This window comes from Celerinatantimonas marina (assembly GCF_046054165.1).
In the GTDB taxonomy this organism is placed as follows: Bacteria; Pseudomonadota; Gammaproteobacteria; order Enterobacterales; family Celerinatantimonadaceae; genus Celerinatantimonas.
Genome location: NZ_JBFNXK010000024.1, coordinates 1 through 49,358 on the forward strand (window position 1 = coordinate 1; position 49,358 = coordinate 49,358).

The 49,358-nt window shown below is 43.7% G+C and carries 45 protein-coding genes and 1 tRNA gene; 28 read left to right on the forward strand and 18 right to left on the reverse strand.

Features of this window, described 5'->3' with window-relative positions:
- Positions 1–347: 347 nt before the first annotated feature.
- From ABUE20_RS18440 to ABUE20_RS18450, 3 genes are read right to left on the reverse strand one after another with little or no spacing between them, the layout of a single operon-like run.
- On the reverse strand, positions 348–638 hold the full coding sequence (locus ABUE20_RS18440; RefSeq protein WP_408621432.1) for a DUF1330 domain-containing protein: 291 nt from the start codon (positions 636–638) through the stop codon (positions 348–350).
- A 55-nt stretch (positions 639–693) separates the two neighbouring features.
- Positions 694–1,755 (reverse strand): aldo/keto reductase, encoded by a 1,062-nt coding sequence (locus tag ABUE20_RS18445; RefSeq protein WP_408621433.1) that lies wholly within the window; start codon positions 1,753–1,755, stop codon positions 694–696.
- 46 nt (positions 1,756–1,801) lie between these two features.
- Complete coding sequence (locus tag ABUE20_RS18450) at positions 1,802–2,386, reverse strand: flavodoxin family protein (protein ID WP_408621435.1); 585 nt, start codon at positions 2,384–2,386, stop codon at positions 1,802–1,804.
- Positions 2,387–2,501: 115 nt separating this feature from the next.
- On the opposite strand from ABUE20_RS18450, the gene ABUE20_RS18455 reads away from it, so the two are divergent.
- Positions 2,502–3,407, forward strand: coding sequence for a LysR family transcriptional regulator (locus ABUE20_RS18455; protein ID WP_408621436.1), 906 nt, complete (start codon positions 2,502–2,504; stop codon positions 3,405–3,407).
- Positions 3,408–3,511: 104 nt separating this feature from the next.
- Here ABUE20_RS18455 and ABUE20_RS18460 read toward each other — a convergent pair whose 3' ends face one another.
- Both ABUE20_RS18460 and ABUE20_RS18465 read right to left on the reverse strand, forming a co-directional pair.
- Positions 3,512–5,776 carry an ATP-binding cassette domain-containing protein gene (locus ABUE20_RS18460; RefSeq protein ID WP_408621437.1) on the reverse strand — a complete coding sequence of 755 codons (2,265 nt, stop codon included), beginning with the start codon at positions 5,774–5,776 and terminating at the stop codon, positions 3,512–3,514.
- Positions 5,769–6,212, reverse strand: a complete 444-nt coding sequence (locus tag ABUE20_RS18465; protein ID WP_408621438.1) for a MarR family winged helix-turn-helix transcriptional regulator — start codon at positions 6,210–6,212, stop codon at positions 5,769–5,771. Before ABUE20_RS18465 ends, ABUE20_RS18460 begins: the two co-directional genes overlap by 8 nt.
- Before the next feature lie 381 nt (positions 6,213–6,593).
- On the opposite strand from ABUE20_RS18465, the gene ABUE20_RS18470 reads away from it, so the two are divergent.
- The 5 genes from ABUE20_RS18470 (at position 6,594) to ABUE20_RS18490 (ending at position 11,063) form a co-directional block, all read left to right on the forward strand.
- Entirely contained in the window at positions 6,594–7,571 is a 978-nt protein-coding gene (locus ABUE20_RS18470; RefSeq protein WP_408621439.1) for an MBL fold metallo-hydrolase, read from the forward strand.
- Positions 7,572–7,743: 172 nt separating this feature from the next.
- A complete protein-coding gene (locus tag ABUE20_RS18475; RefSeq protein WP_408621440.1) occupies positions 7,744–7,980 on the forward strand; it encodes a hypothetical protein in 237 nt (78 codons plus the stop codon).
- 483 nt (positions 7,981–8,463) lie between these two features.
- A complete protein-coding gene (locus ABUE20_RS18480; protein WP_408621441.1) occupies positions 8,464–9,231 on the forward strand; it encodes an SDR family NAD(P)-dependent oxidoreductase in 768 nt (255 codons plus the stop codon).
- A 267-nt stretch (positions 9,232–9,498) separates the two neighbouring features.
- Positions 9,499–9,765, forward strand: a complete 267-nt coding sequence (locus ABUE20_RS18485) for a DksA/TraR family C4-type zinc finger protein (RefSeq protein ID WP_408621442.1) — start codon at positions 9,499–9,501, stop codon at positions 9,763–9,765.
- A 461-nt stretch (positions 9,766–10,226) separates the two neighbouring features.
- Positions 10,227–11,063 carry an AraC family transcriptional regulator gene (locus ABUE20_RS18490; RefSeq protein ID WP_408621443.1) on the forward strand — a complete coding sequence of 279 codons (837 nt, stop codon included), beginning with the start codon at positions 10,227–10,229 and terminating at the stop codon, positions 11,061–11,063.
- Positions 11,064–11,107: 44 nt separating this feature from the next.
- Here the strand turns inward: ABUE20_RS18490 and ABUE20_RS18495 are convergent, their stop codons facing one another.
- Entirely contained in the window at positions 11,108–12,328 is a 1,221-nt protein-coding gene (locus ABUE20_RS18495; RefSeq protein WP_408621444.1) for an MFS transporter, read from the reverse strand.
- 515 nt (positions 12,329–12,843) lie between these two features.
- Between ABUE20_RS18495 and ABUE20_RS18500 the strand changes: the two genes are divergently transcribed.
- The 3 genes from ABUE20_RS18500 to ABUE20_RS18510 all read left to right on the forward strand — a co-directional run bounded on the left by ABUE20_RS18500 (position 12,844) and on the right by ABUE20_RS18510 (position 15,645).
- Positions 12,844–13,191, forward strand: coding sequence for a hypothetical protein (locus ABUE20_RS18500; RefSeq protein ID WP_408621445.1), 348 nt, complete (start codon positions 12,844–12,846; stop codon positions 13,189–13,191).
- Positions 13,192–13,228: 37 nt separating this feature from the next.
- A complete protein-coding gene (locus tag ABUE20_RS18505) occupies positions 13,229–14,815 on the forward strand; it encodes a peptidoglycan-binding domain-containing protein (protein WP_408621446.1) in 1,587 nt (528 codons plus the stop codon).
- A gap of 488 nt (positions 14,816–15,303) precedes the next feature.
- The gene (locus ABUE20_RS18510) at positions 15,304–15,645 is read left to right on the forward strand and encodes a hypothetical protein (protein WP_408621447.1); all 342 of its coding nucleotides are present in this window, start codon (positions 15,304–15,306) and stop codon (positions 15,643–15,645) included.
- Positions 15,646–16,005: 360 nt separating this feature from the next.
- Here ABUE20_RS18510 and ABUE20_RS18515 read toward each other — a convergent pair whose 3' ends face one another.
- Complete coding sequence (locus ABUE20_RS18515; RefSeq protein ID WP_408621448.1) at positions 16,006–16,584, reverse strand: sigma-70 family RNA polymerase sigma factor; 579 nt, start codon at positions 16,582–16,584, stop codon at positions 16,006–16,008.
- 207 nt (positions 16,585–16,791) lie between these two features.
- On the opposite strand from ABUE20_RS18515, the gene ABUE20_RS18520 reads away from it, so the two are divergent.
- The gene (locus ABUE20_RS18520; protein ID WP_408621449.1) at positions 16,792–17,703 is read left to right on the forward strand and encodes a LysR family transcriptional regulator; all 912 of its coding nucleotides are present in this window, start codon (positions 16,792–16,794) and stop codon (positions 17,701–17,703) included.
- 67 nt (positions 17,704–17,770) lie between these two features.
- Here the strand turns inward: ABUE20_RS18520 and ABUE20_RS18525 are convergent, their stop codons facing one another.
- A complete protein-coding gene (locus ABUE20_RS18525) occupies positions 17,771–18,877 on the reverse strand; it encodes an alkene reductase (RefSeq protein ID WP_408621450.1) in 1,107 nt (368 codons plus the stop codon).
- A gap of 977 nt (positions 18,878–19,854) precedes the next feature.
- Between ABUE20_RS18525 and ABUE20_RS18530 the strand changes: the two genes are divergently transcribed.
- Positions 19,855–20,208, forward strand: a complete 354-nt coding sequence (locus ABUE20_RS18530) for a hypothetical protein (protein ID WP_408621451.1) — start codon at positions 19,855–19,857, stop codon at positions 20,206–20,208.
- A gap of 1,016 nt (positions 20,209–21,224) precedes the next feature.
- Complete coding sequence (locus ABUE20_RS18535; protein ID WP_408621476.1) at positions 21,225–22,568, forward strand: ammonium transporter; 1,344 nt, start codon at positions 21,225–21,227, stop codon at positions 22,566–22,568.
- A gap of 420 nt (positions 22,569–22,988) precedes the next feature.
- Here the strand turns inward: ABUE20_RS18535 and ABUE20_RS18540 are convergent.
- Positions 22,989–23,064: transfer RNA gene (locus ABUE20_RS18540), tRNA-Arg, on the reverse strand.
- A 146-nt stretch (positions 23,065–23,210) separates the two neighbouring features.
- Here ABUE20_RS18540 and ABUE20_RS18545 point away from each other — a divergent pair.
- Positions 23,211–24,182 (forward strand): ribonuclease Z, encoded by a 972-nt coding sequence (locus ABUE20_RS18545; protein ID WP_408621452.1) that lies wholly within the window; start codon positions 23,211–23,213, stop codon positions 24,180–24,182.
- On the opposite strand, the gene ABUE20_RS18550 is transcribed toward ABUE20_RS18545, so the two are convergent.
- Positions 24,176–24,787, reverse strand: a complete 612-nt coding sequence (locus tag ABUE20_RS18550; protein ID WP_408621453.1) for a hypothetical protein — start codon at positions 24,785–24,787, stop codon at positions 24,176–24,178. The genes ABUE20_RS18545 and ABUE20_RS18550 overlap by 7 nt on opposite strands.
- A gap of 572 nt (positions 24,788–25,359) precedes the next feature.
- On the opposite strand from ABUE20_RS18550, the gene ABUE20_RS18555 reads away from it, so the two are divergent.
- The 3 genes from ABUE20_RS18555 to ABUE20_RS18565 all read left to right on the forward strand — a co-directional run bounded on the left by ABUE20_RS18555 (position 25,360) and on the right by ABUE20_RS18565 (position 30,674).
- The gene (locus tag ABUE20_RS18555) at positions 25,360–27,729 is read left to right on the forward strand and encodes a glycyl radical protein (protein WP_408621454.1); all 2,370 of its coding nucleotides are present in this window, start codon (positions 25,360–25,362) and stop codon (positions 27,727–27,729) included.
- 38 nt (positions 27,730–27,767) lie between these two features.
- A complete protein-coding gene (locus ABUE20_RS18560; protein ID WP_408621455.1) occupies positions 27,768–28,634 on the forward strand; it encodes a glycyl-radical enzyme activating protein in 867 nt (288 codons plus the stop codon).
- Between the two features lie 681 nt (positions 28,635–29,315).
- Complete coding sequence (locus ABUE20_RS18565) at positions 29,316–30,674, forward strand: hypothetical protein (protein WP_408621456.1); 1,359 nt, start codon at positions 29,316–29,318, stop codon at positions 30,672–30,674.
- Between the two features lie 70 nt (positions 30,675–30,744).
- Here ABUE20_RS18565 and ABUE20_RS18570 read toward each other — a convergent pair whose 3' ends face one another.
- Both ABUE20_RS18570 and ABUE20_RS18575 read right to left on the reverse strand, forming a co-directional pair.
- Entirely contained in the window at positions 30,745–31,290 is a 546-nt protein-coding gene (locus ABUE20_RS18570) for a helix-turn-helix domain-containing protein (protein ID WP_408621457.1), read from the reverse strand.
- 137 nt (positions 31,291–31,427) lie between these two features.
- Entirely contained in the window at positions 31,428–32,249 is an 822-nt protein-coding gene (locus ABUE20_RS18575) for an AraC family transcriptional regulator (RefSeq protein ID WP_408621459.1), read from the reverse strand.
- 195 nt (positions 32,250–32,444) lie between these two features.
- On the opposite strand from ABUE20_RS18575, the gene ABUE20_RS18580 reads away from it, so the two are divergent.
- The 5 genes from ABUE20_RS18580 (at position 32,445) to ABUE20_RS18600 (ending at position 37,551) form a co-directional block, all read left to right on the forward strand.
- Positions 32,445–33,836, forward strand: coding sequence for an MFS transporter (locus ABUE20_RS18580; protein WP_408621460.1), 1,392 nt, complete (start codon positions 32,445–32,447; stop codon positions 33,834–33,836).
- A gap of 16 nt (positions 33,837–33,852) precedes the next feature.
- Positions 33,853–35,835 (forward strand): glycoside hydrolase family 127 protein, encoded by a 1,983-nt coding sequence (locus tag ABUE20_RS18585; RefSeq protein WP_408621461.1) that lies wholly within the window; start codon positions 33,853–33,855, stop codon positions 35,833–35,835.
- A 129-nt stretch (positions 35,836–35,964) separates the two neighbouring features.
- A complete protein-coding gene (locus ABUE20_RS18590) occupies positions 35,965–36,660 on the forward strand; it encodes an aspartate/glutamate racemase family protein (RefSeq protein WP_408621462.1) in 696 nt (231 codons plus the stop codon).
- A gap of 186 nt (positions 36,661–36,846) precedes the next feature.
- Positions 36,847–37,401 carry an NUDIX domain-containing protein gene (locus tag ABUE20_RS18595; RefSeq protein WP_408621477.1) on the forward strand — a complete coding sequence of 185 codons (555 nt, stop codon included), beginning with the start codon at positions 36,847–36,849 and terminating at the stop codon, positions 37,399–37,401.
- A gap of 39 nt (positions 37,402–37,440) precedes the next feature.
- Positions 37,441–37,551, forward strand: coding sequence for a GNAT family N-acetyltransferase (locus ABUE20_RS18600; RefSeq protein ID WP_408621478.1), 111 nt, complete (start codon positions 37,441–37,443; stop codon positions 37,549–37,551).
- Between the two features lie 165 nt (positions 37,552–37,716).
- Here ABUE20_RS18600 and ychF read toward each other — a convergent pair whose 3' ends face one another.
- The 6 genes from ychF to lolB form a co-directional block, all read right to left on the reverse strand.
- On the reverse strand, positions 37,717–38,808 hold the full coding sequence (gene ychF, locus ABUE20_RS18605; protein WP_408621463.1) for a redox-regulated ATPase YchF: 1,092 nt from the start codon (positions 38,806–38,808) through the stop codon (positions 37,717–37,719).
- Positions 38,809–38,822: 14 nt separating this feature from the next.
- Positions 38,823–39,413 (reverse strand): aminoacyl-tRNA hydrolase, encoded by a 591-nt coding sequence (gene pth / locus ABUE20_RS18610; protein ID WP_408621464.1) that lies wholly within the window; start codon positions 39,411–39,413, stop codon positions 38,823–38,825.
- A gap of 2 nt (positions 39,414–39,415) precedes the next feature.
- Complete coding sequence (locus ABUE20_RS18615) at positions 39,416–40,063, reverse strand: 50S ribosomal protein L25/general stress protein Ctc (protein WP_408621465.1); 648 nt, start codon at positions 40,061–40,063, stop codon at positions 39,416–39,418.
- 205 nt (positions 40,064–40,268) lie between these two features.
- The gene (locus ABUE20_RS18620) at positions 40,269–41,210 is read right to left on the reverse strand and encodes a ribose-phosphate pyrophosphokinase (protein ID WP_408621479.1); all 942 of its coding nucleotides are present in this window, start codon (positions 41,208–41,210) and stop codon (positions 40,269–40,271) included.
- A gap of 62 nt (positions 41,211–41,272) precedes the next feature.
- Positions 41,273–42,130 carry a 4-(cytidine 5'-diphospho)-2-C-methyl-D-erythritol kinase gene (ispE, locus tag ABUE20_RS18625; RefSeq protein WP_408621466.1) on the reverse strand — a complete coding sequence of 286 codons (858 nt, stop codon included), beginning with the start codon at positions 42,128–42,130 and terminating at the stop codon, positions 41,273–41,275.
- Positions 42,130–42,711, reverse strand: a complete 582-nt coding sequence (gene lolB, locus ABUE20_RS18630; protein ID WP_408621467.1) for a lipoprotein insertase outer membrane protein LolB — start codon at positions 42,709–42,711, stop codon at positions 42,130–42,132. Before lolB ends, ispE begins: the two co-directional genes overlap by 1 nt.
- Positions 42,712–42,924: 213 nt before the next feature.
- Between lolB and hemA the strand changes: the two genes are divergently transcribed.
- The 7 genes from hemA (at position 42,925) to nlpI (ending at position 49,102) form a co-directional block, all read left to right on the forward strand.
- Positions 42,925–44,175 carry a glutamyl-tRNA reductase gene (gene hemA / locus ABUE20_RS18635; RefSeq protein WP_408621468.1) on the forward strand — a complete coding sequence of 417 codons (1,251 nt, stop codon included), beginning with the start codon at positions 42,925–42,927 and terminating at the stop codon, positions 44,173–44,175.
- A 45-nt stretch (positions 44,176–44,220) separates the two neighbouring features.
- On the forward strand, positions 44,221–45,312 hold the full coding sequence (gene prfA / locus ABUE20_RS18640) for a peptide chain release factor 1 (protein ID WP_408621469.1): 1,092 nt from the start codon (positions 44,221–44,223) through the stop codon (positions 45,310–45,312).
- Positions 45,302–46,144: a peptide chain release factor N(5)-glutamine methyltransferase gene (gene prmC, locus ABUE20_RS18645; RefSeq protein WP_408621471.1), complete on the forward strand. Its 843-nt coding sequence runs from the start codon at positions 45,302–45,304 to the stop codon at positions 46,142–46,144. Before prfA ends, prmC begins: the two co-directional genes overlap by 11 nt.
- Entirely contained in the window at positions 46,144–46,518 is a 375-nt protein-coding gene (locus tag ABUE20_RS18650) for a hypothetical protein (protein WP_408621472.1), read from the forward strand. The genes prmC and ABUE20_RS18650 overlap by 1 nt, the downstream gene beginning before the upstream one ends.
- 11 nt (positions 46,519–46,529) lie before the next feature.
- Positions 46,530–47,291, forward strand: a complete 762-nt coding sequence (locus ABUE20_RS18655; RefSeq protein WP_408621473.1) for a SirB1 family protein — start codon at positions 46,530–46,532, stop codon at positions 47,289–47,291.
- A gap of 10 nt (positions 47,292–47,301) precedes the next feature.
- Positions 47,302–48,156 (forward strand): 3-deoxy-8-phosphooctulonate synthase, encoded by an 855-nt coding sequence (gene kdsA, locus ABUE20_RS18660; RefSeq protein WP_408621474.1) that lies wholly within the window; start codon positions 47,302–47,304, stop codon positions 48,154–48,156.
- Between the two features lie 67 nt (positions 48,157–48,223).
- Positions 48,224–49,102 carry a lipoprotein NlpI gene (gene nlpI / locus ABUE20_RS18665; protein ID WP_408621475.1) on the forward strand — a complete coding sequence of 293 codons (879 nt, stop codon included), beginning with the start codon at positions 48,224–48,226 and terminating at the stop codon, positions 49,100–49,102.
- Positions 49,103–49,358: the final 256 nt, after the last annotated feature.

The window sequence follows — 49,358 nt, forward strand, 5'->3', positions numbered from 1 at the left end:
CTCTGATCGTGAAGCAAGAATTTAGTTCAAAAAAAGTCCCTCACATCATGTGAGGGACTTCTGTATAAAAGACAGCCAAAGGCGGTGGTTTAGAGATAACAATGAAATGCCAGTCAGCCATACGGACTGGCATTTTGTTTATACAATCAATCTTTTTTTGTTGGTAAGCTATTAGCTTGTATAGTTGGCATCGCTAGTATGCAGCGGCTTTAGTAACGTAATGAATTTCTATCTTGATCTCCTAAGCTAATCATTTGGGGATCATAAAGAATGTTTCGATGATTACGATGAGCGCTTACTTCTAATTTAATGGATTACAACGTTTTGTTTGGAATACTTTGATGCCCTTATTTGCTTCCTTCAATAAGCACAAAGGTGCCAGTGGCCGCTTTGACGCGTAATTTTTTGGCCGCTTGATATAGGTCGCTGTGATAAAAGCGCTTAGCCTCAGAAAAAGAGGTAAATTCAAAAATCATATGCTCCTGATGAGCCTCTCCTTCGAGGTTTTCATACTGCCCAGCCCAAGCTACAATTTTGGGGTTGAATGGTTTTACTGCTTCTTCAGCTGCTTTGCCGTACTCTGCATATATATCGTCATCAGTGATTGTAAGATGTGCGATAAGGTATCCTTTAGGCATTCTATTTCTCCCAACTGTTTTCGGTGTTTATAACGACAAAAAGAGACACGTGTTACTATACTTTTGATTCAATTTGGATCTCGGAGGATGGAGGTTGACGGTATTCATTTTGCTGGGTAATCATCCAACCAGGGTAGTAAGGCGGTAGTGCACTGACGTTATCAAGACGCTCTAACTCGTCGGCACTTAACATAACTTCACAAGCCCCCAGATTGTCTTTGAGTTGCTCCATACGTTTCACACCGATAATGACACTAGTTACTGCTGCACGGCTCAATAACCAAGCCAAGGCAATACGGCTAACAGAAACCCCTTTAGCCTGTGCAATGGCCCGCATTTCTCTAACACACTGCCAGGCTCGATCTAATTCCACGGGTGGAAAGTTGAAGTTATTGCGCCTCGCGCCTTTTTCCGTTGGTGCGCCGGGGCCAAATTTTCCGGATAATAAACCGCCAGCTAGTGGCGACCAAACCAGCAAGCCTAATTTCTCTTCTTTAACCAGAGGCAATAGTTCTCGTTCAAGATCGCGTCCGGCAATAGAGTAATAAGCCTGAAGAGTCTGAATTCGGCTGGTATGAAGCGCTTGGCTTAGGCCCAGTGCTTTACCGATACGTCCTGCGTTCCAGTTTGAAACCCCTATATAGCGCACCAAGCCTTGCCGGGTTAGATCATCTAATGCCCGCAGAGTTTCCTCAATAGGCGTGATGGGGTCACTGGCGTGAATTTGGTATAAGTCAATATGATCCAGTTGTAACCGCTCCAAGCTTTGTTGAACGGAGTCCATAATATGGTTCCGTGAAGCGCCTTTTTGATTGGGTTTCGGTCCCATTAGTCCCCCGGTTTTTGTCGCAAGAATCACTTCATCGCGAGGTATGGCGATTTCTTTGAGTGCTTGCCCAACAACACACTCTGACTGACCGTGAGAATATATGTCAGCAGTATCAATAAAATTAACACCTGCTTCTAAAGCGCATGCTATCAACTGATTCGCTTCAGTTTGTTTCACTGCACCTATACATGACCACTTTCCGGCATCACTATTGCCACCTAAGGTCATGGTGCCGAGACAAAGCTCAGAAACATAAAGGCCGGTTTGACCTAATCGGTTGTACTTCATGTTCTTCTCCTGACTCTAAAATTTACAGAATTCGGTATCATGCAATTTATAAGGAATCTGACAGTCGCAACGATCTAGCGACAGAGGCCACACGAGCACCATAGCGGCAGGCTGTTTCCAGATCCCCAGCGGACATTTCTTCAGCTGGCGCATCAGCAGGCGTTTGCCCCATAGGGGCAATGTAAGATCCCAGCCAATTGAGATCGTTTCGATCAGATGTTTTCAGGTTAGCCGGTTTGATATCCATACTGACCCAGATACCACCGTGCTGTGCAGCAAGAAGTACGAAATAATTGAGAGTATTGAGCTTATCCCCATTGATACTTGCACTGGTGGTAAAGCCGCCGAAGATTTTGTTCTGCCAACAGCCTTCAAACCAAGCTTTGGAGGAGGCATCGGCAAACTTCTTGAACTGCCAACTGGGACCTCCCATGTAGGTGGGAGAGCCAAAGATAATGGCATCAGCATTAATGAGCGTTTTCCAGTCTTGCTCAGTGAGTTCTCCTTCTTGGTCAATGCTAATTAGTTTAGCTCGTGCACCTTCGGCCACGGCCTCGGCCATTCGTTTGGTGTGAGCATAGCCAGAGTGATAAACCACGACGTTATAAACAGGAGGATTGTGTTCTTTCATTATTATGTGCCTCAGTGGGAATTACTTATAGATGACAGATGAGGCTAGATTATTGGTTTGATTAAAATAGATAAAGTAGTATAAAAATAACTAACTGTTATAATTTTTAGTAACAATGAAGAATCTCAATATCTTAACTATTTTTTGTCGAGTGGCCGAAATGGCTAGTTTTACCCGCGCTGCTGAGGTGTTGGGGATCCCAAAAGGGCGGGTCTCCGTAGTGGTTCGCGATTTAGAAAAAGAATTGGGGGTGGCATTATTTCACCGTACCACTCGTAGCGTTAAATTGACTGAAGATGGCCAAGCATTCTATGCTCGCGCGGCAGATCTTTTGGTCGAAGCGCAAGAATTAGAGATGATGTTTGTTACCAAAGAAGCTGCTTTGGTGGGCAAGCTAAGAGTCGATATGTCAACCGAACTGGCTCGAAGTGTCGTCATCCCAGCTCTCCCTCAACTGCTTTCTATTCATCCCGAACTGGAACTGGAGCTTTCCAGTACTGACCGCCGGGTCGATCTGGCACGTGAAGGTTTCGACTGTGCCATTCGTTTTGGGCCTGTCGTCGATGAGACCCTAGTGGCAATACCATTAGGTCGATTGCGCATGATTAATGCTGCCAGTCCCGACTATCTGCGTAGCCATGGCACACCACACACACTAAGTGACCTCATCACCCAGAGACATGAAATGGTGCATTACAGCCAAATCCTTGGTGGTGAACAAGTGGGTTGGGAATACCCTGATAAAGATGGTTATAAGTTGCTTGCTTTGCCGGGTGCGGTACAAGTAAACAATGTTCAAGCTTACCATGAGTGCGGATTGGCAGGGATTGGGCTTATTCAGGCCGGGCAACCGACTCTTAATGTTCATATAGAAAATGGGAGACTAGTGGAGGTTTTACCAAACTTGCGTCCTGAACCACTTACAGCTTCCTTAGTCGTTGCCCATCGGCGTAATCTTTCAAAACGAGTTCGGTGTTTTAAACTGTGGTTGGAGGAGATCCTAGAGCCTTATTTCGTATAGAAAGTATCGTTTTTCTTTATGGCTTCGAAAGCCAGTTACTCTTTCCCTAATTCGCTCGTGAGTAAAAAAGTGCCGAATACACGAATAAAAAAGGAGTATGAAGGTTAATTTTTTAAATATTCGACAAGAAATGGGCCTGTCACAGATTTTGGTTCCTCCAGTATGCCAGCAGGTTTCCCTTGATAGATGATCTTACCCCCGTATTTCCCAGCTCCCGGACCCATTTCAATGACATAATCAGCCGCTGCGATCATATCGAGATTATGTTCAACGACGATGAGTGTGAGCCCTTGGTCGGTGAGAGTGCCGAATAATTGTATAAGATGCTCTATATCTTGCATATGAAGACCCGATGTGGGTTCATCAAACACGTATACTCGGCTGCTGAATCCAAGTTCTTTTGCCAGCTTTAGTCGTTGTCTCTCGCCTCCCGACAAGGTTGATAGTCTTTGTCCTATCTGCATATATCCGAGTCCCACTTGTTCCATTCGTAGCATCTTATCTCTAATCTCTGGTTTGCTATCAAATAGATGACGGACATCGGGTACACACATGCGCATCACTTGATCGATGGCATATCCTTTGACTCGGATGGCGCGGGCTTCTTCGTTATAACCCGAACCGTTACAAATCTCGCATATAGATTCAACGGTATCAAGAAAGGCCAGATCGGTGCGGACTACACCACGGCCTTTGCAAATAGGGCATGATCCGGTGGCATTGTTACTAAATAAGCCAACGGGTTTACCACTTTGGCGAGAAAATAACCGACGAATATCGTCCAGTATGCCTAAGTAGCTGGCGGGGGTTGAGCGGGATGAGCCACGAAGCTCAGTCTGGTCGATGACAATAACGTCAGAATGAAGTCCCGGTAATATTCGGTTCGTGAGTGTTGATTTGCCCGATCCAGCAACACCGGCGACAACTGTCATCACCCCAAGTGGAATATCGATCGACAAATCATGTATGTTGAACATGGATTGGTGTTTGATGCTGAGCCAGTCAGAGGGGATTCGGGGCGCTGCATTAATCACGTGTGGCTTGCGAAAACTCCGTCCAGTTGCTGTTTCTGTTGCTTGTAGTTCGGTTACTGAGCCCTGATAGACGACTTCTCCACCTGATTGGCCGGACTGTGGACCCATGTCGATAACTTGTTCTGCGATGCTGATTAGGTCGGGATCATGCTCGACCATAAGGACGCTGTTGCCTTTGTCTCGCAAGCGTATAAGTAACTCGCCTAGATGGCTAACGTCACGAGCATGTAGGCCGATGCTGGGTTCATCAAAAATATAAGCGATATCGGTAAGACTGCTACCCAGGTGGCGGATCATTTTTATTCGCTGTGATTCACCGCCTGATAAACCAGATGTACCGCGATCCAGGCTGAGATAATCGAGGCCAATATCGATCATGCTTTCTAGTTTTTCTATCATCGGTGATAGGAGCTGTCGCATCCCAGGTTCTTTTATTTCACGCAAAAAATCTAGCAGGTCGCTTGTTTCCATGGATGCACATTCGGCAATGTTGTGTTTTGCGATCCGGCAAGTCAGCACCGTAGGATTAAGGCGAGCACCATCGCATGCGGGGCAGGGACCACTTGTTGTGACGTGTGACAGAGCCTCACGTTCGATATTAGAAAGTTCACTTTCTTCTCGTTCCAGAAATGAACGGCGCAAACGAGGTAATACACCTTCATAGGTCGTTGTTTTTGGCCATCCAGGTTTAGGTGCTGTGACAGGGGTACCTTCTTCTACGGTGAGTCGTTTCCATTCCTCGTTGGTATAACACTTTAGTGGTTTGTCTGTATCAAAGAAGCCGGATAAAGCATAGCGTTTCCAACGCCAAGAAGAAGGCTCGAATCCGGGAAAATGGATGGCACCTTCATTTAGCGAGCATTCGCGATCAAATAGTGCATTTTCATCTATTGTCCGTACCGTGCCTAACCCTTGACATTGTGGGCACATACCCTGTGGATTATTGAATGAAAACAAACTGGATTCACCGATATGTGGTTTCCCTATGCGCGAGAAAAGTAGACGCAGTAGTGCGTAGATCTCAGTCACGGTTCCGACAGTGGAACGAGCATTGCCAGCCAGCCGTCGTTGATCAATGACGATTGATGCAGGTAAATTTTCGAGATGATCCGCATCGGGTTGGCCCAAATTAGGGAGTCGATTGCGAACGAAGGTTGAATAGGTTTCTGCGAGTTGGCGCTGAGATTCGGCCGCAATAGTATCGAACAAAAGTGATGACTTACCTGATCCTGACACTCCAGTAAATGCAACAATTTGGTATTTAGGAATATTGAGGGTTACATTTTTAAGATTATGGGTTCTGGCTCGAATAATCCGCATGCTCCGATTAGTCATGCTTAGTTCCTTCCTGCTGTAATCCCCTGACGGCTTTATGGCAGAGTTCTGCAAATATTGCTTGTTCTCCTGAAGTCATGACCGATGCGACCCACTGCGCAGCATCATGCCGTTGTCTGGCTGCACGTTTCAGGAACGCATATCCCTGTTCACTTAATTGTGTTGCCTGAGCACGACGATCAGTATCATCTGACATTTGTTCTACCAGTTCTAAATCTTTGAGCACGCGCAGAGACTTTGACAGTTGAGTTCGAGAAATCCCGAGTCGTTGGCTAATGACTGACGGGCGCAAAGCTCCGTTAACCCGCAGTACTTCCAGAACGTCATACTGTGACCACGTGATGGCTTCTGGTGTAAAGCGATTGCGGCGAGCGACTAATTCACATTGCAGAAGCGAGAGAGCTACCTCTAGTTCTGAGATTTTTCCAATAGTCATTTTGAATTTAATATGATTTCTTTTTGGCAATTATATTAAAATATAATTGCTATTTAAAGTCTATATATTGAAAATATAGTTTCTTTTTGGAAAATTGTGGGTTGTCGTTTACTTCGTCAGTATTTCCGCATCCATTATGAGATGAGAATATATACTGTGAACCTGTTGACGAAATGTTTCTGGTACGGGGGACCTGACGCAAAATATTTTCTGAAAAATACACATAGGCAAGATCTATCGGTTGTAGCCCTTGAGTTCAAGGGCAAAAAGGGGACTATTTTAGGGAGAGCATTTGTTTTTTGTTTGTTTATCTAATTGATTTTGCAAAAAAGATAACAAGGTGCAGAATAGCTATTATTTATATCTACAAGGAGTTTTGTCATGAAGATGATGGCTCATCGTCTCATCGCTGTATTGTTTGCATGGGTAGGGCTGCAAGTGCCTTTGAGTTATGCTCAAAATGCTCCCCATTTGCTCATGCAACAATCGGGTGGCTATGCGTTGCAAGTCGGCGCAGTCCGAGTGACTGCCCTGAACGATGGTACTGTACCGCAAGATGCTAAAAAATTGCTGCGCCATATCAGTTCTGCACAGATTGATAAATTGTTAGCGCACAATTTTCAAAGTAATCCTGTTGAAGGTTCTATCAATGCTTATTTGATCCAGTTGCCGCAGCATACTGTATTGGTTGATACCGGAGCCGGACAGATGTTTGGTCCGGGCAAGGGCGGCCATGTGTTAGCGGATCTGGCTGCGTTGGGCATTAAACCGGATGATGTGACCGATATTTTGCTCACACACGCGCATGTGGATCATACGGGAGGTTTGATTAAAGATGGCAAACCAGTGTTTACGAAAGCGACCGTTTATATCGGTAAACCTGATATTGATTTCTTTTTTGATAATGCACAGATGAAAAACTCACCTTATGGTCAAGGTTACTTTACGGGCGCTCGGACGACCTTAAAACCGTATTTGGATGCCAATAAAGTTAAAACTTTTACTGGGAGTGAGCTCATACTCCCGGGGATTACGGCTACGGTGCATCCTGGGCATACCCCTGGGGCAGCGTTTTATCGCTTAGATAGTGAAGGTGACAGTATCACTTTCGTTGGTGATATTATTCATATTGCGGCCGTTCAATTGGCTCATCCTAAAGTAACGATCATCTACGACCAAGATCAAGCCAAAGCGCGAGCTGTACGAATTTCGGCTTTTGCACAGTTTGCCAAACAAGGTGAATTGATCGCTGCGCCGCACCTATCTTTTCCGGGCATAGGGCACTTGCGTCACGATGGTAGTGGCTATGACTGGATCCCTGTGGACTATGTAAACCGTGCCGCCGAGTCCGTTAATTAAGCGAACGGTTTATGAGACGTTATCTTATCTATATGAATGGCTGGGATCATACCCAGCCTTTTTGTGGATTGGATGTCAAATTCGTATGGCACGTTCTGCATCCTCTTGAATCCTTACTGATTAATCACTATATAAAGTATGGATATCAGACAAATTGATTCAAAGGTGAAATATGACATGCCATCATGATGATTTAAAAGCAATTATGGATAAAATAGGCCCCTATCAAGGGAGTGGTCAACGCCATATCTGTGCGGGTTGTGCTTTTCTTTTAGGGGCTCAGCATCGTAAACACGGTATGCCATTTAATCCGGGGGCCATTGAATCTTTACCTGAGAGTCAGGCTAAACCGCAACGGCATAAAAATGCTTATGAGGCCTATAAGCTGGGATTCGAAAGTTGTGATTAACAACGAGTAGAACAAAAGAGTGGGGCGCAATTTACCGTGTAAGTGATGCGGTTCAAATGGAATATGGTTTATTCGATTCAAAAGTAGTGTTAGCCCCCACCACGATCTATTTCTGTTCGACTGAGTTTAATGCTCCTCCCTTTGCAATGCTGCTGTACTCTTTTTTATGATGAGCATCATTAAGTTATGCTATCTGACTGGATTAAAAAGCAGCGCACAGGTCATAATGGTTGTGCCTTCTGATGGGCTGATTGAGTGAATGATAATAGAGAATGAAGGGTCGGTTGCTGATTCATCTATGGTCTGCATGATGAATAAACGAGCAAAAATTAGCATTCGGTGAGAGCCTATTGTAAGGTGAAACTGTAGATTCGGTTCGGTGATTGCATTGACATGTATTAGAACAAATTTTAGGCATGAAAGAGTAATCGGTCCTATTGAAAGTTAATGGTTTACAACCAAACTAAATTGAGAGGAAAAACGATGTCGGAATTTAAAGATAAAGTTGTTCTTATTACGGGGGGAGCGGCTGGGCTTGGTAAATGTTTAGCTGAAAACTTCGCGAAGGAAGATGCCAAAATAGTCCTCGTAGATATTAATCATGATAAGTTAGAAGAAACAAAGGCAGCACTTAATTTAGGTGATCGGTGTATTACCGTTTCTGCTGATGTATCCAAAGAATCTGAAATCATTAAATATGTAGAAAAAGCGAAGCAACATTTCGGGAAAATTGATATTTTCTGTAACAATGCGGGTATTGTCATTAATCAGCAGATCAAAGAAACTGATGAAGCTAGCCTAGATAAAATCTGGGGAATTAATATGAAAGGTTTCTATCTGGGCATGAAACATGTCATTTTGGCAATGGAAGAAAATGGTGGAGGCGCAATTGTGAACACAGGCTCCGTTGATTCATATTCTGCCGCTATCGGAAACGCGTTATATACATCTTCAAAATATGCCGTGTTAGCGATGACTCGTTGTGCTGCATTAGAGGAAGCTGATAAAGGTATCCGAGTTAATTTAGTCTGCCCGGGACCGATTAATACTGATTTAATGAGAGATTTTGAAAAAAGGAAAAATCCGGATAATCCTCAGGCTATTATTGATAGCTTTAGCTCTCAGATCCCATTGGGAAGATATGCCGAACCTCAAGATGTCGTGAATGCGATTCTATTTTTAGCATCTGAAAAAGCATCTTATATTACTGGAACCAAAATAGTGGTTGATGGCGGCTGGACACACGAATAGTTGAATGTTTTTTGTAAAGAGAGCTGAACAGAGAGCTCTCTTTTTATCAGATTGAAACGATCTGCAACGTAATGACCCGTCCGAGTCATTCATGCTTAATCCACCTAAAAACCAGACAGCGTCAATAGTGCAGTTGATGTCGCAATTATGGATGCTTTGTTTGAAGTAATGCCTATAATCGATCAGTGTTGTTTGGGACTGATCTCATCAGTGACTGTTTCTAAAACTCCTCTATATTAGAGGTAAATCAGGTAGGGAGGGTAACCGATGGCTGTGGGATGGAGTCGTGATGGAAGTGTGCAGGAGCAGATCGATGCGAGTGTTGATGATGCGATCAGTCGAGCTCGGCAGGATCTTCCCAGTGGGGATAGCGCCAAGTATTGTGATGAATGTGGTGAGCTTATTCCTGAAGCCCGGCGTCAGGCTGTGCCTGGGGTGCGTATTTGTCTGAAATGTCAGGCAGAACGTGAAAAAAACCAGCAAGTTGAGGCCGGTTATAATCGTCGGGGCAGCAAGGATAGCCAGTTACGTTAAATTACATAGATCGTTTATCCGAACAATTGGGTTATTGATATTGAGGGATCGTGCTACTTTAGTTTTTATTCATATCAGTTATCCATGAACCTGCAATATTTTTGATATTTTCCCCGCTGTTGATGCCCCCATCATTTGAAAATATTTTTCGGCTGACCTGCTTCCCTTAATTTAGTCCACTCCAAATCTAACTAAAAGGCGTCTAGGAAATCAGCGGTGATTCTATGAGTGGTCTATTATTTGCGGCTATGTTAGTTTAAGAAGGCTTTTTGAGCGTTTGGTAATTTTTATCTTGAGTTTGAAATGCATATCAATTTCTAGGCAATATTATCAACAAGACGCAATGCCAAAGAGAGTTTGACTATTTAAATACCGGCCTATTATTTATGGATAATCAAAGTCAAGAAGTCCTTCATCATCTTGTTACCCTCATAGAAAACATGATTCAAAATGATGCTGATGTGAAAACTAACCTCCCGGATGTTCATGTTTTTCGACGAAACACCCCAACATCACCTCAACATTGTGTTATTCCACCCAGTATCGTAGTTGTAGTACAGGGTGAAAAACAGATGTACGCTAATGATAAAATATTTACTTATAATGCTTCCCATTTTTTATTATCGTCAATCGAACTTCCCGCTAGTTCGGAAGTCGTTGAAGCCAGTCCAGATAAGCCTTGTTTAGGTATTGTTGTTCCTTTGGATATGAAGCTCATATCCGATATCCTTCTGGAAAGTGACATTCAATTTGCGATTGAAGAGCATGTTGAGGGCTGTATTACTATTGGTCAGCAAAGCATTGGTATTCTTAAATCGTTATTGCATTTATTGGAATTAGCCGATGAACCGGAAACTATTACCCAACTTGCCCCTCTTTTTATGCGCGAGTTGCATTATCGGCTTTTATTGAGTGATCAAGCTGTTAAGTTAAAGCAAATGGTGTTGCAACGAACTCAGGCTGATAAAATAGCCAAGACGATTGAGTTTATTAAGTTCAATTATATGCGACCGATTCGGGTTTCGGATTTGGCGTCATCGGTGCAGATGAGTCCCCAAACATTTCATCATCATTTTAGAGGGATTACGGATATGAGTCCCTTGCAATACCAAAAGTGGTTAAGATTAACTGAAGCCAAGCGATTAATGCTTAACCAACATCTTGGGGTGGCTAAAGCTGCGTATCAGGTAGGGTATGAGAGTGTTTCGCAATTTAGTCGGGAATACAGCCGTATGTTTGGGGCCTCTCCGAAAAAGGATCTCTCGAATTCTCAAACGAGAGTGAAGTCTGCGGGTTAGGCCCCTATTGTCGTTTACGTATCCGTTGGTAGATTGTGATGAATTTAAACGATATCGTTGGTGTGTGAATAGGGGATTGTTCCCCGAGGGCGATACTTTTCAACGATCGCCAGAATGAATACCGGACACACTGTCATCATGGAGAATAGAACACCGATATAAACAGGTGCCATGATGCCCAGAGTGGTATTCATCATTAGAGTTGACAGCCAAGTTCCCAATGCAGTACCAACGTTTAACAGTGAAATAACCATAGATGAGGATAATGTTGGAGATTGTCCTGCATATTTTACGGCTTGGCTAGTCAGCAACGGATTGGCAGTAAGTCCTACCGCGCCCAGTACGGTAAATAATATCAGTGTTGGGATGGGGAGCGTCGAAAATAACAGTAGTCCGAAACAAGCCAACATCGAAAGAGCGGCCGTAACAATAGGTAAAGAATAGGGATGTTTATCCCCTAAACGACCGCCGTATATTGTTCCTATCAATGACGCCATGCCAAACAAACCTAAAGCCAATGGAATATACTGATTTGATAAGTGTGTATGCTCAATGAGCAGGGGCGAAATAAAACTGTATACAGATAATACACCGGCATTAATTGTTACACATGCCGCAAGTACTAACCAAAGTCGAGCGGACAGTAATCCTTTAAATTCTTGAGCTAAATTAGACTCTTTTTGGACCTCCTTCGGTTTAGGAATCGCCTTGAAGATTACAAAAGCTAAAAATATTGGAATAATGGCTAAGGCCCAAAATGAGAGCCGCCATCCTGAAAGTTGTCCGATAAAAGAACCTAAAGGAACGCCTAATACATTGGCTAACATTCCACCGCCAATGACAAGCCCCATCGCGCGGGCACTAGAGGATGCCCCAGCGGCTTGGGTGGCGACTACCGCCGCAGCTCCCCAAAATCCCCCCGTTGCAATGGCACTAATCACACGGCTGATCAGCATAATATCAAAATGGGTGGTTAGGGCTGCGAGCATATGTCCTATTGCAAAAATACATAGTGAAAGAATGAGAGTCGTTCGCTTGGAAATATGAAGGCTTAATAGAGCTACAAGAGGGGCCCCTATTATCATGCCAATAGCAAATAAGGTGACGGCTAATCCTGCCTGTGAGGTTGAAATATGATAGTCCATTGAGATTTCAGGTAACAGACCCGCAACGATAAACTCGGATGTCCCCATTAAAAATGTGCCTATCGTGAGCCAATAAATTAAAACTGGTAAGCGACTATTTTTAGATTTGTTCTTTTGCATGGAATTTCATATTCATCGTGAAAGTGTTGTCGAACTTTAGCAAGGTTTTGAGAGGCTATAGAGAAACAATGCACTGTTTTTTTTGCCTATTTATCTGAGGCAATGGTGGTTTATTAAATAGATGCAATGGACATGGATAGTCTAAATATTATGGGACACTGTTTTCTGAATTATTCAAATCATCATAAATAGAGAGCCCCCTTGGGGCTGTATGTCTGGTTATCCTCGCATTTTTAATAAAAGTATCAGCACCTATCATGTGAATTACCTAAACTTAAATGAATATTCAATGGCAGTGCTGTGAAAACATTGGCTGAGAGAGCTTTCGTTGTTCTGCCCATATGCGGGTCTTTAAAGTGGCCGGATAAGTATCGCTTAATTTTATCTATTGGTATGAATGCTGTTATGAGGGCCTCCGGGTCGTTGATGACAGTATTTTATCAAGTTAAACGCAGTCGCTTGAGTGAGATTTACGCTGTGGTGCCAAGCGGCTACCTATATGATTGGAGAACAACATGGCAGATCAATCAGGTTTATCGGCAATGGCTGAGACATTGAAAACTGCAGTAGGCGATTTAGCGTCGTTAGAGGTCATGACTTATACCGGTAGTATTTCTGCGGTAGTTAAGGATGGAAAGTTTCAGTGGGATAAATTGCTCCCTGACGGGGATACCACAGCGGATATTCATTTGCTCTTAGCCACTAAAATAGATATCGATGGTGATGCGACCCATTTTGTTGCTTCGGGGGAAATTCCACAATTTATGTTGGATACCCATGCTGAAGCGGTGCGTAATGGTTCTGAGTATCGCACGCAGATTATCAATTTTTTAGTCGGAAAAGTGTCTGGAATTATCGGTTAGTCCAACATTTGTTTTTGAAAAAATCGAGTCTAGGGCCATGGATGAATCAGCAATCAAGCCTCAAGAGACCTATCTTGACGTTTTGGTCTCAATTGAAAAACAGCTGGAAGTTAATCAAAAGGCCAATGTGATATTTGCGCTTCCTGAGACGGAAGCGCAATTTAAAACATTGCAACAAGATAAAGATTTTAAAAAAGTGGTTTGGCGGCGTTTATATGCTCTTGGTTATGCGGATCGAGCGAAGTTAAAAAGCCGATGGCAAAATGTTCCTGAGAGACGATTTATCTCAGCTAAGAGCCTGTATAAAAAGGCTGTTGAGCGATTTCAAAAAGATGCTGGGACGCAGCCGGATGGTTGGGTTGGACTTGAAACGTGGGAAAGTTTGCAGGAGTTGTTTACATTTGAGCATGATACACATCTGAACAAATGGCTTAAGCCTCAGTATCAGCATGTTTTGCATCGCGCGATTCATCTTAGGCTGATCATCTTGGGGTTCGCTGAAAAACCGGGCGGAAAGATCCAAGCTACTGGTACATCCCGAGCGCTGACGGCTGGGTTGGCTCGGTGTGCGGCGTTGCTTGGGCATTTAAATGTGGATCAGGCCGAAGCGTTTGCAACTTGTCTCGATTATATTTTTGACATTGATAAGTTAACCAAACGAGTTGCTAAAAATTTCAGTCATCTTCAGAGCTGGTCAGCTCTTTCTGATGGTGGGGGTGCTGTCGATGTGGCTGGATTCCTTAAAAGTTTACTTAAAATTGAACTCTGGCTTTATGGATTTGAGGGCATCATGCCTGGTCATCAAGGGCCTGAATATCAAGTGCGATATCTGCCCCCGGTGCAGCGGCATGTGAAAAAAGCACCTTTGGCAACGGCGTTAAGTGATTTTTTGGATGAGTTTAAGGTTGACGTTCCGAAGGAGACTCAACATCATTCATTTCGATTAATGGAACTGGCTTTAGTCCAGCTAGCTCAATTGGATGATGACACTATACGTCAGGTTCATGCCGCTGAGCGTAGCGCATTACTTTCAAAAAGCATCGAGCCATTAACGAACAAGCAACACCAAGATCTTCGAAAATACATGTGTAAAACTGGCTTTGGAAATTGGCTTTTTGACGGTCTAAAGCGGTTCTATCGATGGCTAAAAAGTGTGGCTAGTCATGTGATGCAAAGCATTTATGAATTCCGTCGTAAGTTAAAAATGCTAGCAGTTGCAGCTAAACGGATCGCATCGGATACCTTTAGTTTTGTTCGGCGAGGGATGAAAGTTCTGGTGGATGGCTTTAAATATCTGGTGCAGCCTGAATGGAAAATGTTTGATAAACCAGAAGAGAATGCGGTTTTACTTTGGCGCTCTGCGGATATGGATTCATTGGTCTTTGTGAATACTCAGGCTAGCGCTGAGCAAGTGCACGCGTTTAATGAACAGTTTCGTAAGATTATGATCCGGGTGAGAGCTGCGATAACGATTGCTAATTGGCTGGTTAATGAGGCGATAAATTTATTTAAAGATATGGCTATATCAGGCCCCTTGGCGATGGTTACATTGCTTATTAGAATTTATAAAATGCGTGGCAGTCAAGAGTTTGAATTAATGAAACAGGCATACATCACTTATTAAAGTTCAATATGGGATTGACAGGGATATCGTTTAATGAACTATCTATATTTAAATATTAATAACAACGATATAGATATTAAAAAGGTTTAAATGAAGCCATGTATTAATGAATGTGATAATAGAAAATAAAAATCATTCCTATCTTCAAGTTAAAAATATGCTATATGACTATGGCTGTAAACCACCTAAATTATAATCACGTTATTCGTAATTATCGTCAGTTATTGAAGTAATGCTTAATAGATCTATGTTTACTATTATTTTTTCTGCTGGATTGATCGCTGTTTACTCGATATATCTGATATATAATAAACGTGCTTTAGATTAAAATAATGACCATTAAAACCGGTTAAATTAACACATTAATTGGCTGTTAGCCCTATAGTTATTGTGTATGTACAATATATTTAATGGTGCTTCTATTTTATGATAATAGCGATTCATCTATGGATTAGACGTTTATTGAATAGTCTAAAAAAGGATTTTGTATGAAAAAGAAGATATTATTTATTCTGTTATCGATCTTGACTCTAAATTTTGCCATGATCGGAACATCGTATGCGCTCCAGTACCATAAAAACAGCCCTTTGATGTTCACTTTTAAAAGTTCTCATGGGTATTGGTTTGGATGTGGTCCGGTTCAGTGTACTAGCTCCGGAAATAAAACAGAATCTAAAGCGATGGAATATATTTATCTCCCTCGTAAACATGGTTCACCACGGCAAATTGGTCATTATGGAAGATGTACAGTTTATCAAAGTAACGGTGAACTCAGCGGGGGGGATTATAAAACCGATTGGGTGATCAAACGAATGAAACAGAAATGTTGATGGTCTTCACATGCGTTATTTTGGAAATGAATCATTCGAGCCGGGTTCTATAAAACCCGGCTTTATGGTTTGATTGAGTCAGCGTGAGGCATCATGTTTGGCCAAAATGACTTGACCATTACAGACTCATGTCTGACTTGCCTAAAGCAAGCTCAAATAGCGGTAAAACTCATCACGAAAGTTCAACAGACCTTAGAATGTTTGGGTTTACAGCTATCACGGAGTCACCGCAAAAGTTTTAAAAATATCGTTATGTCACATTGAGCTTATGAACTTGCGGGTTATTTATGCTCAACAATCCAATGTACCATCCTGCTCAGGTTAGTTGTAAGCATGAATTCTAAGCACGTCGAAATGCCATTATTTATTAGAAGGGGATGGTGAAGAGGCAAAGAAGCAGCAGACCTGGTGATTTTCATCAAACCGAATATGACATTGTCTTTTTAGGATCCTTTTGAGTGCTTGGCGAGCGCGTTGGATCCGGGATTTGGTCGCTGAAAGGCTCAGACCGTGTAATTGTGCAAATTGGGGTTGAGACATACCTTGGAGATCGCATTGTTCGATAATTTCTCGCTCCGATGGGGTCAGTCGTTTTAGGGCTTTTGGCAAGCACTGCGTCAGGCCATCGACGGCTGGAGGCTCATCGGTTGTATCAGCTAGAGGAAATTCCAACGAGCTATCAATGATCTGGCGGCCTGTTTTTCGTTGTTCATCTCGTAACAAATTATGCGCCACCCGAAATAACCAAGCCTGCTGATTGTGAATATCACAAAATTGTTTTTGCTGCTGCATTGCCCGTAAAAAGGTATCCTGCAAGACATCAAAACTAAGATCGGGATTTCCGCTTTTTTGGCATAGCCAGTGATATAGCTTCGCTTCGTTCTGGCTCCAACTCTGCATGAGGCAGGGGACTGCGGCGTGTTCAACTTGATTGATCATGGCATTGTTTTTACTTGGGGTGTGAGCGAATAACGGTTGATTAGAATGCTATCAACATTACACCTATAACAAGAAACTGCCAAGGTGAGGACGGGCGGATGTGATGTCCGCTTGAGTATTGTCACGAGGTGAGCTGCGTGACGCCACTGTTTTTAGATAAGAGTAGATTGGAGTACAAGTGATAATTGATCATAGAGTTGTAGATAAATGAAAGGAAAGGATCACTTAGGCAGTATTCATGCGTTTATAGTTACCGCGCAATTGGGGAGTTTTACGGCTGCGGCAGAAAGGCTGCGTTTGACGCGGTCGGCTGTGGCTAAAAGTGTGAGTCGCTTAGAAGAAGGATTGGGGCTAAAACTGTTTCATCGTTCTACCCGTCGTTTGAGTTTAACCGTGGATGGTGAATTCTATTTATGCCGCTGTAAAGAAGCTTTTGGAATTTTAGAAAATGCGGAAGCGGTTTTAACGGAACATCTTGAAAAACTTTCAGGACGACTTCGGGTTGATCTTCCGGCTGCGTTTGGTCGACAGCGTGTTTTGCCATTATTACTTGAGATTTCGCAGCAACATCCATCACTTTCGTTGGCGGTGACATTTAGTGAACGTTTTATCGATTTGATCGAAGAAGGCGTTGATTTTGTGGTACGGATCGGAGAGCTAAAAGATAGTAGCGAACTGATCGTTCGGCCACTAACGACCCAAAAGCTTGTGATATGTGCAGCTCCGGATTATCTGGCTCGTTGTGGTGAACCACAATCGATTGAAGAAATCCAACTGCATCAATGTCTTTTAGGGTTTCGTAAAGATCAGGCTGTGATTTGGTATTTGAAACAGCCTAATGGCCAAGCCTATTACTATACGCCGCCAGTGGGGCATGAATATGGGGATGGGGATGCATTGCTCGCAGCTGCTCTGGCCGGACAGGGGCTTTGCCAATTGCCGCAATGGCTGGTGGGTGATGATTTGGCTCAAGGGAAACTGGTGGAAGTCTTAAGCCAGTATTCGGGATATGAAATACCGATTTATATCCTTTGGCCCAAAAGCAGTCATATGTTGCCAAAAATTCGTTACACCATTGATTATTTACTGCAAAAGGCCCAAAACGGTGTATTTGATTGAGTGCTGCCAGACTCAATGATAAGAGATCTGGCAGCTGTATTATAAATTAATGCCGGTAGGCGCTCTTTTAGCGCGCTTCATAAGCCGGAAAGTCAGTGTAGCCTTTTTCGTCACCGCCGTAATATGCTTCTCGATCTGCATTCGCCAGTGGCCAGTCATTTTGCATGCGTTCCACCAAATCTGGATTTGGAATATAAGGCTGACCGAATGCCACTAAATCCAGTTTATCTGATTGTAGATATTCTTCAGCTTTTGCCTTATCGAAACCACCTGCAATGATCAGTGCGCCTTGATAGCTGGCCCGGAATTTTTCAATGAAACCATCTGGAATCGCCTGAGCTCCCAGTGTTTTTTGATCACTAAGATGAACGTAAGCCAGATGACGTTTCGATAATTGATTAGCCAAGTAAAGCCAGGTTTCTTCTTCCTGAGCGAATGGGTGCATGTCACCAAAGCGTCCGAAAGGTGCGAGCCGGATTGCCGTATGTTCAGAACCAATGGCGTCGCAGATGTCATCCACAATTTCTAGAGCAAATCGGGCTCGGTTTTCAATGTTTTGGCCGCCATAGTTATCTTGACGCGTATTCAGTGCCGCATTGATAAATTGTTCCAGTAGATATCCATTGGCCCCGTGTATTTCAACCCCATCAAATCCGGCTTGCATTGCGTTTTTAGCGGCCTGAACAAAATCGTGTTTGATCTGTTCGATGCCGGCAATCGATAATGCTTCGGGTTCGGATACGTCGACCCGTCCCGGCTGGCCCTGTTCATCAATAGCAAAGCAATGACCGTTCACGGCTTTTTGAGCGACCGAGCTGACCGGAGCCTTTCCGTTGGGTTGTAAACTGGTATGGGACATGCGTCCGACATGCCAGAGTTGGATAAATATTTTCCCGTTTTTGCGATGGACCGCTTCAGTCGTTTTCTTCCATCCATCTACTTGGGCTTCGGTATAAATCCCGGGAGTGTATAAAAATCCCTGTCCCTGACGAGAAATTTGAGATCCTTCCGTGATGAGCAGTCCGGCGGATGCGCGCTGCGCATAATATAATGCGGTATTGTCATCGGCTGCATCCTGAGCATTACTGATACGGGCCCGGGTCATTGGTGCCATCACGACTCGGTTGGTTAGTTCGATGTTTCCAAGTTTAAAAGGAGTAAATAGTTTGCTCATAGTTATACCTCATATTTATATCTGAGCTTGACCGATAAAATTAAATTTCGCTAATGAACCCATTGAATGCAAGACACTGGATAATTTTTCGTCAGCATTACGAGTTAAACGCATTCAAATGGTTGTCAAAATAATCCACTCAAGGTGAAGTGCATCGTATTGTGAGCTGAGCTGGCGTTGTTTAATGAGGAGGGGTGAGCAATCACATAATGCCTAGGGAAAAGGGATGGCCTGTTGAACGATGACATATGGGCTTGAATAGATACCTGTGAGTTGATAGCAAAATAAAGTGCTGTTTAGGCACTTTGATAGACATAACTATGCTGGAATTTATTTGAGAAATAAATAGCTATAAATTCACAATATTGGCGAAAAAAAATCAACAATAAAGTGATGTATCAGTCTATCGGGTCTCAATGTAGTCGAGTGGGGAACATCACAGATCCAATGTCAGTGAGACGATTCTTTCGCCAATATAGCGAGAAGATGAATAGGATTTTAATCTAATCTGTAGAATGTATTTCAAGTTAATAGAATTGTATATATATTAACCTATTCTATGTGTTCTATATTTATAGATTGATTTTATAACCATTCGTGATTCATTTCTTAATGAAAAAATTTTTAATTGCTGAATACATGGAAAATAATTAACTATATAAATAAAGTATAATACAAATTTAATATTTTTATGGTTAATGCAAATAATAGACATGGTTTTTTAAATCTATGTATCTAATTATTTTAGATAACTAATTGAATTTAAAGTAATTAGTTTAATTTAAATAGCTGTGTGAAACTAATAATTATGGGATAAATTAAATAGAGTTATTCATTTACTTATTTATTAATAGTTGGTTGGACTTAATTTCTTATTTGAATCACTAAATTCAGGTGGTATAACTTGGCAAGTTAAAGTATGAAATAGCAATAAATTCAATTGTATTTAATATTAAAATATGAAGTAGATGGAACTCATGAAAAAATTATTAATTGCTGGATTATGGATGAGTACAATGACTTTGTCGGGTTGTGCTACATTAGATAAAATAACTGCACCATTGGCTTATACTTCAGGAAAAGAAGTTAAAGCTGAGCAATTGAATAAATTTAAACCCGGTGTGACTAAAAAATCAGAAGTTGTCGCGGTGATTGGTGAACCTAGCAAAAAAGAGATGCTTGGGAATACCGAAATTTGGCGTTATCACTATGTATTTGTGCCACCTCTGCCAGGTCAGAAAAATATTAATGAAGACACGGTCTTTGAATGGAGTGCCTCTTCAAAATTACTCAAAGCGTATAAAACTGAAAGTGCTGATTCAATCCTTTAATTCCTTCTGAATTTTAAGAGGGTCAGAGTTGGCCCTCTATCATTCGTTCCATTCGGAAATGAATAGAATGCTACCTATTGTAACACGGTTATAGCCAAAGAGACATGATTCTTAATGAATTCATTGGCGTAGTGTTTGATCCTCTGCTGCATACATCATGTTGCTCGATATAAGCGGTATAGCTGTATATGTTGTTACCTAAATCATGGGTTATATTCAACGGCTTGATACATATGGTGTATTCATGAGGTTTTCGCTTTTGCAGGCGGGGAAACGACCGTTCGAAATAGAGCCTTTATCCCGATTCATGACAAAAGAGGAATTTTTATCTCTCGAGATCACATACATTATTTTTAGGTCACTTCTTCGGGCTGCATTTGGCACTCATGGAGCCGGTGTTCGCTATAACTTATGTCGTTTGTGACACATCACTGGTCTGCCCTCGGTAAATGCACGACACGTGTTGCAAAAGCTATCATAAAAGCGCAATACGCCCTAATAAGCATCAATCGTTTACAAAAGCGATCCTTTATGGTGCGTTTGCTCAATTATTGGTGATCACATTTAATGCTTTTTTCTAATCCACGTTCGCTAACAGCGCATAATGCGTTCTTTGCGACAAAAAATTTGTTTACTCACGTCATTACATTCATGTCAATGGAATATCAAAAATAAAATTTTTCATATTTTTCATTATATTACGTGTTTTTAAGCGTCTTTATCCATGATAAGACTTTTGTATGGTTATATTGGAATAATCTATGCAATAGCAGAACCGATAACAGGAAAGCCTTATCGCTATATTCTTATTATTTTTCAAATGTTCAGAGAATATAGCGTTGGTTAGATTCGCATTATTTAAGGGATTCCTTTGCGTTTAGTCGGTTATTAAGAGCAATGTACATTTGATCTTGAGTAAGCAAGGGCAGGCCCCTTTTGATCAGTTGTTGCAAGGTGCGATTAATGAGAGTTCATCACGTCAGGGAATAGAAGAGTTAACAAAGGAGATCGATATCATGAGGAAATTGTCTTCGGTACTACTAGTAAGCTTGATTGCTGGAGTACCTGTTGTGGCAATGGCTGATACGCCGGTGACTGCCGATACAGTACAAACTAACTTGAACTTTGTATGGACATGTGTCGCTGCGTTTTTAGTCTTTTTAATGCAGGCAGGTTTTGCTCTGGTTGAAATTGGGATGACTCGAGCCAAAAACGCGGCCAACATCTTAATGAAAAATATGATGGACTTTTGTATCGGTTCATTAGCCTTCTGGGCAGTTGGTTTCGGTTTAATGTTTGGGGTCACCAATGGTTTATTTGGTACCACTGATTTCTTCTTTAGTGGGGCAACCGGTGATAACGAAGCATGGAATTATGCGTTCTGGATGTTCCAGGTCGTATTCTGTGCAACTGCTGCAACGATTATTTCCGGTTCGGTTGCTGAACGAACTAAGTTTAGTGCGTATTGTGTGTATTCGTTTTTTGTTTCAGCCCTTATCTATCCGATTTTCGGAAGTTGGGCGTGGGGCAGCTTGTATCATGGCGGCGGTTGGTTGGAAGGCTTAGGCTTTATCGACTTTGCTGGTTCAACAGTGGTGCACTCAATGGGCGGTTGGTTAGCTCTGGCTGGTGCTGTTGTTGTGGGTCCTCGCTTAGGTAAATTTGATAAAAACGGAAAACCTCGTGCGATCCCTGGCCATAATATCCCGTTGGCTGGTTTAGGCGTATTCCTGTTGTGGTTCGGTTGGTATGGATTCAACCCTGGTTCAACAACAACAGGTGACTCTTCAATTGCTTCAATTGCGGTGACTACCACTTTGGCTGCTGCTGCATCGGCTGTTTCATCAATGCTTTATACTTGGATGAAACATGGTAAGAGCGATGTGGGCATGACCATGAATGGTGCTTTAGCCGGTCTGGTAGGTATTACAGCGGGTTGTGCTAACGTTACTCCATTATCATCTGTGATCATTGGCTTAGTTGCCGGTATTCTGGTTGTGATTGCGGTTGCATTCTTTGATCGGATTAAAGTTGACGATCCAGTCGGTGCCGTTTCGGTTCACGGTGTCTGTGGGGCTTGGGGGACATTAGCTGCAGGTCTGTTTGATAAAGCGGGTTTCTCATGGCATACCGTAGGAATTCAGGTCGTTGGTATTGTCGCTTGTTTCTTGTGGGCCTTTATCGCTGGTTTGATTTTGTTCAAAATCATCGATGTGGTTATTGGAATGCGTGTTTCCAAAGAAGAAGAAATGGCTGGTTTGGACTATGCCGAACATGGTGCAAACTCATATCCTGATTTCCATACAATGAATGTCTCTGCTGGTGTTCACATTGGCTCAGGTAGTACTGATAAAGAATAATGATTGAAGAAGGTATGGCAAACATGCCTTCTTGATGATTACTTTACGATTGAATTCTGAAACCTGATTGTATTAGAAATACAGTCAGGTTTTTTATTATCTGAATCACCACTGATTTCTAGACATCTTTTAGTGAATCATCGGGCCGAATAAAATCGAGAACTGTGATTGCAGATACCTATAAATAAACTGAACACATTATAAATAGTTTTAATAATATTCGAAATGAGTAAATTTTAGGCTTGTTATCTATTGGAGGCCATTGAGGTCTCAAAATTAGCCGGAACTTGAGTGTCGAATAGGGGGAATGCTGCGGCAGAATGATTATTCTGTTTCGCAGAGTGATTGTTTTTCTATTCATCGCTACGAATGCGCGATATGAATTGCTACACAGATATAAACTAAATAAACTCAAAGTGGTGGCGTCCCCTGCGAGATTCGAACTCACGTCTAAGACTTAGGAGGTCCTTGTTCTATCCTGCTGAACTAAGGGGACATCTGGGTAAAACAATAAATACGTGTTGGAGTATACTGATTTCTTGGGGGGGAGTGAAGAGCTGGGTCGGTAACCGCTTAATCTTTCATCATTTTGCTAAAGTGAGTGCTAGTTTGGGGGTCATTTTAAAGAATTGAGGCACCGTAATGGATCTGTTATTTCTTGGAACGTCTGCCGGTGTTCCGACAAAAACACGTAATGTGAGTGGCTCTGTCATCCGTGAGGCCTTTGGTAAAGGGTGGTATTTGATTGACTGTGGTGAAGCAACTCAACATCAACTTTTACATACCAAGCTTTCGCTTAATACCTTAAAAGCCATTTTTATAACCCATATCCATGGGGACCATTGTTATGGGTTATTGGGGCTATTAGCTAGTGCCGCGATGAATGGCCGTACAGATCCTCTAAAAATTATCGCTCCGAAAGGGATCGCAGAGTGGGTGATGGCCACCCAGCGTTATACTCAATTATATATTCCATATGAGCTGGAGTTTATCTGCTCGGATACGTTTCCTTATCTCAAATTCGAGGCAATGACAGTCACTTGTCAGCCTTTATCACATCGGGTCCCTTCATATGCTTATTGTTTTCAAGAGCGGGATATTAAACCGGGATTGAATATTGAAAAATTACAGCAGGATGGGATCCCTAAAGGTCCGTTATGGGGAAAAATAAGTCAGGGGGAAGACGTGGAATATCAGGGGCAGCGCTTTTGTGGTCGTGATTATTGGGTGTTTGCTCATGCTCCTCGCAAGATCGTGATTGCCGGGGATAATGATATGCCTTCATTATTAACAGAATGCTGTCAGGATTGTCAGGTACTGGTACACGAGGCAACCTATACCCGAGATGTGGCGTTAAAAGTTGGGAAGGCGTTTGGCCATAGTGATGCGCATACGATTGCGACGTTTGCTGAACAGTGTCAGTTGCCTTATTTAGTATTAACCCATTTTAGTCCGCGTTATCAAAATCACTCGACCTCATTGCTTTCGATTGCGGATATTCAGGAGGAAGCGCGAAATGTTTATTCCGGCCAGTTGTATCTTGCTTATGATTTAGCTGAGTTTCATCTGGATCGCGCTGGAAGATTGCAAGTGGTCGGAGAGGGTTTTCAATAAACCCGGGTTCGAACATTCCATCCTAGATTGGTGATGGCATTGATCAGGCTATCATGTAGCTTATCGCTGTTGAGTATGACTAATTTATTGTGATCATCGATCATATAAATGGGCGTGTAGATCAAGCCTGAGTCTGAGTGATAGGATTCCCATTGGTTGATTAAGAGCAGTGATGTGGATAGCGTGATCAGATGGTCCTTAAAATACACGGTATGCTGTTTAGTATTCATCCAGATTTGCATGTAGTACATCTGATTAATATGGTACTGGTTTAGAAACGAGCTGAATTTTTGATCACGAAAATGGGGTTTTAAAATGTAGTGATGATCGAATTGGATCAGCTCAAACAGAAAACCATCAACTGTTAATGAATTGAGTATCTGTAATATTTCACCTTCGGTTACCTGTAACCCATTTTGGGCTGGCCAGAAAAAAATTCGATGCTCTATCCAAATGAAAAAAGGAATAAAACCCATAGCGGCAATAATGATGCAGGCGATCCCGGTCAATAATGAAATATAGTCAATTGCGACGATACTAATGGATACCGAGATCAGCATATATAAGGCAATGGATAGGACTCTTTTGACAAAACGGATTAGCACGGCATTCCCTGATCGATTGATCTTCTATTGTGAATATGATCCAGTTGCAACGTCGCCGGGTACAGATGTGTTGTATCCAGAGCCGATTTTTATGCATTCTAATGAGCCTGTTGTACTTTATGGGTTGGGTAGGTAATAGTGAATGTTCGAGCCTGCCTGAGTGAGCACAATAATCTCAAAAATAATCAGTCAAGTTAGCAGACCTTCAACTGAATTCAAGGTAAGTGAGATAATTAATTATATAAAAACAAAAATATTAATATTGAATGATTCAATGTTAATAAAACTCATGATACCAACTTATAGTTATTAACATTAATAAAATAATAAAACTACATTCTGATACTAATTTCTAACATTCATATTCAAGGGTTATTTTCTCATTATAACTAAATAGAATTTAGAGATTATTTAAATTCAGTTATGCGATAAATTCAGAATGATGACTGAAATAATCAATCATTAGATGACATTATTTTGCGTTAAAACAAAAATTCACTAGGACTAGCTATGTTAGCTTGAATTATGTTGTGCGTTATAACATACGTTGTTGATCAGGTAGGAGGATAGCAATGTCAGTGTCAGAGCGAATAGAACGATTACGACAAAATTATGTGAATTCAAAACCATCGATATGCTATGAACGGGCCCGGATTTATACCGAGTCTCATCAGCGAACCGAAGGAAAGCCTGTGATTTTGCGTCGAGCACAGGCTTTTTATGATTTTTGTGATCAATTTAATATCCAGATTTTTGAAGATGAATTGGTCGTCGGTACTGCAGGAAAATTTCGTCGAACTGGCATACTCACCCCTGAATTTTCATGGAAATGGGTGAATGAGGAAATGGACAATTTTGACAAACGTCCCCAGGATCCTTATGAAATGACGGATGAACAGCGTTCGTTCGTACGGGAAAACATTTTTCCATATTGGCAGGGAAAATCACTAGAAGAAGCTTTTCTGGCAATGTTACCCCCAAGGACAGCCCAAATTGTTGTCGATACCGGTATCGTGGATAACGATTCCAAATGGCGTCAGGCTGTCGGTGAAATTACACCGGATTATCCGGATGTATTATTCAAGTATGGTTTTAAAGGCATCATTGCTCAGCTTGAAGAGAAATTAGCTTCGTTGAGCTATGCAAAACCGGAAGACATTGAAAAAATTCAATTTTGTCAGGCGAGCATTCTCACGTCTCAAGGTATTATTCGTCTGGCTCAGCGCTATGCTCAGCTTGCAGAGTCGATTGCGCAAACGACTGATGAGAAAGCGCGACGTTCTGAACTGTTGCAGATGGCTTATGTGTGTCGTCGTGTTCCAGAAAATCCTCCCCAGTCATTTCATGAAGCGATTCAATTCGTCTGGTTTGTACAGCTCGGTGGCATTATTTCTGAAAATCCGTTGGCACTGAATCCTGGACGTTTTGATCAGTACATGTATCCCTATTATCAGCAGGATATTCAGTCTGGGAGTATGACTAAGGATGGTGCCAGAGAGTTGATCCAGGCATTATGGCTCAAATTTTCAGAATGGGTTTGGACAATTTCAGCGAATACAGCGGGCTATTTCGCAGGGTATAACCAATTTCAGAATATGACCCTGGGGGGGAAAACGCGAGACGGAGATGATGCCACGAATGAGTTGACCTATCTATGTATGGAAGCTACCGAAGCGGTGAAAACCCATCAGCCGGGATTAAGTGTGCGGATTCACTCAGATTGTCCTCCTGAATTTATGGGCGCAGTAACCGATTTGGTCAGTACCGGCACCGGCTTTCCGGCGATCCATAATGATCAGGCCGGAACACAGATGCTGCTTCAGGCTGGGTATGATGCCGAAGATGCTCGGGACTGGAATAACTGTGGATGTGTTGTGCCTCATTTTCGTAAAACCGGGCAGTGGACGTCAGCGGTTAATGTGAATTTTGCAGCAGCGCTGGAATATGCATTAAACAACGGTAAAAGCCGACTGACCCACGAAGCATTAGGGGAACCCGTCGAATCGATATTTAGCAACTATGAACAAGTGGAAGAGGCGACCTTCTCCCAAATAGGTCACTTGATTGATCATGCTGTGATTGCCACTCTCGTTGCCCAAAAACTCCATTATCAAATGGTTCCTCGGCCATTTTTATCGACCTGTATTGAGCACTGCATTGAATCAGCTACCGATCTGTCTCATGGCGGGGCTAAGTATAACATTGGGCCAGTCTTGACCGGGATTGGGCTGGCGATTGTGGCTAATTCACTCGCGGTGATTAAAAAACTGGTGTTTGAAGATCAGGTTGTGAGCTTTGTAGAGCTGAATCAGGCGCTGGATGCGAATTGGCAGGGGTATGATACGCTGCGAGCTAAAGCACTGGATGTGCCTAAATATGGGAATGATGATGATTACGTCGATAGCATTGCTCGGCGAATAGCCAATTATTATTACCGTAAAACCCGCAGTTACCGGGATATCTTTGGGTCTCGTTTTAATAGTGCCTTTATGGGCATTTCCAATTATATTCCGACTGGGCGTATTGTTGGGGCCACTCCGTGTGGACGTTTCGCTCGACAGCCGATTACTGAAGGGGTCTCACCTTTTGCCGGAAGTGATGTGTGTAGTCCTCTGGCCGCGATGCGCTCCAGCGCTAAAATGAACCATGAAGTTCATACCGGCGGGACATTGCTGAATTTACGCCTCGGAGAAGATGTGGTTAAAACCGCTAAGGGCAGACGAGATTTAGGGAATATTATTCGTGCTTATTTCTCACTGGGGGCATTCCACGTGCAGTTTAATACGCTTTCTACCGAGACATTACGCAAAGCTCAGAAAGATCCGGATCAATATCGCGATCTGTTGGTGCGGGTGGCTGGATATAGTACCCAATTTGTGAACTTGTCTCCGGAAATGCAAGAAGCGATTATTGCACGTTCCGTTCATGGATCACTCGCGTAATGGAACGTGAGCCGAAATCATCAGGAATAATCCTGCAGATGCAGGATTATTCGATCCACGACGGGGAAGGGGTTCGAACGACTATTTTTCTGGCGGGATGTTCGATGCGCTGTCAGTGGTGTGCCAATCCTGAAACTTGGACACAGCACCCCAAACTGGCCTATTACGAACATCGTTGTCAGCAATGTGGCCATTGTCAGGAGGCTTGCCCGCAGCTATTGGATCCAAGGCGGGTGACAATACAAGATCACGATTGTCGATATTGTGGGGCATGTGTTCAGGCCTGTTCCCAAAATGCATTGTCGATAGCTTGTTCTTCAGTATCTGTTGAGTCGGTATATCAAAAAATTGTCCGTGATGAATTGTTTTTCCGTTTTAGTGGTGGCGGCGTGACTTTTTCGGGAGGGGAACCTTTTTTACAGCCGGAATTTATCCGAGCAGTGATTGAACGGTGTGAACTCTTAGGCATTAGTTTTTGGGCCGAAACGTGTGGTTGTTTTAGCTGGAGTCAAGCACAGGACGTTATCCGCCATTTTGAGCATATTTTTTATGATATCAAACATATGGATGATGACCGGCATCGTTACTATACGGGCGTTGGTAACCGCGTCATTTTAAAAAATGCCAAACGGATTTATGAGCTGGGTATCCCGTTGACAATCCGGCTGCCGTTTATTCCGGAAGTAAATGGTGATGATGCGAATATTACTGCAACCGCGCAGTTTGTCTCGCAGTTTTTACCTGGAACCCCCGTTGAATTATTGCCTTATCATGAACTTGGAAAAGCAAAATATACGGCTTTTAAAATGCATGATGATTTCCATTCATTTACGGTACCTGCTCCGGAGGCTATTGAACATGCCTATGCCATCTTTGCGGAGTATGGTATCTCGCGATGGGGCTAGTTCGCCCTAGATTAAGGCGTTGTGAAGTGATGTAATAATGGATGACGGTTTATTGAATCGAGCCGAGTGTTGCGGCGCTCTTCTCGTATGGTCAAGTCTCTTTTGGATCATGTGCTGAGTTTTATCTTGGCACTATCCTAATGGGGAAGACTGGTAGCCAATTGGGCCTTGTTGTTCAGAGCTTCCAATAGGAGGTTATTTCAAAGTAAGTATGTACTCACTTACGTTAAGATACTGATGCTAATGCTAATGCTAATGCCCCTCTGAGCCATCTTTCTATTGTGGAGCAACCGCTCCTAGGCACCATATTTAGAAACAATAAAAGAGACAAGTCACTGGAGCGTGATCGTTTTTCCGATGATTTATTGGAATTCTCTATCTTGTGATTCGGTACGTTAGATAATGTGTAAAACATGTGATTGAGATATGGAATATCGATCACGGTTCAAATCTGTCTAATAATAGATCTAATCCCATAAAATCTGCTATATATTGGATGGATAGTTCGAAATATCATCAACATATATTCATCATACATTGATTTGAATACTTTTAAGATATAGTTTTTAAATTAATTCACGTATTATCGAATATGAATATGCAATTATATTCGTGATGATTGTCAATCATTTTGAGCTCACTATTGGGATTGGTTTTATCTAAAATTCAAAAGGGAATCTTGTGAATTATTTAAATAAACGGATTGTTCAGGCTGCTGTGATGGGCGGCATAGTTTTATCTCTTGCTGGATGTGGAAAAAAGGAAGTTAAAGTTGACGTTAATCCAATAATTACTCAAACGATAAAAAATAAGAATATTGAATTCATCCGGGGCGATTTATACCAGCTTCCTGATGATGCGTTTGCTGTGATCCTTCAGGCAAGTCGTTCGGTCAATGCAGCTAAAGATGCATTCCGTGATATAGATTCATTAGCAAAAATTGAATTTAATAACCTAGATAACGACAAAATTAAAGAGATAGCGCTCAGTGAAAAAGAGACGCTGCTGACCAGTTATAAAAATATTGATGCGGGTTGGAAGGAACATATTCAGCAACAGCAACAAGAATTTGCCCCTCAGTTAGCAGCAAAGAAAAGTGTGATGGATCAGGCAAAAGCTAATCTGGACCAATATCAGGCGGTGATTACCGATCAGCAAAAAGCATATGATCAAGCTGAACAGGCCGTTAAACAGGCTAAACAAAATATCAGCGATTTATTCAAAAAATATACGGAGCTGACCAATAAAGATATTATCGATCAATCCTTACCGATTCATACTTATAACAGTAGTATTTCTTTCCGATATAATAGCCGTCGTGCTAAATCTGCGACTTGTCCACGAGATACTCGTCGGGAGGTCGATGGTTTTGTCTTTGATGATACGTGTTATTATTTGCTCCCAGCCCAAGATCAGCTATTGAATACGCCCTCTTATAAACAGGGCAAAGTATTATTTGCGCAATATTTAAAGGTTGAGAAGCAGATCGGTAATCGGTATCGTCCAGCGGAAGGAACGCTGAATGCTCAATTGAGCCAAGCGAAAGATGCTTTGGATAATGCCAAAATTGTTGCGGATAATAAATTTGGGCGTTTCTATCAGTTAGAGCGGACGTATAACCAGGCGAAGCGTGATTATTCCTATGTTGAAAATCGGTTGAACCGGGAGATTTCTGATAGCCAGAAATCCCAGTTTGTGAATAAGCAATTGCTCATCTATTGGAATCAGACTGCTCGTCGCTTGAATCAGGAATTATCCAATATTATTCAAGAACAGATGGATCATGTTCGTCATGATGATGATATTGAATTTGGCGAGAGTATTGATATTGATCCTAAAATGAAACATAGCCTGCTGACCTATCAGTTTAAAGAAAATGGTCACATGATTACGCAGTTATTTCCTTTCAGCGCAACCCGTGTATTGCAACAGAAAGAACCTACATTGATGCTGGGATATGGCTTTAAAATCAAGACAGTCCGGGGTGTTGCTGATATCCGAACTCAGCAAGCTCAGGATGCACTGTTGTCTGGACATTGATATGGCTTAGCTGTTTTTTATAAGCCGGTTGTTTAACCGGCTTTTTTCTGCCGCCTTCAGCAACTGGGGATTATGTATAATTGACAATATTCTGAAATCGAACTCTTTCGCTGACCGCTTTGTAGATATGCGTCTGATCGGCATAAAAGCGGAAAGTATCATTGCTCTGCAAAGGGTGCCATTGATTATCACAAAAAATATCGAGCTGCCCTTCGAGTACCCATACCGTTTCAATCACGCCATGTGCATGGGCTTCTGATTGCTGAATATGATGGTGCAGTAATTGGATATCGAATATTTCAAATTTAACCGTTGGATCATAGGCGGTGAGAGTTCTCATTTGCATATTCGGATCATCAGCAAATGCTTGTTCCCGTGCGGCCATCTCGGTCGTCTTTTCACTTAAGAATGCAGAAAATGAAGTGTCCAGACCACTGGCAATTTGCCAGAGTTTGGCGATTGTTGGGCTGGATTCTTCTCGCTCAATTTGTCCTAACATGGCTTTGGATACCCCGGTGAGTCGGGCCACAGCATCCAGACTTAGTTTACGTTGGCTTCGAAGGTTTTTTAGGTGAGTCGCTATATGCTGTTTAAGACGTGTTTCCTCTGGGGTCATGAATACGCTCGGTTGTAAGGTGATGTTCCAGAATCAGAATGGGTCGGGGATATCATATCGGCTCATGTGATGAGACTCAATTTCGTTTTTGAGTCATGTTGTTTTGGGATGGAGCCAATGGTTGATGCGTGCTCCATTTAGCGGGAGTTTACCAGTCGAATGCCATAGAGTTTTCGGTAGGCCGAGGGGGTAAGTTTGACCTGTTTTAAAAAAATCCGCCGAAAGTATCCTGGATCGGTATAGCCGACTCCGCGAGCGATGGACTGGATCGGATAGTTTGTTTCGGTCAGCATTTGTTGGGCAATCTGGATTTTTTGTTCGTGAATAGCTTCGGTGAGCGTGTGTTGAAATGTTCGTTTAAAGATGCGTCCCAGATAGTCCACATTGCATTGCAATTGTCTTGCGATAAATGAGGGGGTAATCGCGGAGAGATAATGTTGGCGGATCAGCGATTGCGCCCGGTAGGCGAGATCCGGGGTTTTTTCAGTGATTGTCATTGAGGTCTGGCTAAGGGGTTCACCAATCATTTCGATGATTAATAACAGTAATATGTTCAGGGTATTTTTATGCTGTCCCTGAGTTTGTTCATGCAATAGTAGGTTAAAAAGTGAATACAGTTTATTGGGATCCGCGATGTGGCCGTTTTTAGGCAGTGGCATAAAATCTTGGGATCCTGAAGTTTTACTAAAGCGACTTAAATTAAAATGGACCCAGTAAAATTTTAGATCTTCAGGATAATCATCTACACCAAAATGTTCCTGATGAGGGTATAACAATAGATAATCTCCCGGGCCGAGCGGATAAGTCGATGACTCCTCGTTGATGGTTAATGAACCTGAATAAACTAAAATGAGTTCGAATGAGTGAATGACTCGCCGCGGATGTCGACCGGTGCCGTTGGATATAAATAACCCGCCATTTTCAATATCGATAGGTATATCTAAATAGATGTTTGTCATGTCGGTGATCCGATCTGTGTGACTCCATTACTATAAATTGCTCGCTTAAAATCCTCACGATCACGGTCACATTTTTGAATTTATAGTCGGTTTTGTCCTCTTTTTCTACTTAAATCCCATCTTGTTGAGGAAGGGATTTTCACGCATCTTAAGTTATAAAAATAACAATAGAACAGACCTCAGGACACTTACATTATGCTAAACGATACCTCTCACGAGTCCTGTGTATTGGTGGATCCCAATACAAGGACGCACGTTCACATCGGCGTGGCTGAAAAACTTGGTTATGGATTAGGTGATGCGGGCGGTACGATTATTACTGGACTCATTGGTAATTTTCTAACCTTTTTCTATACCGATATCTTTGGTCTAACACCGGCTATTGTTGGTTTATTATTCATGGTGTTACGGATATTTGATGCGGTTACGGATCCGATTATGGGCATTATTGCGGATCGCACGCATAGCCGATATGGTCGCTTTCGTCCTTGGCAGTTGTGGATTGCCGTTCCCCTTGGTCTGGTCGGAATTTTAACCTTCACCGTGCCGGATGTTAGTTATAACCTGAAAGTGGTATACGCATTTATCACATATATGCTGCTATCCATCGGTTATACCGCGATTAATGTACCGTATTGTGCGTTGATTAATACCATGACCACGAATCATCAGGAGGTGATCCAGTGCCAGAGCTGGCGTTTTGTACTCACAGGGGGCGCTGGGGTTATGGTTTCGGTGGGGCTGCCATGGTTTGTCGGGTTGTTCAGTGAATCGCAAAAGGCAATGGGATATCAGTATGGCGTTGCGATTTTGTGTAGTGCCGCCGTCATTATGTTCATCTGGTGTTTTGCTAGTGTTCGAGAACGCGTTGCGGTTAGCACGTTAGGTAAAGTCTCGGTTAAGGCCCATCTTAAAAATATTCGTAAGAATGATCAGTTGCTGCTGATGTTATTGATGTCTTTTTTACTGATTACGATTTTTAATACTCGAGGGGGGGCCTATCTGTATTTTATTAAGTATGTTTTAAACGGTAACGCGGGTTATACCTCATTATTTTTTGGCATGGTGACAACTGGGCTGGTTGTGGGGCCCATGATGGTGAATTACCTGACCCGGCATATTGATCCAAAATCGCTCTATTTTTACACCAATGTCGCTTTGGCTATGTTCTCAGTGGTGATGTTTTATATTCCGGCCAATCAGTCTACACAAACGCTCTGGTTAGGAGTCATTTTGATTTATAGCCTATTCCTTGGCTTTACATTACCCCTTCATTTCTCGTTGATGGCTTTTGCCGATGATTATGGGCTTTGGCATACCGGAATTCGCTCTTCTGGACTGAATTTCGCGTTTAATCTGTTTTGCATTAAGTTGGCCTGGGCTTCGAGTGCCGTGATCATTAGTTTGATGCTGGTGTGGGTGGCTTACCAACCTGGCATCGCACAGCAGAGCCCGGCGTCATTGCGGGGGATGAGTGTATTGGAATCGTGGATCCCGGCGATTATTCATCTATTGCTGGCCTGCATTATCTTTAGATGCAAATTAACGAGCCAGCTGATGCAACGTATTGCGAGTGACTTAAAATAAAATCGACAGAGGCAGGATGATGACGCAAACAACAGAAGCACAATTTACTCAGATCCAGATTACCGATCCGTTTTGGGGACAATACCAATCGTTGATTAATGAGGTGGTGATCCCATATCAATGGGATGCGTTAAATGACAATTTACCTGAAACTGAACCTAGCCATGCTATCGAAAATTTTAAAATTGCCGCAGGGGAACTGAAAGGTGATTTTTATGGCATGGTATTTCAGGATAGTGATGTGGCCAAGTGGCTAGAATCGGTCGCTTATTCACTGTCGAACCACCCGGATCCTAAATTGGAAGGGTTGGCTGATCAAGTGATTGAATTGATCGGTAAGGCGCAGGGAGCTGATGGCTATATCAATACTTATTTTACAGTTCAAGAGCCGGATGGACGCTGGCGTAATTTATGTGAGTGCCATGAATTATATTGTGCCGGGCATTTGATCGAAGCTGGTGTGGCTTACTATTGTGCCACGCAAAAATCTCGTCTTTTAGAGATTGTTCGCCAGTTTGCTGATTATATTGATCGCGTGTTCGGCACTCAACCCGGTCAGTTGCAAGGGTATCCGGGACATCCAGAAATAGAACTGGCTCTGATGCGGTTGTATGAAGTAACCGATGAATCACGCTACATGAAACTGGCTCAGTTTTTTATTGAGCAGCGCGGACAGACGCCACACTATTATGATGAGGAATATCAACGTCGTGGTGAAACCTCCTACTGGCATACACATGGTCCGGCATGGATGATCCATGATAAGGCATACAGTCAGGCACATTTGCCTCTGGATCAGCAACGGCAGGCTGTGGGGCATGCGGTACGCTTTGTTTATTTGCTAACTGGAGTCGCTCATTTAGCGAGTCGCTGTGGTGATCAGCGTAAAATCGCGCTCTGTAAAACGCTCTGGGATAATATGGTCAACAAGCAGATGTATGTTACCGGAGGCATTGGTTCCCAAAGTGAGGGGGAAGCATTTAGCTGTGATTATGATCTGCCGAATGATACGGCTTATACGGAGACCTGTGCATCAATTGGTTTGATTATGCTGGCGCGACGAATGTTGGAGCTTGAAACCAATAGTCACTACGGTGATGTGATGGAACGGGCTCTGTATAATACTGTGTTGGCTGGTATGGCACTGGATGGCAAGCATTTCTTCTATGTAAATCCTCTGGAAGTATATCCAGAGGCCATTGGCCATAATCATATTTATGATCATGTGAAAGCGGTACGTCAGCGCTGGTTTGGTTGCGCATGTTGTCCACCGAACATTGCCCGTTTGATCGGCTCTCTGGGCAATTACATGTATACCGTGAAGCCAGACCAGATCTTGGTGAATCTTTATATTGCTTCTCATGCGACTTTAATGACCCATGCCGGAATTTTTCAATTTCGCATGGAAGGGCATTATCCCCGGGAAAATCAGATGCTATTGCATATTGAGCAGGCTCCTGAATCTGCCATGACACTTGGGTTACGGATCCCTGATTGGTGTCCGGATGCGCAGATTGACGTAAACGGGAAGCCCTTGCAGGTGAATGCACGGCAACATCAAGGATATGCATTGATCACTCGAAACTGGCAGTGTGGCGATAAGATTTGCCTGCGAATGGTGATGACTCCTCGAATTATTCGGGGAAACCCGAAGCTTCGTCATAGTGCCGGGCAGATCGCGGTGCAACGAGGACCTATCGTGTACTGCATTGAGCAATCGGACAATGGGATCCATTTACATAACATTCGGTTAAGTGCTGCCGCTGTATTTACCGAAGTGGCTGGAACGGGGTTATTGGCTGATAAAGTGTTATTAAAAACAAGGGCGGTGCGTTTGCAATTACCTTCATCTGCCGCTGATCCTCAATGGCTCTATCGCTATGATGCCGATGCCCCTCAGTGGGTGGAACAACCCTTGACGTTAATCCCTTATTTTACCTGGGCAAATCGAGGTGAAGGTGAAATGCGTGTTTGGATCAATGAGCAATTGTCGTTGTAAATTCGCAGCAATGATGGCGCAATCAGAAATCGTTAGCACATTGCAGTAAACTGGCGCTGGTTTATATCTGTATCCGGATGTGAACCGGCGTTATAGTATGAGCTATATGATGGCTGATGGATAACGCGTATGAAAACAATTGGGTTATTGGGAGGCATGAGCTGGGAGAGCACTCAGCATTATTATCAGGCGATCAACGAAGGCATCAAAGCTCAACTCGGAGGACTCCATTCGGCTCAGATAGTCCTTTATAGTGTGGATTTTGCACCGATTGAAAAGCTTCAGCATGAGGGGGATTGGGATGGGTGTGCTCAGATTCTAGCTCAGGCCGCAATTCACATTCAGGATGCTGGGGCGGATTGTTTGCTGATTTGTACCAATACCATGCATAAAGTGGCACCGGAAATTGAAGCTCGGCTTCATATCCCATTGTTACATATTGCCGATGCAACGGCCGAACAGTTGGTCGCGGGAGGTGTGACTCGTGTCGGGTTATTGGGGACAAGTTTTACGATGGAACAATCGTTTTATAAAGGAAGGCTTCATGAACAATATGGTTTGGATGTATTGCTTCCTGATGAAGCGGATCGTGCGCTTGTGCATCGTGTTATTTATCAGGAATTATGCCTGGGCACCGTTCTTTTAGAGTCTAAACGGGAATTTTTACGGATTATTGAGCAACTCGCATCACAGGGCGCGGAAGCGGTGATTTTGGGATGTACTGAAATTGGAATGCTGGTGGAACAGTCGGATACTTCCGTTAAATTATTGGATACCACGGCGATTCATGCGCAAAAAGCTGTGGCATTTGCACTGCGAGGATAATCGCATTTGAGCGTCATATTGGGGCGCATTGGAAACGTGCGTGATGTTCCGGCTGGAATTCAGCTTAGCGAATCAGGCTAAAGTGAATAAGGTGATCCATCAATGAGTAACCGATTGCTGAATGCATTAAAATTATACCCTGACGATCAGGGCCGATAATTGGCTGAGCATTGATAATGGGAGCTCATATTGAAAGAGATAGAAACTTTGGCAAGTCGTGTTGTTTATTCCAATCGCTGGATGCAGGTTCGGGAAGATCATATTCGTCGTGATAGCGGCCATGAAGGTATTTATGGGGTGGTTGATAAACCCGATTTTGCCGTGATCCTTCCGATTCAGGAAGGGCATATCTATCTGGTGGAACAATATCGTTATCCGGTGGGTGGGCGATATTGGGAATTGCCACAGGGCTCTTGGGAACAGCAGCCGGATGCTGATCCACTGATGTTGGCCGCTGGAGAATTAAAAGAAGAAACCGGATTAGTCGCCGGATGTATGCAGTATGTTGGTTCCCAATTTTTGGCTTATGGCTATTCTAGCCAGCGTTATCATATTTATTTGGCAACTGATTTGACTCAAAGAGAACCTCAGCTAGATGAAGAGGAACAAGGACTAGTTGCGCAGCGATTTACGTTACAAGCTTTTGAAACGATGCTCCGTTCCGGTGATATTCAGGATGCGACAACCGCTAATGCCTATGGGCTGGCGAAGTTAAAAGGATTTTTAAGTCCTCAGAAATAATACTCGGTTTTATTTTTTAATCATGAAGCTCCAGCTCAGATCAGTTGGTTTTTGTTACATCCGAAACTTCGTGGGCTGGGCGTGGGTCATCAATTAATAACGTTGTTGATGGATTTCGCTCGGGAGCAGCGGTATATCATGCAATTATAGATTCTGTATTTGGATTTGGAGTCGAAGGGATGAAAATCTTCCAGATACCTATTACAGATGCTTCCTTCGTGGAAAAATAGCGAGTCGGATAGAATATCTCTCGCTAAAAAATCCAAAATAAAAGCCGACATCAGCCGGCTTGAACCCTCAAGGTCTATATCATTCTTACACGTTGAACAGAAAGTGGATTACATCGCCATCGGCAACCCGATAGGTTTTCCCTTCCTGACGCCATTTCCCATTTTCTTTGGCACCGCTTTCACCACGGAATTTAATATAATCCTCGTAGGCAATCACTTCGGCTCGAATAAACCCGCGCTCGAAATCGGTGTGGATCACGGCGGCGGCTTGAGGTGCGGTGGCACCGACAGAAACGGTCCAGGCTCGGACTTCTTTAACGCCTGCTGTGAAGTAGGTTTGTAGATTCAACAGTTCATAACCTGCCCGAATCACTCGATTAAGCCCCGGTTCGGTTAAGCCCATTTCAGCCATGAATTCAGCTTTTTCATCGGCATCTAATTCAGCAATTTCACCTTCGATTTCAGCACAAACGGGAACGACGATGGCCTCTTCTTTATCAGCGATTTCCTGTACGATATCCAGATATGGATTATTTTCAAATCCATCATCGTTGACGTTGGCGATATACATGGTTGGTTTCAGTGTCAGGAAGTTCAGATAACCAATCGCTTTTTTCTCGTCATCACTAAGTCCCAGACTCCGAATCATTTCGCCGTTTTCAAGATGGCCTACAATTTTTTCTAGAACAGGAAGTTCGATTTTTGCATCTTTATCGCCACCTTTGGCTTTTTTCCCAACGCGAATAATAGCGCGTTCACAGCTTTCTAAGTCAGCTAAGGCCAATTCGGTATTGATGGTTTCAATATCGTCTGCCGGATCAACTTTCCCTGACACATGCACGATATTGTCGTTTTCAAAACAGCGAACCACATGACCAATCGCATCGGTTTCACGAATATTGGCTAGAAATTTATTCCCCAGACCTTCACCTTTAGATGCTCCGGCGACTAATCCGGCGATGTCTACAAATTCCATCGTCGTGGGCAGGATCCGTTGGGGATTAACGATTTCAGCTAACGCATCAAGACGAGGATCCGGAACGGGTACGACACCAGTGTTGGGTTCGATCGTACAGAACGGAAAGTTAGCTGCTTCAATACCCGCTTGGGTGAGTGCGTTAAATAACGTTGATTTACCGACATTGGGTAGGCCGACAATCCCACATTTAAATCCCATGACTTGATTACCTTTTAATTGGCTTGGAAAGCGTGCAGACGGTTTTGAGCTTTGCTCAAGCCATCGTTAAATAATATTTCCAGACAACGAACCGATTCATCAATCGCTTCATCAATCTGCTGTTGTTCGTTTTTAGGCGCTCTTCCTAAAACATAACCGGTGACTTCATTTTTGTCACCTGGATGGCCAATGCCAATGCGCAAGCGATAAAAATTCCGGTTATTACCCAGTTTTGCAATAGTATCTTTCAGGCCATTGTGTCCACCATGACCCCCACCTTGTTTCAGCCGTGCAGTCCCTGGTGCAATATCCATTTCATCATGGACAACGAGAATCTGTTCGGGTTCAATACGATAAAAATTAGCGACCGCTGCAATAGCTTTCCCGCTGAGATTCATAAATGTGGTGGGAACCAGTAGCCGGATATCTTGGTCTGCCAGAGTAAAGCGACCTAAGTATCCAAAATATTTGGGCTGTGGTTGTAGGTTAACCTGATAACGATGACTAAGTTCGTCGATAAACCATACACCGGCATTGTGTCTGGTCTGGGTATATTCGGGGCCTGGATTACCCAGGCCCACAATCAAGCGAATTGGATTCGCCACGATTATTCTTCTGTTGGTGCTTCGTCAGCAGCATCAGCAGCTGGTGCATCGGCCTCATCGTCAGCAACTAAACTACCACGTTCCATTGCTGCAGAAACCAATACCAAATCGTGTTCTTCACCACGAGCCAAAGCAGTTGAAATAACACCTTCTGGCAGAGTGATGTGTGACAAGTGGATTGATTCACCGTTTGCTAATTGAGCCACATCAACAGCGATGAATTCAGGGATGTCTTTAGGCAGACAGCTGACTTCAATTTCTGTTGCATGGTGGTGAATGATCGCACCTTCAGAGATTGCAACACTTGTTTCTTCGTTCAGGTAATGAACAGGAACCGTAGTTGTCAATGTTTCAGATGCGTTAACCCGTAAGAAGTCAATGTGAGTGACTTTTGGTTTGAAAGCATGACGCTGCATTGCTTTAACCAAAACATCAACCGATTCGCCACCGACTTTCAGCTCTAAAATCTGAGAGTAAAATGCTTCGTTTTCCTGAGCCTGAATTACTTTATCGTGAACCAGAGTCAGAGAAACAGCTTCTTTACCTGCACCATAAAGGATGGCAGGAACTTTATCTTCGCGGCGCAGGCGGCGGCTCGCACCTTTCCCCAGTTCACTGCGAAGTTCTGCATTCAGTACAATTTTAGACATTCGTATTATTCCTTAAATAAATAAAATTGGCTATGACTCGCGACCAAGTCATAACCCGTACCCTATAAAAAGGCGCGCTATTCTAACATTACCTAGCAGGGCGTGCCAAGAGGGCAAGTGGTTAACGCTGTAAATTAAAAGGCAGCCCTTTAAGGCTGCCTTGTCTAAATCAGACGGAGAAGGCGATAAATGCCAACCCTAAGATTTAGAACATTGCCGAAATAGATTCTTCGTTGCTAACGCGGCGAATGGCTTCAGCCAATAGGGGAGCCAGCGTTAATTGGCGAACATTAGGCAATTTTTTCATCTGTGGTGACAATGGCACGGAGTCAGTAATAACAACTTCATCGATCACTGATTTAGCCAGATTTTCTGCCGCTTTTCCTGAGAAAACAGGGTGAGTCGCATAAGCAAATACGCGTTTAGCCCCTTTTTCTTTAAGCGCCAAAGCACCCTGGCACAAGGTCCCACCGGTATCGATCATATCATCGACCAGAATACAGTCCCGGCCGTTAACATCCCCGATAATATTCATGACCTGAGCGACATTGGCTCGAGGACGACGTTTATCGATAATGGCCAGATCCGCGTCATTTAGCATTTTAGCCACGGCACGAGCGCGAACAACACCACCGATATCAGGTGAAACAACGACAGGTTGGTCGAGTTGTTTTTCGAGAATATCGTCGAGTAAGACTGGGCTTCCGAATACGTTATCAACAGGAACGTCGAAGAATCCCTGAATCTGTTCGGCATGTAAATCGACGGTGAGAACGCGGTCAACACCAACGCTGGACAGGAAGTCGGCGACGACTTTGGCTGTAATTGGCACGCGGGCGCTGCGAGGACGGCGATCCTGACGGGCATAACCGAAATAAGGCATAACCGCCGTGATTCGACCTGCGGATGCGCGACGCATCGCGTCCACCATGACGATTAACTCCATCAAATTATCATTGGTGGGGGCGCAAGTAGACTGGATGATAAAAATATCACCGCCTCGGACATTTTCTTTAATTTCTACGCTGATTTCACCGTCACTGAATCGGCCTACAGAAATGTCACCTGGTTTAGTATAAAGGCGGTCAGCAATGCTGTGGGCGAGTTCAGGTATGGCGTTACCTGCAAAAATCTTCATATCGGGCACGGTAAAAATACCTCGGTTGTGTGTTGCCGTTGATGGATGGACGATTGCGGAATGACAGGCTTTCATAACAGTCCTAACTGTTGAAGTTGCTGATGTAAAGGCGAATGGTTTACGCCGCGACACACTTTTGCTGCAAATTGTGTCGGGCAAAGTTGCAAAGCAGCTCTGGCCTGACGCTCATCGACGAAAGGTGCAAATACACAGCTACCGGTTCCAGTCATTCTGGCTGGCGCGTATTCTACCAACCACTGCAAAGCCTGCGCAACCTCGGGATAGGTTTTGGAGACAATTGTTTGGCAATCATTGGTTGTTTTTATGCAATTTAATTGATCTAGATTGTACTTTGGTGTGTTACGCACCAATTCTGGATGATTGAACACGAAGGCTGTAGCGACATGTACCGGGGGGGTTAGTAATAGATACCAGCATTCATCGGGTTCGGCATCGGTGAGCTGTTCACCTATGCCTTCGGCAAAGGCAGCGTGACCGCGAATAAATACCGGAACATCAGCGCCTAACCGGCGGCCTAATAACGCTAATTGCTCAATCGATAGGTTGGTTTCCCAGAGTCGATTCAAAACCAGTAGCGTGGTGGCTGCATCGGAAGAGCCTCCCCCGATCCCTCCACCCATCGGTAATCGCTTATGCAGTGTAATGTGTGCTCCCAGAGAGGTCTGCGTTTGGGTCTGAAGCAATCGAGCCGCACGGACAATTAAGTTTTGCTCCGGGGCTACATCACAGTGATCACCTTGTAGCTGGATTGCGGTGTCTGTTGTGGGTTCAATTTCCAGTTCATCGGCTAAATCGATAAACTGGAACAGGGTTTGTAACTCATGGTAACCGTCCGCACGACGGCCATTGATGTGCAAGAATAGATTGAGTTTGGCAGGTGCTAAATATCGTGTTGCCCGGGTCACCATTATTTGGGTTCCAATTGCCAGTCATTAATTTTTAATTTGATCTTAATGGAATCTCGCTGGACTTCAAGTAGGTAAGGTAGGGTATAGATCCCTACTTGTTGATAACTTAGATAATGAATAGTCCATCCATCTTTCGTTGTCATCTGACTGATCCGGTGATCCGCCCCAAGCTGGTAATGAGCCTCCGACGGTAACCCAATCATCCATCCGGGAAGTCGTTGTAAAGGGAGTTGCCAGCCGGTCAGTTGCCAGATTAATTGGCTGGCATCGGCGCCTTGATAAAGTTTCCCATCACTATGAATCGTGGCACCCTGCGGATTGATGGTGGCACTGAATAACTGTTTGCCAAACGGACCACTGACCTGAAGTTTCTCTGCGTGCAAAAGGTGTTGCCAGTAAAGGGATGCACTATGGCGTTCACTGGGGGTGAAAATTGCGATTTGTCCTTGTAGTTGCCATTGTTGTATGTGTTGGAGTTGTTGCTGTTGTTGGGCCCATGATCCAGCTTGTGGGGGTTGGGGCGGTGTGACGCATCCACTGAGCAAGATAACAATAAATGCAATGAGTGATAATCGGAACAAAACAGACCTCGATGCGTTAAAGGCATTAATAACGTGGATAATTAAATTTGGCTTATCGGACCTTTCAGGTAGCAAAATCAATCAATAAAGGTAAACGATCCTGAAGTAACGCTATGCTATCAGTTTAAAGGCGTACTCTTTCTTTTGGGGGCGCTTTCCCTTACAATTAGCTGTTTGCATCATATCGTGAGTTAGAGCTAGAAACCATAGTCAATGAGCTTGCTGGCATTAGGAATTAATCATAAAACGGCTTCCGTGGAGCTGCGTGAGAAGGCCTCTATCGGTGCCGAGCAGATGAGCCGGGCTCTTACCGAGTTAAATGATCACTACCGGAGTCATTCGGTGATCGTTTCAACCTGTAATCGGACCGAATTTTACATTCACTCGAATGATGAAAGCCCAGAACCGATTATTCACTGGCTTGCGGAATTTCAGCATGTTGATGAATCTCAGCTGCGCCAGGCATTATATATTTATCAAGACAGTGAAGTGATCCGGCACCTGATTCGGGTATCAGCCGGATTGGATTCGATGATTTTAGGGGAACCTCAGATCCTCGGACAGGTCAAGCAGGCTTACGCCGAAGCCCGGGAAGTCGGCGTGATCGGGCCAATTTTAGAGCGTTGTTTTCAGCGAGGCTTTGCTGCGGCCAAACAGATCCGAACGGAAACCGAAATCGGTGAAAATGCGGTCTCCGTTGCATTTGCCGCGGTGAGCTTAGCGAAGCGTATTTTCGCCGATTTGAGCGAATCGAAAGTATTGTTGGTCGGAGCTGGTGAAACCATCGAATTGGTCGCAAAACATTTGCTGGATCAAGGGGTGCATCAGATTACGGTCGCTAACCGGACGGTCGCCCGAGCTGAAGCTTTAGCTCATCAGTTTGGTGGTCGGGCCATTACCCTGAATGAATTACCGGATTATTTGCATGAGGCTGATATCGTGATTGGTTCAACCGCGAGTCCGTTACCTATTATTGGTAAAGGGTTGGTTGAAGAAGCGATGCGTAAGCGACGGCATCATCCGGTCTTTATGGTTGATATTGCCGTTCCCCGGGATATCGAAGCACAAGTGGGCGATTTGCGAGATGTCTATCTTTACACTGTGGATGATTTACAGGGCATTATTGAACAAAATTTAGCGCATCGGCGTGAAGCGGCTGATCAAGCTGAAAATATCATTGACCAGCAAGTGGCTGAATTTATGGCGTGGATGCGTTCGCTGGAAACGGTTGAAAGTATTCGTGAGTATCGTCAGAACAGTTTTAAAGTGCGAGATGGTGAGGTAGATAAAGCCTTGGATTTGTTGGCACATGGGCATGAGCCTGAAGAAGTGATTAAAGAGTTGGCATTTAAACTCACTAATAAATTGATTCATGCTCCGACTCAGGCGCTTAATAAGGCGGGGCGTGAAGGCCATTTAGAGCAATTAGAGGTCATCCGGGAAACCATCGGCGTGACTAAGTAGGCGTGAGTTAGCCCAGACTCATGGCGACCATTTACAGAGAACAGCATGAAAGCATCGGTATTAACCAAATTAGAAACACTCAAAGAACGTTACGAAGAAGTTCAGACTTTATTGGGAGAGCCTGACGTCATTGGTGATCAGGAGCAGTTCCGGGCACTGACGAAAGAATATTCTCAGTTAGAAGATGTCGTGCACTGCTTTGGCCAGTATCAGCAAGCGAATGAAGACTTACAGGTCGCTCAAGAAATGCTGAATGATAGCGATCCGGATATGCAAGAAATGGCCAATGAAGAGGTCGCAGAAGCTAAATCGACTTTGGAACGATTGGAAGGCGAACTACAGATCTTGTTATTGCCTAAAGATCCGAATGATGCGCGTAACGTATTTTTAGAAATACGAGCCGGTGCTGGCGGTGATGAAGCCGCAATCTTTGCCGGAGATCTGTTCCGAATGTACAGCCGTTATGCCGAACACCGGGGCTGGAAAATTGAAATTGTCTCATCTAATGAAGGCGAACATGGCGGCTATAAAGAACTGATTGCTAAAATTGCCGGTGAGCATGTGTATAGTGCAATGAAGTTTGAATCTGGCGGTCATCGGGTGCAACGGGTACCTGAAACCGAATCACAGGGCCGAATTCACACCTCCGCTTGCACCGTGGTGGTCATGCCTGAAATTCCCGAAGCGGAAGCCGTTTCGATTAATCCTGCGGATCTGCGAGTCGATACCTTCCGGGCATCGGGCGCGGGTGGTCAGCATATTAACAAAACTGATTCGGCAGTGCGTATTACCCATATACCAACGGGGGTTGTGGTTGAATGTCAGGACGAGCGTTCCCAGCATAAAAACCGGGCGAAAGCGATGTCGGTTTTGGTCTCTCGTTTACAGGCTGCTGAAGATGAAAAACGCCGCAGCGAAGAAACCAGTATGCGCCGAGAATTAGTGGCCAGTGGGGATCGCAGTGAACGGATCCGGACCTATAACTATCCGCAGGGCCGGGTGAGTGATCATCGTATCAACCTGACCCTGTATCGCCTGAATGAAGTCATTGAAGGTGATTTAGATGCGTTGCTCGATCCGATTATGCAGGAATATCAGGCCGATCAGTTGGCAGCCTTAGCGGACAATGACCTTTAATTTATCCATCGAACAAGCACTGCAGTTTGCGGGCAGTGCTCTGATCTCTAGTGATTCAGCCCGCTTGGATGCCCGGGTTCTATTAGGTCATGTGTTGGGAAAGCCCCCGGTTTATCTGATGACTTGGCCCGAGCGAAGCTTGACCGAATCGCAGTGGCAAGCTTATCAGCAGTTGCTGAAACGACGTCAGTCGGGCGAGCCGATTGCTTATATTATCGGTGAGCGTGAGTTTTGGTCACTTCCTTTTTACGTTGCTCCCTGTACATTAATTCCCCGTCCTGATACTGAAGTTTTAGTCGAGTTAGCACTTGAACGATTGAGCCCGCAGGCTCGTTTACTGGATTTGGGCACGGGAACCGGCGCGATCGCAATTGCCTTAACTCATGAGCGTCCTGATCTGATGACAACAGCCGTTGATATTCGGGAAGATGCGCTCGCGATTGCCAGACGGAATGGTGAACGTAATCAGGTCTCGGTCGATTGGCGATTATCTAGTTGGTTTGATGCACTATCAGGTTGCAAATTCGACATGATCGTGAGTAATCCACCTTATATTGACCCACTGGATGAACATCTGCAGCAAGGGGATGTTCGTTTTGAACCTAAGAGTGCGCTAGTAGCCGAAGCGCATGGATTAGCGGATTTGTTCACAATTATTGACGCCGCGCCAGCGTATTTAAATGAGGGGGGCTGGTTATTGTTGGAGCATGGGTATCAACAGTCGGAGCCATTGTTGGAATATCTGGCTAAACCAGGGTGGCATCAGGTACAGACCTGTTGTGATTATGCGGGTCAACCGCGGGTGACATTAGGTCAGTATCGGGTTAAATAATGATGAGTTATGTTTGGAATGGATTACAACTTCTAGGATTAACGTTATTACTCGGGCAATGGTTGGTACGCAGCGGTTATGGCTCCCTGTTATCACTTTCAGCGGAGCACTGGAAAAAAATAGAAGCGGGCTTGCTGTTACTGATTATGATCGGCAGTACCGGAAGTGCATTGCGAATTGGTCAAAAACCTTGGTTTGAAATATGGTACGCTGAACAAATTGGTGCATTAATGGTAGGCACTATTTTAATGCGGATCTGTTTTAAGTACTATCAACGACGTTGGGTACGCATTATTATAGGTTTAGGTATTTGTGGTTGGTTGATTATTGCCGCTAAGGCAGGGATTCATCATCGGCCTATTGGGTTGAGTTAGGAGAATATTCCGTGTTATTTGAAGCTCTGGCATTAAATGAAGAGTTATCTGGACGCGAAGCACAAAGTTGTCGGCATCAGCTGTTTCGCTGGTGGCATCAATGGTTATCTGATTATTCATTAGCCACAACCAGTAAGGCCCGGTTAGATCAGTTGATCGATTTAGTGTACGACCAGCTTGGATTTCGGGGAAATTGGAGAGATTTCTTCAATAGTGACAATGTTTATCTGGACAAAGTGATTCATCTGCGTCTGGGAACATCGGCCTCTTTGGCCTTAGTTGTGAGTTATTTTGCGCGTAAATTTGAGTTACCTATGGATATTCTCGATTTACCCGGGTGCTTTGTATTACGTTTTAACTTCGATGATGATTATTACTTCGATCCGTTTAACGGGGAAATCTTATCATTGCATGAAGTGGAGCTAAAATTACGGGGATATAAAGGTGATTTGGCGCGTTTAACCAGTGATCATTTGCGTCCACTGGAATCGCGACAGGTGATTATTCGCTGGTTATCTTCACTGAAAAGTGCCCTTATTCGGGAAGATCAGTTTGAAGAAGCTTTACGAGTTTCCGAAACTTTGCTGCGTTTTAATCCCGAAGATCCACATGAAATGCGGGATCGAGGCTTTTTGTTTCAGCAGCTTGATTGTGCCAATGTGGCGATTCACGATTATGAGTATTTTATTGAAAAATGCCCTAAAGATCCGGTTGCTGACTTGTTAAAAGTTCAGATCCGCAGTTTAGAACAAGATTCATCAACGATTCATTAATGAGATATATATGACTGCACAACAAGTCCAGGTTGCTGGATTAACAATAGCCAATGATCGTCCTTTTACCTTGTTTGCTGGGATGAATGTTTTGGAATCCCGAGATTTGGCCATGCAGATCGCCGAACATTTTGTCACCGTGACAGAAAAACTTGGGATCCCTTACGTTTTTAAAGCATCGTTTGATAAAGCTAACCGTTCATCCATTCATTCTTATCGTGGACCGGGATTAGAGCAGGGGCTGAAAATTTTTGAAGAAATAAAGCACCAGTTCAATATTCCCGTGATTACCGATGTGCACGAACCGGCCCAGGCTAAAGCTGTGGCTGAGGTCGTTGATATTATCCAATTGCCCGCTTTTTTGGCACGCCAAACTGATCTGGTGCAGGCGATGGCCGAAACTGGGGCGACTATTAATATTAAAAAACCTCAATTTTTAAGCCCGTCACAGATGAAAAATATTGTCGATAAGTTCGTGGAATGCGGCAATGAACGATTGATCTTGTGTGATCGTGGAACCAACTTCGGCTATGACAATCTAGTTGTCGATATGCTGGGATTTGGGGTGATGAAACGGAGCTGTGGTGATCGTCCGGTGATATTTGATGTAACCCATTCATTGCAGTGCCGTAGCGCCTTTGGTGAGGCTTCCGGTGGTCGCCGGGAACAGGTTTTGGAATTAGCCCGGGCGGGAATGGCAACCGGATTAGCCGGGTTATTTCTGGAAGCTCATCCTGATCCGGATCATGCTCGTTGTGATGGCCCCAGTGCGCTGCCATTGGCCAAACTAGAGCCATTTTTGGAACAAATTAAGGCATTAGACAGTTTAGTGAAGTCATTTGCGCCTGTTGATACCGCTCACTAATCAGTAGAGAGCCGAGTCGCGGCCCTTTGAAGTCGATAGATGAAACGCCAGGGATTACAGGATGGCTATGATGAAAACGATTGCTTCCGCGTTGGTTAGTTTGGCGCTGTTAAGTGGCTGTGCTTCTGTTTCACAGCCTGAGCCGATTGCATTGGCTGTTCCGCTGCAGATTAGTTATCAGTCGGAAGCTACATTAGTTCGATTAGGTCAGTTGATTGATTCGGGTAAATATCAGAATGAACAGCTTTCGCAGCTTTATTATGAACGGGGATTGTTATTAACGAATCTGGGATTGGAAGCCATGGCCCGATTGGATTTTAGCCATTCTATCCGGATTACCCCTGATTTTTCACCTTCCTATAATTTCTTGGGATTGTTTTATCTGAGTCATCAGGAATTAGACAATGCCTATGAGGCTTTTGACTCAGCGATTGAGCTGGATGCAACGGATACTTACCCATACTTTACCCGAGCTTTAGCGCTTTATTATGGACATAAATATACGCTTGCAGAAAAAGATATTCAGCACTATCAGGCTTCAGCTGAGAATGATCCTTATCGGTTAGTTTGGCAATATTTGATCCAAATGCATGATAACCCGAAACTGGCCCTGAAAACCTTACAGCAGGAGTATCAGCCGCATCAGCAAAGTGATGAGTGGGGTTGGAAAATTGTTGGATTGTATACGGGGGATATCTCTGTTCGGGAGTTTATTCATCTGGCCGATAATTCAGAGCAAAATAATGTGCAATTGGCGCAGCAGCTTTGTGAAGCTTATTTTTATCTGGCGAAAAAAATGCAGCTGGATGGAAAAAACGAACTTGCTAAATCGTATTTTAAACTGTCGCTTTCTGGCAATGTTTATGAATATATCGAGCATCGGTTGGCGCTGTTGGAATTACAGATTTATGATCAGCAGCCTTTTATGACTGCAAGAAAATCTTAGGGCTTCCTTTCTAGGCTATTAAAAACCCATGATGGCTGCCTTTTACACAGAAGTCCCTCACATGATGTGAGGGATTTTTTTGTTATCTCTAAACCACCGCCTTTGGCCTGTCTCTTGATCACAAGTCCTGTTCAAGAGACAAAGCGAGTTCATAGCCTTCAAGGATGGCTTGTAGTTTAAGCCATCCTTCCCAGAGCGTTTTAACTGCCGCTCTTCCATTTCTTTTACTGTCTTTCCAACCGCCAAGCCGTGCGAG

Coding starts and splice junctions, on each gene's coding strand:
- ABUE20_RS18475 (WP_408621440.1), top strand. CDS start 7,744: ATGACATGCCATCATGATGATTTAAAAGCAATTATGGATAAAATAGGC.
- ABUE20_RS18440 (WP_408621432.1), bottom strand. CDS start 638: ATGCCTAAAGGATACCTTATCGCACATCTTACAATCACTGATGACGAT.
- ABUE20_RS18650 (WP_408621472.1), top strand. CDS start 46,144: ATGATGAGTTATGTTTGGAATGGATTACAACTTCTAGGATTAACGTTA.
- ABUE20_RS18505 (WP_408621446.1), top strand. CDS start 13,229: ATGGATGAATCAGCAATCAAGCCTCAAGAGACCTATCTTGACGTTTTG.
- ABUE20_RS18585 (WP_408621461.1), top strand. CDS start 33,853: ATGATGACGCAAACAACAGAAGCACAATTTACTCAGATCCAGATTACC.
- ABUE20_RS18575 (WP_408621459.1), bottom strand. CDS start 32,249: ATGACAAACATCTATTTAGATATACCTATCGATATTGAAAATGGCGGG.
- ABUE20_RS18480 (WP_408621441.1), top strand. CDS start 8,464: ATGTCGGAATTTAAAGATAAAGTTGTTCTTATTACGGGGGGAGCGGCT.
- ABUE20_RS18500 (WP_408621445.1), top strand. CDS start 12,844: ATGGCAGATCAATCAGGTTTATCGGCAATGGCTGAGACATTGAAAACT.
- ispE (WP_408621466.1), bottom strand. CDS start 42,130: ATGGTGACCCGGGCAACACGATATTTAGCACCTGCCAAACTCAATCTA.
- ABUE20_RS18580 (WP_408621460.1), top strand. CDS start 32,445: ATGCTAAACGATACCTCTCACGAGTCCTGTGTATTGGTGGATCCCAAT.
- ABUE20_RS18460 (WP_408621437.1), bottom strand. CDS start 5,776: ATGACTAATCGGAGCATGCGGATTATTCGAGCCAGAACCCATAATCTT.
- ABUE20_RS18525 (WP_408621450.1), bottom strand. CDS start 18,877: ATGAGCAAACTATTTACTCCTTTTAAACTTGGAAACATCGAACTAACC.
- prfA (WP_408621469.1), top strand. CDS start 44,221: ATGAAAGCATCGGTATTAACCAAATTAGAAACACTCAAAGAACGTTAC.
- ABUE20_RS18495 (WP_408621444.1), bottom strand. CDS start 12,328: ATGCAAAAGAACAAATCTAAAAATAGTCGCTTACCAGTTTTAATTTAT.
- ABUE20_RS18450 (WP_408621435.1), bottom strand. CDS start 2,386: ATGAAAGAACACAATCCTCCTGTTTATAACGTCGTGGTTTATCACTCT.
- ABUE20_RS18545 (WP_408621452.1), top strand. CDS start 23,211: ATGGATCTGTTATTTCTTGGAACGTCTGCCGGTGTTCCGACAAAAACA.
- nlpI (WP_408621475.1), top strand. CDS start 48,224: ATGATGAAAACGATTGCTTCCGCGTTGGTTAGTTTGGCGCTGTTAAGT.
- ABUE20_RS18485 (WP_408621442.1), top strand. CDS start 9,499: ATGGCTGTGGGATGGAGTCGTGATGGAAGTGTGCAGGAGCAGATCGAT.
- prmC (WP_408621471.1), top strand. CDS start 45,302: ATGACCTTTAATTTATCCATCGAACAAGCACTGCAGTTTGCGGGCAGT.
- hemA (WP_408621468.1), top strand. CDS start 42,925: ATGAGCTTGCTGGCATTAGGAATTAATCATAAAACGGCTTCCGTGGAG.
- ABUE20_RS18530 (WP_408621451.1), top strand. CDS start 19,855: ATGAAAAAATTATTAATTGCTGGATTATGGATGAGTACAATGACTTTG.
- ABUE20_RS18570 (WP_408621457.1), bottom strand. CDS start 31,290: ATGACCCCAGAGGAAACACGTCTTAAACAGCATATAGCGACTCACCTA.
- ABUE20_RS18470 (WP_408621439.1), top strand. CDS start 6,594: ATGAAGATGATGGCTCATCGTCTCATCGCTGTATTGTTTGCATGGGTA.
- ABUE20_RS18535 (WP_408621476.1), top strand. CDS start 21,225: ATGAGGAAATTGTCTTCGGTACTACTAGTAAGCTTGATTGCTGGAGTA.
- ABUE20_RS18520 (WP_408621449.1), top strand. CDS start 16,792: ATGAAAGGAAAGGATCACTTAGGCAGTATTCATGCGTTTATAGTTACC.
- ABUE20_RS18515 (WP_408621448.1), bottom strand. CDS start 16,584: ATGATCAATCAAGTTGAACACGCCGCAGTCCCCTGCCTCATGCAGAGT.
- ABUE20_RS18465 (WP_408621438.1), bottom strand. CDS start 6,212: ATGACTATTGGAAAAATCTCAGAACTAGAGGTAGCTCTCTCGCTTCTG.
- ABUE20_RS18590 (WP_408621462.1), top strand. CDS start 35,965: ATGAAAACAATTGGGTTATTGGGAGGCATGAGCTGGGAGAGCACTCAG.
- ABUE20_RS18510 (WP_408621447.1), top strand. CDS start 15,304: ATGAAAAAGAAGATATTATTTATTCTGTTATCGATCTTGACTCTAAAT.
- kdsA (WP_408621474.1), top strand. CDS start 47,302: ATGACTGCACAACAAGTCCAGGTTGCTGGATTAACAATAGCCAATGAT.
- ABUE20_RS18555 (WP_408621454.1), top strand. CDS start 25,360: ATGTCAGTGTCAGAGCGAATAGAACGATTACGACAAAATTATGTGAAT.
- ABUE20_RS18445 (WP_408621433.1), bottom strand. CDS start 1,755: ATGAAGTACAACCGATTAGGTCAAACCGGCCTTTATGTTTCTGAGCTT.
- ABUE20_RS18455 (WP_408621436.1), top strand. CDS start 2,502: ATGAAGAATCTCAATATCTTAACTATTTTTTGTCGAGTGGCCGAAATG.
- ABUE20_RS18560 (WP_408621455.1), top strand. CDS start 27,768: ATGCAGGATTATTCGATCCACGACGGGGAAGGGGTTCGAACGACTATT.
- ABUE20_RS18615 (WP_408621465.1), bottom strand. CDS start 40,063: ATGTCTAAAATTGTACTGAATGCAGAACTTCGCAGTGAACTGGGGAAA.
- ychF (WP_408621463.1), bottom strand. CDS start 38,808: ATGGGATTTAAATGTGGGATTGTCGGCCTACCCAATGTCGGTAAATCA.